At 66.0% G+C, this 49,112-nt stretch carries 48 protein-coding genes; 22 read left to right on the top strand and 26 right to left on the bottom strand.

The window, feature by feature from the left end:
• Window positions 1–1,090, top strand: a 1,090-nt coding sequence (locus tag BDIM_RS07825; RefSeq protein WP_248601209.1) for a sensor histidine kinase, incomplete at its 5' end; no start/stop codon positions are given.
• A 10-nt stretch (window positions 1,091–1,100) separates the two neighbouring features.
• Window positions 1,101–1,787, top strand: coding sequence for a winged helix-turn-helix domain-containing protein (locus BDIM_RS07820; RefSeq protein ID WP_003165028.1), 687 nt, complete (start codon window positions 1,101–1,103; stop codon window positions 1,785–1,787).
• 66 nt (window positions 1,788–1,853) lie between these two features.
• Here BDIM_RS07820 and BDIM_RS07815 read toward each other — a convergent pair whose 3' ends face one another.
• The 8 genes from BDIM_RS07815 to copC all read right to left on the bottom strand — a co-directional run bounded on the left by BDIM_RS07815 (window position 1,854) and on the right by copC (window position 8,170).
• Window positions 1,854–2,240, bottom strand: coding sequence for a copper resistance CopC family protein (locus BDIM_RS07815; RefSeq protein WP_040346721.1), 387 nt, complete (start codon window positions 2,238–2,240; stop codon window positions 1,854–1,856).
• 20 nt (window positions 2,241–2,260) lie between these two features.
• Entirely contained in the window at window positions 2,261–3,556 is a 1,296-nt protein-coding gene (locus BDIM_RS18435) for a copper resistance protein B (protein WP_244911848.1), read from the bottom strand.
• Entirely contained in the window at window positions 3,553–5,340 is a 1,788-nt protein-coding gene (locus BDIM_RS07805; protein ID WP_040346718.1) for a copper resistance system multicopper oxidase, read from the bottom strand. The genes BDIM_RS18435 and BDIM_RS07805 overlap by 4 nt, the downstream gene beginning before the upstream one ends.
• A 128-nt stretch (window positions 5,341–5,468) precedes the next feature.
• Entirely contained in the window at window positions 5,469–6,023 is a 555-nt protein-coding gene (locus BDIM_RS07800) for an RNA polymerase sigma factor (protein WP_003165025.1), read from the bottom strand.
• Window positions 6,024–6,030: 7 nt separating this feature from the next.
• Window positions 6,031–6,471, bottom strand: coding sequence for a Spy/CpxP family protein refolding chaperone (locus tag BDIM_RS07795; protein WP_003165023.1), 441 nt, complete (start codon window positions 6,469–6,471; stop codon window positions 6,031–6,033).
• Complete coding sequence (locus BDIM_RS07790) at window positions 6,468–6,737, bottom strand: hypothetical protein (protein ID WP_233126659.1); 270 nt, start codon at window positions 6,735–6,737, stop codon at window positions 6,468–6,470. The genes BDIM_RS07795 and BDIM_RS07790 overlap by 4 nt, the downstream gene beginning before the upstream one ends.
• A gap of 163 nt (window positions 6,738–6,900) precedes the next feature.
• Entirely contained in the window at window positions 6,901–7,806 is a 906-nt protein-coding gene (copD, locus tag BDIM_RS07785) for a copper homeostasis membrane protein CopD (RefSeq protein WP_003165021.1), read from the bottom strand.
• A 1-nt stretch (window position 7,807) separates the two neighbouring features.
• The gene (gene copC / locus BDIM_RS07780; protein ID WP_003165020.1) at window positions 7,808–8,170 is read right to left on the bottom strand and encodes a copper homeostasis periplasmic binding protein CopC; all 363 of its coding nucleotides are present in this window, start codon (window positions 8,168–8,170) and stop codon (window positions 7,808–7,810) included.
• Window positions 8,171–8,525: 355 nt separating this feature from the next.
• Between copC and BDIM_RS07775 the strand changes: the two genes are divergently transcribed.
• The gene (locus BDIM_RS07775) at window positions 8,526–9,716 is read left to right on the top strand and encodes a tyrosine-type recombinase/integrase (protein WP_040345458.1); all 1,191 of its coding nucleotides are present in this window, start codon (window positions 8,526–8,528) and stop codon (window positions 9,714–9,716) included.
• Between the two features lie 101 nt (window positions 9,717–9,817).
• Here the strand turns inward: BDIM_RS07775 and BDIM_RS07770 are convergent, their stop codons facing one another.
• The gene (locus tag BDIM_RS07770; RefSeq protein WP_003165018.1) at window positions 9,818–10,222 is read right to left on the bottom strand and encodes a MerR family transcriptional regulator; all 405 of its coding nucleotides are present in this window, start codon (window positions 10,220–10,222) and stop codon (window positions 9,818–9,820) included.
• Window positions 10,223–10,283: 61 nt separating this feature from the next.
• Here BDIM_RS07770 and BDIM_RS07765 point away from each other — a divergent pair, with 61 nt between their 5' ends.
• The gene (locus tag BDIM_RS07765; protein WP_003165017.1) at window positions 10,284–10,670 is read left to right on the top strand and encodes a hypothetical protein; all 387 of its coding nucleotides are present in this window, start codon (window positions 10,284–10,286) and stop codon (window positions 10,668–10,670) included.
• Window positions 10,667–10,885, top strand: coding sequence for a GDCCVxC domain-containing (seleno)protein (locus BDIM_RS07760; protein ID WP_003165016.1), 219 nt, complete (start codon window positions 10,667–10,669; stop codon window positions 10,883–10,885). The genes BDIM_RS07765 and BDIM_RS07760 overlap by 4 nt, the downstream gene beginning before the upstream one ends.
• Window positions 10,886–11,119: 234 nt before the next feature.
• On the opposite strand, the gene BDIM_RS07755 is transcribed toward BDIM_RS07760, so the two are convergent.
• Entirely contained in the window at window positions 11,120–11,542 is a 423-nt protein-coding gene (locus BDIM_RS07755) for a MerR family transcriptional regulator (protein WP_003165015.1), read from the bottom strand.
• Between the two features lie 74 nt (window positions 11,543–11,616).
• Here BDIM_RS07755 and BDIM_RS07750 point away from each other — a divergent pair, with 74 nt between their 5' ends.
• From BDIM_RS07750 to BDIM_RS07735, 5 genes are all read left to right on the top strand, one after another.
• Window positions 11,617–13,758 carry a heavy metal translocating P-type ATPase gene (locus tag BDIM_RS07750; RefSeq protein WP_003165014.1) on the top strand — a complete coding sequence of 714 codons (2,142 nt, stop codon included), beginning with the start codon at window positions 11,617–11,619 and terminating at the stop codon, window positions 13,756–13,758.
• A gap of 135 nt (window positions 13,759–13,893) precedes the next feature.
• Window positions 13,894–14,250 carry a hypothetical protein gene (locus tag BDIM_RS17495; protein ID WP_076222564.1) on the top strand — a complete coding sequence of 119 codons (357 nt, stop codon included), beginning with the start codon at window positions 13,894–13,896 and terminating at the stop codon, window positions 14,248–14,250.
• A 53-nt stretch (window positions 14,251–14,303) separates the two neighbouring features.
• Window positions 14,304–15,557, top strand: coding sequence for a TolC family protein (locus tag BDIM_RS07745; RefSeq protein WP_003165012.1), 1,254 nt, complete (start codon window positions 14,304–14,306; stop codon window positions 15,555–15,557).
• A complete protein-coding gene (locus BDIM_RS07740; protein WP_003165011.1) occupies window positions 15,554–16,735 on the top strand; it encodes an efflux RND transporter periplasmic adaptor subunit in 1,182 nt (393 codons plus the stop codon). The genes BDIM_RS07745 and BDIM_RS07740 overlap by 4 nt, the downstream gene beginning before the upstream one ends.
• Window positions 16,736–16,747: 12 nt before the next feature.
• Window positions 16,748–19,969, top strand: coding sequence for an efflux RND transporter permease subunit (locus BDIM_RS07735; RefSeq protein ID WP_003165009.1), 3,222 nt, complete (start codon window positions 16,748–16,750; stop codon window positions 19,967–19,969).
• 478 nt (window positions 19,970–20,447) lie between these two features.
• On the opposite strand, the gene BDIM_RS07730 is transcribed toward BDIM_RS07735, so the two are convergent.
• The 4 genes from BDIM_RS07730 to lspA all read right to left on the bottom strand — a co-directional run bounded on the left by BDIM_RS07730 (window position 20,448) and on the right by lspA (window position 24,007).
• Window positions 20,448–22,382 (bottom strand): cytochrome c/FTR1 family iron permease, encoded by a 1,935-nt coding sequence (locus BDIM_RS07730; protein ID WP_040345455.1) that lies wholly within the window; start codon window positions 22,380–22,382, stop codon window positions 20,448–20,450.
• Window positions 22,383–22,439: 57 nt separating this feature from the next.
• Entirely contained in the window at window positions 22,440–22,874 is a 435-nt protein-coding gene (locus tag BDIM_RS07725) for a MerR family transcriptional regulator (protein ID WP_046652906.1), read from the bottom strand.
• Between the two features lie 66 nt (window positions 22,875–22,940).
• Window positions 22,941–23,426, bottom strand: coding sequence for an MAPEG family protein (locus BDIM_RS07720; protein ID WP_003165005.1), 486 nt, complete (start codon window positions 23,424–23,426; stop codon window positions 22,941–22,943).
• 53 nt (window positions 23,427–23,479) lie between these two features.
• Window positions 23,480–24,007 carry a signal peptidase II gene (gene lspA / locus BDIM_RS07715; RefSeq protein ID WP_081461867.1) on the bottom strand — a complete coding sequence of 176 codons (528 nt, stop codon included), beginning with the start codon at window positions 24,005–24,007 and terminating at the stop codon, window positions 23,480–23,482.
• A gap of 399 nt (window positions 24,008–24,406) precedes the next feature.
• Between lspA and BDIM_RS07710 the strand changes: the two genes are divergently transcribed.
• The 6 genes from BDIM_RS07710 (at window position 24,407) to darG (ending at window position 29,756) form a co-directional block, all read left to right on the top strand.
• Window positions 24,407–25,024 carry a cation efflux transmembrane domain-containing protein gene (locus BDIM_RS07710; protein ID WP_003165001.1) on the top strand — a complete coding sequence of 206 codons (618 nt, stop codon included), beginning with the start codon at window positions 24,407–24,409 and terminating at the stop codon, window positions 25,022–25,024.
• Between the two features lie 139 nt (window positions 25,025–25,163).
• A complete protein-coding gene (locus BDIM_RS18630) occupies window positions 25,164–25,451 on the top strand; it encodes a hypothetical protein (RefSeq protein ID WP_003165000.1) in 288 nt (95 codons plus the stop codon).
• A complete protein-coding gene (locus tag BDIM_RS07705) occupies window positions 25,448–25,849 on the top strand; it encodes a JAB domain-containing protein (RefSeq protein ID WP_306424861.1) in 402 nt (133 codons plus the stop codon). Before BDIM_RS18630 ends, BDIM_RS07705 begins: the two co-directional genes overlap by 4 nt.
• Window positions 25,850–26,538: 689 nt before the next feature.
• Window positions 26,539–27,807, top strand: coding sequence for a hypothetical protein (locus BDIM_RS07695; protein WP_040345447.1), 1,269 nt, complete (start codon window positions 26,539–26,541; stop codon window positions 27,805–27,807).
• A 286-nt stretch (window positions 27,808–28,093) separates the two neighbouring features.
• The gene (darT, locus tag BDIM_RS07690) at window positions 28,094–28,696 is read left to right on the top strand and encodes a type II toxin-antitoxin system toxin DNA ADP-ribosyl transferase DarT (protein ID WP_081461864.1); all 603 of its coding nucleotides are present in this window, start codon (window positions 28,094–28,096) and stop codon (window positions 28,694–28,696) included.
• A gap of 10 nt (window positions 28,697–28,706) precedes the next feature.
• Complete coding sequence (gene darG, locus BDIM_RS07685) at window positions 28,707–29,756, top strand: type II toxin-antitoxin system antitoxin DNA ADP-ribosyl glycohydrolase DarG (protein WP_003164995.1); 1,050 nt, start codon at window positions 28,707–28,709, stop codon at window positions 29,754–29,756.
• Window positions 29,757–29,945: 189 nt separating this feature from the next.
• Here darG and arsH read toward each other — a convergent pair whose 3' ends face one another.
• The 5 genes from arsH to BDIM_RS07660 are packed head-to-tail and all read right to left on the bottom strand — an operon-like array spanning window position 29,946 to window position 32,979.
• A complete protein-coding gene (gene arsH, locus BDIM_RS07680; protein WP_040345443.1) occupies window positions 29,946–30,692 on the bottom strand; it encodes an arsenical resistance protein ArsH in 747 nt (248 codons plus the stop codon).
• On the bottom strand, window positions 30,689–31,129 hold the full coding sequence (gene arsN2 / locus BDIM_RS07675) for an arsenic resistance N-acetyltransferase ArsN2 (RefSeq protein ID WP_003164993.1): 441 nt from the start codon (window positions 31,127–31,129) through the stop codon (window positions 30,689–30,691). Before arsN2 ends, arsH begins: the two co-directional genes overlap by 4 nt.
• Window positions 31,129–32,214, bottom strand: a complete 1,086-nt coding sequence (gene arsB / locus BDIM_RS07670) for an ACR3 family arsenite efflux transporter (RefSeq protein ID WP_003164992.1) — start codon at window positions 32,212–32,214, stop codon at window positions 31,129–31,131. Before arsB ends, arsN2 begins: the two co-directional genes overlap by 1 nt.
• Entirely contained in the window at window positions 32,214–32,636 is a 423-nt protein-coding gene (gene arsC, locus BDIM_RS07665) for an arsenate reductase (glutaredoxin) (protein ID WP_003164991.1), read from the bottom strand. The genes arsB and arsC overlap by 1 nt, the downstream gene beginning before the upstream one ends.
• Window positions 32,637–32,643: 7 nt before the next feature.
• A complete protein-coding gene (locus BDIM_RS07660; RefSeq protein WP_003164990.1) occupies window positions 32,644–32,979 on the bottom strand; it encodes an ArsR/SmtB family transcription factor in 336 nt (111 codons plus the stop codon).
• A 490-nt stretch (window positions 32,980–33,469) separates the two neighbouring features.
• Between BDIM_RS07660 and BDIM_RS07655 the strand changes: the two genes are divergently transcribed.
• From BDIM_RS07655 to BDIM_RS07635, 5 genes are all read left to right on the top strand, one after another.
• Window positions 33,470–36,151: a TonB-dependent receptor gene (locus BDIM_RS07655; protein WP_223850728.1), complete on the top strand. Its 2,682-nt coding sequence runs from the start codon at window positions 33,470–33,472 to the stop codon at window positions 36,149–36,151.
• A gap of 79 nt (window positions 36,152–36,230) precedes the next feature.
• Window positions 36,231–36,941 (top strand): PepSY domain-containing protein, encoded by a 711-nt coding sequence (locus BDIM_RS07650; protein WP_040345439.1) that lies wholly within the window; start codon window positions 36,231–36,233, stop codon window positions 36,939–36,941.
• Between the two features lie 10 nt (window positions 36,942–36,951).
• The gene (locus BDIM_RS07645) at window positions 36,952–37,671 is read left to right on the top strand and encodes a PepSY domain-containing protein (protein ID WP_040345437.1); all 720 of its coding nucleotides are present in this window, start codon (window positions 36,952–36,954) and stop codon (window positions 37,669–37,671) included.
• Window positions 37,672–37,781: 110 nt separating this feature from the next.
• Window positions 37,782–38,534, top strand: a complete 753-nt coding sequence (gene hutC, locus BDIM_RS07640) for a histidine utilization transcriptional repressor HutC (protein ID WP_046652903.1) — start codon at window positions 37,782–37,784, stop codon at window positions 38,532–38,534.
• 101 nt (window positions 38,535–38,635) lie between these two features.
• Window positions 38,636–39,847, top strand: a complete 1,212-nt coding sequence (locus BDIM_RS07635; protein WP_003164987.1) for an NAD(P)/FAD-dependent oxidoreductase — start codon at window positions 38,636–38,638, stop codon at window positions 39,845–39,847.
• Window positions 39,848–39,901: 54 nt separating this feature from the next.
• Here BDIM_RS07635 and merA read toward each other — a convergent pair whose 3' ends face one another.
• From merA to BDIM_RS07620, 3 genes are all read right to left on the bottom strand, one after another.
• Window positions 39,902–41,278 (bottom strand): mercury(II) reductase, encoded by a 1,377-nt coding sequence (gene merA, locus BDIM_RS07630; RefSeq protein WP_280523757.1) that lies wholly within the window; start codon window positions 41,276–41,278, stop codon window positions 39,902–39,904.
• Window positions 41,279–41,516: 238 nt separating this feature from the next.
• Window positions 41,517–41,819 (bottom strand): heavy-metal-associated domain-containing protein, encoded by a 303-nt coding sequence (locus BDIM_RS07625; protein WP_223850727.1) that lies wholly within the window; start codon window positions 41,817–41,819, stop codon window positions 41,517–41,519.
• Window positions 41,820–41,838: 19 nt separating this feature from the next.
• The gene (locus BDIM_RS07620; protein WP_003164984.1) at window positions 41,839–42,249 is read right to left on the bottom strand and encodes a mercuric transporter MerT family protein; all 411 of its coding nucleotides are present in this window, start codon (window positions 42,247–42,249) and stop codon (window positions 41,839–41,841) included.
• Between the two features lie 74 nt (window positions 42,250–42,323).
• Between BDIM_RS07620 and BDIM_RS07615 the strand changes: the two genes are divergently transcribed.
• On the top strand, window positions 42,324–42,767 hold the full coding sequence (locus BDIM_RS07615; protein WP_003164983.1) for a MerR family transcriptional regulator: 444 nt from the start codon (window positions 42,324–42,326) through the stop codon (window positions 42,765–42,767).
• Between the two features lie 461 nt (window positions 42,768–43,228).
• Here the strand turns inward: BDIM_RS07615 and BDIM_RS07605 are convergent, their stop codons facing one another.
• The 4 genes from BDIM_RS07605 to BDIM_RS07590 all read right to left on the bottom strand — a co-directional run.
• Window positions 43,229–43,876 (bottom strand): hypothetical protein, encoded by a 648-nt coding sequence (locus BDIM_RS07605; protein ID WP_003164981.1) that lies wholly within the window; start codon window positions 43,874–43,876, stop codon window positions 43,229–43,231.
• A gap of 15 nt (window positions 43,877–43,891) precedes the next feature.
• Window positions 43,892–44,623 (bottom strand): HupE/UreJ family protein, encoded by a 732-nt coding sequence (locus BDIM_RS07600; protein WP_003164980.1) that lies wholly within the window; start codon window positions 44,621–44,623, stop codon window positions 43,892–43,894.
• Between the two features lie 77 nt (window positions 44,624–44,700).
• Window positions 44,701–47,904 (bottom strand): efflux RND transporter permease subunit, encoded by a 3,204-nt coding sequence (locus BDIM_RS07595; RefSeq protein WP_040345432.1) that lies wholly within the window; start codon window positions 47,902–47,904, stop codon window positions 44,701–44,703.
• Between the two features lie 14 nt (window positions 47,905–47,918).
• Window positions 47,919–49,112 (bottom strand): efflux RND transporter periplasmic adaptor subunit (locus tag BDIM_RS07590; protein WP_040345430.1); only part of this gene is annotated, 1,194 nt, incomplete at its 5' end.

The following is a 49,112-nucleotide window of genomic DNA, read 5'->3' as shown; positions in this document are numbered from 1 at the left end:
CATCCTGGCTGAACAGACGGCGGCCGCCGCCGGCGCCGGGGCTGTGGTGTTGCTGCCTGTCGAGAACGAATTGACCCTGACGGCTGGGGCGCCGGGCAAGCCGGAACTGGACGCGGAGGCCATGGCCGCCGCGCGCTGGGCCTGGGAAAAGGGCGAATCCGCCGGCCACGGCACGGGCACCCTGCCTCAAGCGCGGTGGACCTTCCGGCCGCTTCAGGGCGTGCGCGACCGCGCAGGGGTGGCGGGGATTGAGGCGGCGGCCCTGTCGGCGGGCTCTGACGAGGAGAAACTGGCCCTGGCTCTGCTGGACCAGGGCGCTGTGGCGGTCGAGCGCGCCGATCTGGCCGGTCAGGCGGTAGAAACCGAGACCCTGCGCCGTACGGACCGCTTCCGCGGCGCGCTGATGAACTCAGTCAGCCATGATCTGAGAACGCCGCTGTCGACGGTGCTGGGGGCCTCGACCACCCTGATCGACCTCGGCGACAAGCTGAAGCCCGCCGTCCGCGCCGACCTTCTGCTGTCGATCCGCGAGGAGGCCGAGCGTCTCAGCCGTTACGTCGGCGACCTGCTGGACATGACTCGGCTGGAGGGCGGCGGCCTGAACATCCGCGCCGACTGGGTCGACGTGCGCGACGTGCTGAACGCAGCAGGCAAGCGCGTGGCGCGACGTCTGGGCGAGCGCAAGCTGGCCCGCGACTTCCCGGCCCAACTCAGCCTGGTCATGGTCGATCAGGGGCTGCTGGAACAGGCGCTGGTCAACATCCTCGAGAACGCCATCGCCTATAGCCCTGACGGCTCGACGGTCGAACTGGCCGCCTATGAAGATCGGGGCGCCGTGGTCATCTCCATCGAGGACGAAGGCAAGGGCATCCCCACCGCCGAACTGGAGCGGGTGTTCGACAAGTTCCGCCGCATGGAGGAGCCGTCGGACCGCACCAAAGGGGCGGGGCTAGGCCTGGCTATCGCCAGGGGCTTCGTCGAGGCCATGAACGGACGCATCGCCGCCGCCAGTCCGATCCAGGACGGAAAAGGCACCCGCATCCTGATCAGCCTGCCCAAGGCCGTCGTCACCCACCCGAGCCTGCTTTAAGGTCTGTCGCATGGCCGCCGTTCGTCCCCAGATTCTCGTCATCGACGACGAGTCCCAGATCCACCGCTTCCTGTCTCCGGCGCTGGACGCCGCCGGTTATGAGCCGCGCCGTGCTGACAGCGGGCAGGAGGGCCTGCGCGGCATCGCCCTGTGGAGTCCCGACGCCGTGGTGCTGGACCTGGGTCTGCCCGATATGGACGGCAAGGACGTGCTGGCCCGCGCCCGGGAATTCTACGCCGGTCCCATCATCATCCTGTCGGCGCGGGACAAGGAGGCCGAGAAGATCGCGGCTCTTGATCTGGGCGCCAATGACTATGTCGAGAAGCCCTTCGGCGTCGGTGAACTTTTGGCCCGGCTGCGCGCCAATCTGCGTCAGGCGCCGCGCGCCGAGGCGGCGGGGCCGCTGACGGCGGGCGAGGTGGTCATCGACCTGGAACGCCGCAACATCACTCGCGCAGGCGAAGCCGTTCGTCTGACGCCCAAGGAGTATGATGTCCTGGCCCATCTGGCGCGCAACGTCGGCAAGGTCGTCGGCCACCGAGACCTGCTGACCGCCGTCTGGGGCAAGGCTCACGCCGAAGACACCCAGTATCTGCGGGTCGTTATCGGACAACTGCGCCAGAAACTTGAGATCGACCCTGGGCAGCCCCGAATGATCGCCACCGAGCCTGGGGTCGGCTATCGGTTGACGGATTGAAGTAGGCTTCGGTCGTGGTGCTGGTTCTTCGTCAGCCCCACGACCTAGAGGCCTTGTCGAAGCCTTTTAGTGGACCATGAAGCGGGTCGAGCCGTTCATCCGATGGCCGTCAGGCCCTTCGGCTGTCCAGGCCGCCGCATAGTTGCCTGGGGCGAGGCGAGGCAAAGGCGCGCTGACGGTTCGAGCGGCCGGGGCCGACGGCGCCGTGACCGTGATCGGCGCTCGCCCCTGGGTCGTCAGGGTGACGGTCTTGAGCGTCATCGGATGGGGAAAGGTCACGCTGAATCGTTCCGGCGAACCATGCGTCATGGCGCCGTCGGCCGGGCTGGTGACGATGCCCGAAGCCTTCGCTTGCGAGCCGCCATGTCCGGCATGGCCCGCGTGCGGGTCTTGAGCGGCGGCCGCGCCGGCCAGCGAGGCCAGCGCAGCGGTGAGAACCAGTGTCTTCAGCATGATCAATCTTCCCTTCAGATTCAGAACCAGGCCTTGATGCCGACCACGAAGCGCGTGTCTTCGGGATCCTGGCCTCTGGCCTTGGCGTAGTCGGCGGTGTCGCCCAGCGAACGGGTCCACTCGACGCCGACGTAGGGGGCGAACTCCTTGCGGATTTCATAGCGCAGGCGAAGACCGGCGGTGACCGACGTCAGGCCCGAGTCGATCTCGAGCTCGGGGATGTCGCTGGCCGACAGAGCCACTTCGATCGCCGGTTGCAGGATCCACTTCTGGGTGATGCGCTGATCGTATTCGGCCTCGGCGCGGGCGGTCAGGTCGCCCTCGGTCGAGAGGAAGGCGGCCGCGCTCATCTCGAACCAGTAGGGAGCCACGCCCTGAACGCCGACGGTCAGGTGGGTGGTGTCGTCGCCGTCCGGACGGAAGTCCTGGCGCACGCCCGCCTGCACGTCCCAGAAGGGCGCGATGGCGCGGCTGTAGAGAGCCTGAACCTCGGCCTCGTGAAGCTTGCCGTCGATCTCGCCTTCGCCCTCGGTCTTCCACCAGAAGCGGTTGATGTCGCCGCCGGTCCAGCCCTGGGCGCCCCAGCTGTAGCCGTCAGCGCCGTCGCCGAAACTGGCCTCGATGGAGTCGATCAGCACGGCCGTCGTGCGGATGTCGCCGTTCTCGACCAGAAGTTGCTTGCGCGAAGCGGCCATGACCGCCGGGTCGAACAGCAGGTCGGCGGCGTGGGCCGGAGCCGAGCGAGCGGCGGCCGGGGGCGGGGTCTCGACCATGCGGCCCCCGACGGCGTCCACGCTGGTCGGGATGTTCGGCCCGCCGCGCGCGACGCTCATGTCATGACCGGCGTGGGGATCAACTGCGGGAGCGCCGTGCCCCGCGTGGCCGCTCATATCGTGACCGGCATGCGGATCGGCCAGCGCGGTGTTGTGATCTGCGTGCGGGTCAGCTTGGGCGGCGTGGGCCGGAGCCATGTCGTGACCCGCGTGGGGATTCGCCGGGGCCGCCTGGGCCGGAGCCATGTTGTGGCCGGCATGGGCATCAACCGGAGCCGCGCCGTGCCCGGCGTGACCGCTCATGTCATGACCAGCGTGCGGGTCAGACTGAGCGCCGGAGGCGGCTCCATGCATGGGGCAGGGCTTGCCCTCACGCATCATGGGGCAGTCGTGCGCGGGCTTGGCGGCCGAGGGCGTCGCCTGTGCGGCGGGAGCCGCTGCGGGAACGTGAGCCGCATGACCGGCGTGGCTCTGGGCCAGGGCGGGACCGCCCGCAGCCAGCATCAGGGGCGCGAGCGCCAGGGAGAGGGAAAGAGACTTCACGAAGCGGCTCCAGCCAGCGGGCGAACGGTGACGACGTTGAACATGCCCGCGTGCATGTGCATCAGAAGGTGGCAGTGGAAAGCCCAGTCGCCGGGCGCGTCGGCGGTCAGGTCGAAAGTGACCTTGCCCCCGGGCGCGACGTTGACGGTGTGCTTGAGCGGCTGATTGCCGTCGTGGCCGTTGACCAGCTCGAAGAAGTGGCCGTGCAGGTGGATGGGGTGGGCCATCATGGTGTCGTTGACCAGGGTCACGCGCACGCGCTCGTTCAGCTCGAAGCGGATCGGTTCGACCACCTCCGAGAATTTGCGACCGTCGAAGCCCCACATGAACCGCTCCATATTGCCGGTCAGGTGGATCTCCATGGTGCGCGATGGCGCGCGAGTGTCCTTGTTCGGCGTCAGCGAGCGCAGGTCGGCGTAGACCAGCACGCGGTGATCGACGTCATCCAGGCCCTGCGGCCGGTCGGCCAGGCGGTTGGACGGGGCCGGGGCGATGGCGTCCACGCCGACGCCGACGGCCATGTCGGCCGGGGCGTTGTTCGGATCGCGCATGCTCATGCCGCTGTGGTCCATCGGCGCAGCGGACGCCGCTGCGCCTGCCGCCGTTCCGTGGCCCATGGCCGCATGATCGGCGCTGGCTGCGCCGTGCGCGCTGTGGTCCATGCCGCCCATGCCCATGTCCTTCATGGTCAGGTTAGGCACCTTGCGCAGCGGCGGAACCTCGGCCGTCATCCCCATGCGCGGCGCCAAGGTGGCGCGACCCATGCCCGAGCGGTCGATGGCTTCGGAGACGATGGTATAGGCGCGGTCCTCGGTTGGGCGGACGATGACGTCATAGGTCTCGGCGACCGAGATCTGGAACTCGTCGACTTCGACCGGGCGGACGTTCTCCCCGTCGGCCTGGACTACGGTCATCGGCAGGCCAGGAATGCGGAAATTGAAGATCGACATGGCCGAGGCGTTGATGATGCGCAGGCGCACGCGCTCGCCCGGTCGGAACAGGCCGGTCCAGTTCTCTTCCGGACCATGGCCGTTGACCAGATAGGTGTAGGTCGTGCCGTTGACGTCCAGAATGTCGCGCGGGTCCATCCGCATGCCGCCCCACATCCGGCGCTCGGCGGCGTTCATTCCGTCTGAACCGTCCAACAGACCGGCCAGGGTCGTCTTCTGCATGTTGAAGTAGCCGGGGCTCTTCTTCAGCTTGTCGAGGATTTCATGCGGATGCAGGAAACTCCAGTCCGACAGGACCAGGACGTGTTCGCGGTCATAGGCGACCGGATCGGCCCCCGCCGGGTCGATGACGATGGGGCCGTAGTGGCCCATGGCCTCCTGAAGGCCCGAGTGGCTGTGATACCAATAGGTGCCCGACTGCTTGATCGGGAACTCATAGACGAAGGTCTCGCGCGGCTTGATGCCGGGGAAGCTGACGCCGGGCACGCCGTCCATCTGGAAAGGCAGCAGCAGGCCGTGCCAGTGGATCGAGGTGTCCTCGTCCAGATTGTTGGTCACCGACAGGCGCACGTTCTGGCCCTCACGCATCCGCAGCAGGGGCGCGGGCAGCAGGCCGTTGACCATGAAGGCGTGGCCGGTGCGGCCGCCGACGGTGAAGCTGGCGTCACCTACGCTCAGGTCGATGTTCGGTCCGGTCAGCGTCGGCAGGTCGGCCCGCAGGCCGGGCGATCCGGTCTGCGCCCAGGCGGGCAGAAGGCCCTGCAGGCCCAGAATGCCGCCGCCCAGGGCGGCGCCTCGCAACAGCGTTCGACGGTCCAGTGATGTTGTCGCCATGAAGTCCAAGTCTCAAAGAGGCCGTTCGCCCGTAAGGGCGCGCGGGGAGGGGTCTGATCGGGATACGCAGGCGAAACGGCCGCCCCTTGCATCACCGTTGCGGCAGGGCGCCGCAGCATGCCGACGCCTTAGCGCGCCAGGGTCTGGTTCAACTTCTGCCTGGCGCGGGCGATGCGGGTCTCCACCGCCTTAGGCGTGACGCCCAGAACTTCGGCGATCTCGGCGTGAGAACGACCCTCAAGCGAGGCCAGCAGAAGCGGCGCCTTCAGATTGTCGGGGAGGGCGGCCAGGGCGCGATTCATCTCGTCCATGCGACGGCGGTCGTCCAACTGGGTCTCGGCTTCCGGCGCATCCTCGCCCACGGCCATGGCTTCGGGCGTGTCCAGCCCCATGACGCCGCGCACGATGCGCCGCACCGTCCGCTTACGGCCCCAGTCGCGGCACTTGTTGATGGCGATGGAGCGCAGCCAGGTCGCGAAGGGCCGCGTCGGGTCATAGCGCCGGATGGCCAGCCAGGCCGAGACATAGGTTTCCTGCAGCAGGTCGTGCGCCTCGTCTGTGTCGCCGACATATCGGCGAACGAAGCGATAGAGGTCGCCGCTGGTCGCCGCCATCAGGGCGGTGAAGGCCGTGCGGTCGCCACGCGCCGCGCGCGCCTCGTCTGTATCGCCCTCGACCTCCACCTCGGCCTTACCGGGGCTCTTGCGTAAGGGCGCCGGCGATTTCCTTGTCGAAGATGCGGGCCTGTTCCGGCGTCAACACCGCGCGCATCTCGAACACATGGGCGATGGTGGCCTTCTGCAAGGCGCCCATGGCGTCGTGGAAGTGGTCGACCGCGGCGCGGACCTCGGGGCTGTCGCCCTTGCTGGCGGCGATGGAGTCGGCCAGTTCGCGATTGGCGGCGCGGACATCGGCCTCCAGCGCGTCGCGCTGGACGGCGAAGCTCGCTTCGATCTGGTCCAGGCGGGCGTCCTGGTCGGCGGTCAGGTCCAGCTTCTGGTGCACGATGTCGTGCACGCTGGGGGTCTCGTGCTGTTTCATCATCCAACCGGCCGCCAGCCAGGCGGCGCCGCCGCTGGCCAGGGCGGCCAGGACGACGGTCAGGGCGATGGACTTCCAATTGGCGCTCATCCGCCGACCTCGAAACGGGTCATCGGCGACAGACCTGCGGAGACGCTGAAAACCTGGATGTCCGACCGACCAGGCTTGAATGCCTGGCCCAGCATGCCGCCGTTGGTCACGCCGACCAGCAGGGCGACAGCCATGACGGCCAGGCGCACTTGGCTCATGCGACGCTGCTCCTGCCGCTCTTCGATCCGGCGCCAGACCCGGTTCTCCAGGCCCGCCAATCGCGAGGTCTCATCGGTTGAAGGCGGCGTCGCCAGCATGCGTTCCATGTCGTTTGTCATTCTGCGCCTTTCGCGGGCTCGATCCTTCATACGCGAGGCGACGCGTCTTCCCTTGGAAAGGAGCGCGTCGAACGGGCATGGTTCCGATAATGGCAACCTACGCCAAGTGGGGGGCGTGGCGAAAGATCGCGTCACGACCCAGGCTCGGCGCCTAGAGGGAAGCGGGGGGCGGCTGGACGCCCATCACGGCGACGACAGCCAGGATCGCCAGCGCCATGGCGAACTCGATCGCCAGACTTTTTTTCAAATGCGGCATGGCCTGGCCCGCATCACGAGCCATCAAGGGCGCCAGACGGAATCGGTTGGCGGCCGCCAAACAGACCATCAGGCCGAACAGCGCCAGCTTGATCATCAGCAGGACGCCATAGGGGCTGGCGGTCAAACTCAGCGCTTTGGAGACGCCGACCAGATAGGCGCTGTTGATCAGCCCCGTCACGACCAGGGCGCCGACCGCCGCCGTACCGACCCCGGCGAATCCGGTCAGGCTGCGCGCCACGCCGGCGTCCCAGGCGGGATCGGCTGACGGTCGCCGCACGATCAGGACGGCGAAGGCCGCCAGGGCGCCGGCCCAGATGGAGGCCGCTACGGCATGGGTGATGTCCGAGGCCAGGTGGATCAGATGTCCCGGCCCTTGCGTCGCTGCGCCGTGGCCGGTCCAGGCGAAACTGGCTGAGACGACGAGACCCAGCAGCGCCAGCACGCTCCACGCCAGCCGACCGGGACGCAGCAGCAGCGCCAAGGCCAAGGCCAGAGCCGCCGCGAACATCCGCACGACCAACGCCTTGCCCAGCCCCATGCCCGTGACCATGAAGCCCAGGGCTTCCGGCTTGAGCGCCGCGCTTAGGGAGCCCGCCATCATCGCGGTTTGAGCCAGCAGGGCGGCGGGCGCGGCCATCATCAGGACTGCTGCGGCCCAGGCTATGGTCGGACGCGGCCAACGCAAGTTTAGCGGTCCGACCGCCCGCGCGCTGTAGAGCATGAAGGCGGGCAGGCCGAGCAGCAGCGCCCCGACGGCGTATTGCACGCCGCGCAGGACGACGATCCAGACCTCGACCATGTCAGCGCACGGTGAAGTCGTAGCTGCCGGTCATACGGTGGCCGTCGGTGGAGGCGATGCGCCAGTTGACGACATAGGCGCCGGCCGCAAGCGGACGCGCCAGGATTCCCGTGATCGTCTTGCCGTCCTGGCTGACCTGGGAGCGAACCGTCGCCTTGGCGCCGGCGGCGTTGACGACGTCGAAGCTGGAGAAGGCCGGAGCGACGCGGTCGCTGAAGGTCAGGGTCACGACACGCGGCGATGCGACGGCCGACTTGGCCGCCGGCGTGGCGCTGACCAGGCGAGCGTGCGCCGCAGCCGGCGCCGCCGACAACAGGACGGCGGCAGAGACGGCGATGAAGGAAAGGGGATTCAAGGTGGACATGATCGTCTCCAGAGGGAGGCCGTTGAGGCCCTGAAGACAACTACGGACGAAACGGACGGCGCCCTTAAACGTCCGGTGCGGTGGAAAGACACTCCAACAGTCGTGTTGTGGGGAAACATCGCCGCCTGACGTGCATCGCTCAAAAAGCACGCAGAATGTAGGGCGATGAACGTGGCGGACAGGGTGTCGGATTCCGGGCCTTTTCAGCCTTGTTCACCGTTGTTCAGAGGTAGGTTGAACCCAGGTGTGGCTTGAGTTTGGTCGCTTCAGGACGTTGCATATTGTTGCACTCAAGCGCAGATTTTTTGATGGGTGAGTTGATGGGTTTTATGATGGGTTGTTGGATGGGTGGGAAATGCCCCGGAAAGCAGATGAACTAGGACCATTGGCGGTGTCGCGGCTACGCGAACCTGGCCTGCATTTTGTTGGCGGGGTAGCAGGGCTAGCCCTGCAAGTGCTGTCAAGCGGCGGGCGAAGCTGGATCTTGCGCGCGACCATGGGAAAGCGGAGGAGAGACCTGGGTCTCGGGGGCTATCCCGATGTGACGCTGGCGCGAGCGCGAGAGGCCGCCCGCGACGCGCGGGAGCAGATTCGGCGCGGTATTGATCCGGTCGAAGCAGGCCGTGAGGCGCGCCAAGCGGTAAAAACGCCCGCCGTCGTTGCGATCTCGTTCCGCAAGGCCGCAGAGGCCTATATGGCGGCGCATGAGGCTAGCTGGAAGAATCCCAAACACAGGGCGCAGTGGGCAGCCACGCTTGAAACCTATGTCTATCCGGTGATCGGCGACCTGGGCGTGGAGGAAGTCGCCCTCCCGCACGTCATGCGAATTCTGGAGCCCATCTGGACGATCAAGACCGAGACCGCGAGCCGCCTTCGCGGGCGTGTGGAAATGGTGCTCGATTGGGCCGCGGCGCGCGAATACCGATCTGGTCCCAACCCCGCACGTTGGCGGGGGCATCTGGACAAACTCCTCGCCAAGCCATCCCGGGTCGCGAAGGTTGTTCACCACAAGGCCTTGGGCATCGACCAAATGCCTGCCTTCATGGCCAGGCTTGCTGACGAAAAAGGGACAGGCGCGCGGGCGCTTGAGTTCACCATTCTCACCGCAGCGCGCTCGGGCGAGGTGCGGGGCGCCAGATGGTCCGAGATCGATCTTCCGGCCGCCCTGTGGGTCGTGCCGGGTGAGCGGATGAAGGCGGGGCGGCCGCATCGTGTGCCGCTTTCGTCAGGCGCGCTCGCGCTTCTCGCTGCGACGCGGCGGAATCCGGACACTGATCTGGTCTTCGCCAATATCGATGGCGAGGCGCTCTCGAACATGACTCTTGCTTCCGTGCTTCGCCGCATGAAGGTCGAAGCCGTGCCGCACGGCTTCCGGTCGACGTTCAGGGATTGGGTGTCGGAGAAGACCGCGCATCCTCAAGAAGCCGCCGAGATGGCGTTGGCTCACACTGTGAGCAGCAAGGTTGAGGCGGCCTATCGTCGTGGAGACATGATGGCGAAGCGATTTCGGCTGATGGAGGACTGGGCGGAGTTCTGCCTAGGTTAGCCCTGTGGTTAGCATTCGCGCCTGTCTGTTCTTGTTGCTGTTCCGGGCGGATATCAATCGCAGTCGCCTCGGAACTGCCTAGCCGCTGAATGAGGGGGCATCTAGCTTGAGCCGAGCTCTTCGATGACCGGACACCGGACTCGTCTTCCGTCGCCGCAGTCGGAGACCGTCTGTTTCAACAAGGCTTGAAGGCGTTGCAGGTCGGCGATCTTCGCTTCGATGCTGACAAGGTGGTCCTGAGCCATGTCGCGCACTTCGCTGCAGGATTGGACCGTCGGCTCGCTTAGCGCGATCAGCCGACGAATGGCGTCTATGCCGAACCCGAGTTCGCGCGATCGGCGGATGAATCTCAGTCGCTGGGCGTGTTCAGGCTCGTAGCAACGATGTCCGCCCTGGGTTCGGGCCGGCGCAGGCATCAGCCCGATACGTTCATAGTAGCGCACGGTCTCCAGGTTCACCCCGGCGCTGAGCGCCAGGCGCCCGATGGTCAGATCTTGTCTCGACACGCTCTTGATCCCGTAGTGGCTACGGGTTGTAGGCTGTATCAGAAGTCAGACAGGATAGCCCATGGCGACCGACCCAAACCGCGCCCGCATTCCCGAAGTCGCCGTCAGCGCCTCAGCGGTGGTCGGCGGGTTCGCTTCCCTTCTTGCATGGGCGGCCTGCTGCGTCCTGCCGTTGGTGCTGTCGATTGCGGGCGTATCCTTCGCGGGCGTCGCCGTGTTCGCCGGGGCGCGCCATTGGCTGACCCCGATCGCCGCCGTGGTTCTGGCCCTCGGGTGGCTGCTGCACTGGCGCCGCTCTCGCATGTGCCGACGCGATACGGCCTGCGGACGACCTTCACCGCTGGCCTTCAGGCTGCTTGTCTTCGCCACGCTGCTGATCGTGCTTTCCCTTGCCTGGGAGCCCTATGTCGAGCCCTGGCTCCTGCCTCAACTGGCGGCCGTCAAATGAAGGCGCCCGTCCTGCTCCAGTCCACGCTGACCTGTCCGCAATGCGGTCATGTCGCGACCGAGACCATGCCCACCGACGCCTGCATCTGGTTCTACGACTGCCTCGGCTGCGGCGTGAAGCTGAAGCCCTTGCCCGGCGATTGCTGCGTCTTCTGCTCCTACGCCGATGTGCCCTGTCCGCCGATCCAGGAGGATGGCAAGGGCTGCTGCGGCTAGGAATATTGCATCTGACCGAAGCCCCGCGTCGCCAGGCCAGGTGAACGCGGGGCGTCGATCTTTCGTCCATCGTAAGATGGCCGCCGGCGCTAGGCCGACCTGATGGCGATGGCGGACAGGTCGTTGGCCGCATCGATCGGCACGCCCGACGCCTTTCACTCGGAATATAGGGCCGCCATTTGACTGGCATGGGCCCGGGTCAAGGCGGTTGCCTTGGACGGTAGCAAGTAGAGCTTAGTGTCTGTCGTGCAAGCAGCCGCTATGGTCACCTAGAACTTCAATCACTCGGCATTTTTCAGCCGATTCTTGAATGCAGTGCGTCATGCGGGCGACCTCGGCCCGCAAAGCGGTGAGGCGCGCGATCTTGTGGTCGATATCGGCAAGATGGGAGCGGGCAATGCTGTCGGCCGATTGACATGGTCGACTCGGGTCTCCAGCCAGCGCCAAAAGTTCGCGGATCGGTTCGATCTCGAAGCCGAGTTCGCGCGCGTGTCGAATGAACCGCAGGCGTCTCAGATCGTCTGCATCGTAGAGGCGCCGGTTCCCCTCCGAGCGAGGCGGCGACGGCAGGAGCTGAATCTGCTCATAGTAGCGGATCGTCGGCGCCTTGATCCCGCTCGCCTTGGACGCCTGGCCGATTGTCACGCCCTGGCTCATTTTAACGCTTGCTCCTCTAGTCGCTAGAGGAAGTAGCGTCGCCGGGCATTCGTAACAAGGAGCCCCTCGCCACAATGGAAAACCTGGAAAGCCGATATCGCGTGACCGGTATGGATTGCGCAAGCTGCGGCTCCAAGGTCGACGCTGCGGTGCGGAAGCTGCCAGGCGTCACAGATGTCGCTGTGGCGGTCTCCTCGGGTGTTCTGAAGGTTCAGCACGGCGCCGATTTTGCGGGGGAGGGCGTGCTTCGTCAGGTTCGCAACCTGGGCTACGGCGTCGAGGTCCTCGCGCCGCTGCAGCCTTCGGCGGGTTCGACGATGGCCCCTCCCGGTGACGACCACCGGGCGGCCAGCGGTCCATGGTGGTGGACCCGCAAGGCCAAGCTTACAGCGGCTTGCGGCGTCGCCCTGGTCGCGGCCTACATTTTCGGCGCCCTGTTCCCGGCGATGGAGCGTGGAGCCTTCCTGGTCGCCCTGGCGGTAGGCCTTGCCCCAGTTGGCTGGCGTGCGATCACCGCTGCACGGTACGGGACGCCGTTCTCGATCGAGATGCTGATGACGATTGCGGCGGTCGGAGCCGTCTTCATCGGCGCTGCAGAAGAGGCCGCAGCCGTCGTCCTTCTGTTTCTGGTTGGTGAAATGCTGGAGGGCGTCGCTGCGGGGCGGGCCCGCAAGAGCATCCAGGGTTTGACCGACCTGGTGCCCAAGACCGCCTTGGTCGAGATCGATGGCCAGGTCAGCGAAGTACCGGCTGAAAGCCTTGCGCTCGGCGCCGTCATCCTTGTGAGGCCCGGCGACCGTGTGCCGGCCGACGGCGACGTCGTTGAAGGCGAGGGCGAGATCGACGAAGCCCCGGTGACGGGAGAGAGCGTCCCCAAGCGGAAAATGGCGGGCGACCCTGTCTTCGCCGGGACCATCAATGTGGGCGGCGTCCTGCGGGTCCGGGTCACAGCCGCCGCCGCTGACAACACCATAGCGCGGGTCGTGCGCCTGGTGGAGGAGGCGCAGGAATCGAAATCGCCGACTGAACGTTTCATCGACCGCTTCTCGACAATCTACACGCCCGTGGTTCTTGTCTTCGGCGCCCTGGTCGCGACCGTTCCGCCACTCATGTTCGGCGGTGCGTGGAGCGAGTGGATCTACAAAGGGCTGGCGGTCCTTCTGATCGGCTGTCCCTGCGCCCTCGTGATCTCGACGCCGGCAGCCATAGCGGCTGGTCTGTCCGCCGGCGCGCGGCGAGGCCTGTTGATGAAGGGCGGAGCCGTGCTCGAAACCCTGGGCAAGATCACCGCTGTCGCCTTTGACAAGACCGGGACGCTGACATCCGGCAAGCCGATCGTGACCGACATCGTGGCGGACGCGCGAACCGAGGGGGAGGTGCTTTCGATGGCGGCGGCTCTCGAAACCGGATCGAGCCACCCGCTGGCCCTGGCCATTCTCAACCGTGCGAAGGCTGACGGCGTATCCATCCCGGCGGCGTCGTCAGCCCGGGCGATCCCGGGGGAGGGCGTCGAAGGGACCGTGAGCGGCGCTCAGGTTTTCCTGGGGTCGCCACAGGCCGTCGCTCGGCGGGTCGGGCTTTCGGCGTCTCAGGATGCGGCGATCGCGGGCTTCAACGCCGAGGGCAAAACCGTTTCCGTGGTCGTGATCGACGGCCAATCGGCGGGCTTCCTGGCGATGCGGGACGAGGCGCGGCCGGACGCTACGGCGGGCCTGGCCCGGCTCGAGGCCATGAAGATTCGTGCGATTATGCTGACAGGAGACAACCGGCGCACAGCGGAAGCGGTCGCGAACGGTCTCGGCGTCGAAGTGCGGGCTGAGCTTCTGCCGCAGGACAAGCAGAGAATCGTCAAGGAACTGCAGTCCGAAGGCCTTGTCGTCGCCAAGGTCGGCGACGGCATCAATGATGCGCCGGCGCTCGCCGCCGCCGACATCGGCATCGCCATGGGGGGCGGCGCCGACGTGGCCCTGGAGACGGCTGATGCGGCGGTGCTTCATGGCCGCGTCCAGGACGTTCCCGACATGATCGACCTGTCGCGGGGGGTGATGGGCAACATCCGCCAGAACATCACCATCGCCCTGGGCTTGAAAGCGGTCTTCCTGGTCACGACGGTGATCGGCGTCACCGGCCTATGGCCGGCGATCCTCGCCGACACCGGGGCGACCGTGCTGGTGACGGCAAACGCCATGCGCCTTTTGCGCTGGAGGCCGAAATGAGCCGGGACGTCCTGACCACATCTTCGTCGGGCTGTGAATCCGGGGCGGGCGTGCGGTCTCCGATAGGCGGTGTTTTCGTCAAGCTTGCGACCATGGCGGCGTTGTCGGGCGCTGAAACCTTGGCGGGAACGCGCCATGTTTGAATGGTCGAACAGAACCTTCATGACGGCGGCGCTTTTCGCGCTTGTCATCGTCGTGTTTGGTTTCCTGCCGGCCGTTGACGCAGCGGCCTGTGCGCCAGAAGCGCGGGCTGCTGTCGCGGCTTCATCGCTTTCGAGCCCGCCAGACCAGGACCACGGTAAAGCCAAGGGCGGCGACCAGAACCATAGCGGTTGCGCCCATGGTCATTGTCACCACGGCTCAACGGGCGTGCAGCAGGCGTCGATACCTGTTCCGGCCAGCCTCAAGAAAGCCGACGGCCCAAAAGCGCCGACGACCAACCAGATGGCGTCCCGGACGCCTGCCGGCCCGGATCGCCCTCCCAGAAGCTGACGCCAATGCCGCGCCCTCGTGCGCTCATCCGTCAGAAATCTGGGAAATGAACCATGTCTTCCTCACATCGTCGGCTGTCGCTTCTGACGGCCGGCTGCGCCGTGGTCGCGATAGCGACAGCGGCCGCTGCTCCTGCCTGGGCAGATCCAGCGCCGAGCTATGAAACCCTGCTTGAGCGCATCGGCCAGACGCCCGTCAACGTCGAGGCCGGCGCGTTGCTCGACGCCGCCGAGGCGCGGGTCCGCCAGGCGCGCGTGCGTCCTAATCCCCAACTCGGCCTGACTGCCGACGGCGTCCTGGGGAGCGGTCCTTATGACGGCTACAGCAACGCCGAGACCAGTCTGGCCTTGACCCAGGATCTCGAGCTCTGGGGGCGCAGGGGCGCCAGGGTTGATGTCGCGCGCGGCGAGGCCGGAACTGCCGCTCTTCGTCGCGATCTCACCGGCGTTGACGCGGCAGGCCGTCTGGCGCTGGTCTACGCCGAAGCCGAGGCGGCCGATCGCCGCTTTCAACTGGCCAAGGAGGCCTTGACGATCACCCTGGCGGACGCTCGCGCCGCCCTGTTGCTCGTGGAGGAGGGCCGCGAACCCCTGTTGCGGGGCATCCAGGCTGAAACTGAGGCGGCGTCAGCGCGCGCGTCGCTTGATGAGGCGGGAGCCGAACGCGAGGCCGCCTTCGCCCGGTTGACGGCGACGGCCATGTTGCCGACGGTCGTCACCTCCATCGACCCGGGCGTTCTGGATCGCGCGCCCTCGGCGCCGGATCAGTCCGGAGCGGCTTCGCCGGTCGTGCGCTTGGCGGAAGCGGAGCGCGACACAGCCGAGCGGCGTATCCGGGTGGAGCAGATCAATGCTCGCCCGAACGTCAGCGCCTCTGTCGGCGTCACCCGTTATGAAGCCGAAGACGCCACCGCCTTGACGTTTGGCGTGAGCATGCCCTTGCCGTTGTTCGATCGAAACCGGGGAAACATCCAGGCGGCGCAGGCCGAGTTCAGGGCGGCGAACGCCCGCCTGGACGGCGCCCGTCTCGATGAAACCGCCGACCGAAGCGCAGCCCAGGCGCGTCTAAACGCTTCCGCCAGCCGTGTGGCGGCGACGGACGCCGGCGTGGCCTCGGCTGAGGAAGCCTATCGCTTGTCCCGATTGGGTTTTGAAGCGGGGCGCATCTCCCAGCTTGAACTGCGCGCGTCCCGCGCCGCCCTGATCTCCGCCCGCAACGCCGCCGTCGACGCCCGCCTCGCGCGGGTCCGGGCGGAAATCGACCTCGCGCGCCTGCAAAGTCGCATCCCGTTTGGAGCCGCACTGTGAAAACCCAGATCAAGACCAGAAAGACCTGGCTGATGGCCGGAGCCGCCGTGGCGGTTGTCGCCATCGGCGGCGGAGCCTTCCTCCTGACCCGCGACGGACCCGCGCCATCGGCGCAGGTTCAGGCGTCGGCTGAAGCGGGCGCTGAGGAGGAGGCTGCGGGTAAGGTCGAAGAGGGCGTCATCGCCCTGACGCCGGCGCAGATCGAGGCGGCGGGCATCACGGTCATGGCGGTCGGACGCGGCGGGGGCGGGGAGATCCGTCTTGCCGGGCGCGTGGAGCCCATGATCGACGCCCGCGCCGTCGTGGCCGCATCCGTCGGCGGTCGGGTCGAGCGCGTCCTGGTCGCGCCGGGCCAGTCGGTGCGCGCCGGCCAGCCTCTGGCGGTGCTGGTGAGTGGTGAGGCCGCGACCTTCCGCGCGGACGCCGACGCCGCCGCCGCCGCCGCTGACGCCGCGCGAAGCGCCTATCAAAGGAACGACAGCCTTGCGTCCCAGGGGGTGGTGGCGCGTCAGGAGGTTGAAACCTCACGCGCCCAATCGCTCAGCGCGGACGCCGCCGCGAGAGCCGCTCGCGCCAGGGCGTCGGCGGCTGGCGGCCCCAATGCGTCGGGCCGTATCAGCGTATCCAGCCCGATCTCGGGCGTAGTGACGTCGGTTCAGGTCGGTCCAGGCGGATTTGCCCCCCAGGGCGGCGTGATAGCCGAGGTCACCAATCCGACGCGCGTGGAACTGGTGTTCAATGCGCCGCCTGCGCTCGCCGCTCAGGTTCGGACGGGGTCGTCGTTGCGAGTGCAAGGTCCGACCGGTGAATTCGATGCGGTCGTTACGGGCGTCGCCGTGGGCGGCGCCGGCGAGAGCGGTGCGACCCTCATTCGCGCTCGCCCGTCCGGCGGCGCCCTGCCGCCCGCCGGATCGCCTGTCAGCGGCGCTCTGGTGACGGGGGGAGACGCCGACGGCATGACCGTGCCCTCCGAGGCCGTACAGACGTTGGAGGGGGCGACCGTCGTCTTCGTCCAGGTTCAGGGCGGCTTCCGGGCTGTCCCTGTCATGACCGGCCGCCAGGCTGGGGGCCGAACCGAAATTCTTCGCGGCCTGACCGGCGCCGAACGTATCGCCGGCGCCAAGGCCTTTCTGCTCAAGGCGGAGCTCTCCAAGAGCGAAGCCGAGGAAGACGAGTAGGGACGAGAGATCATGTTCAAAGCTCTCATTGAGGCCTCCGTCCGCTTTCGCTGGTTCGTCGTCCTGGCTGTGGCGCTGGTCGCTGCGCTCGGCCTGTTCGAACTGACCAAGCTGCCGATCGACGCCGTTCCCGACATCACGAACCGACAGGTTCAGATCACCACAGTCGCGCCCGCCTTGGCGCCCGAACAGATCGAAAGGCAGGTCACCTATCCGCTCGAGACGGCCATGGCCGGCATACCGGGACTTCAAAGCACACGCTCCCTGTCTCGAAACGGCTTCAGCCAGATCACCGTCGTCTTCACCGATCAGACGGACATCTATTTCGCCCGCCAGCAGGTGGCGGAGCGGATGCGGCAGGCGTCGGATGGTCTGCCCGAAGGCGTCGAACCCAGTCTGTCGCCCATCACCACGGGGCTGGGTGAAGTGCTGATGTGGACGGTTGATTACGTCCCCTTCAGCCCCAAGACCACGGTCGCCACCGGCAAGCCTGGCTGGCAGGCCGACGGCGCCTATCTGACGCCGGAGGGCGAGCGGCTGACCACGCCGCAGGCCCGGGCCACCTATCTGCGGACGGTCCAGGACTGGATCATCGCCCCGCAGATGCGCACAGCCCCCGGCCTGGCCGGGATTGACGTCAACGGCGGCTATGTGAAGGAATACGCCGTCCGACCAGACGCCGCCGCCCTGACACGCTACGGCCTAGGCATGACCGATCTGGTCCAGGCGCTGGAGCGGGCCAATACCCAAGCCGGGGCCGGCTATGTCCAGCGGGCAGGCGAGGCCCTGGTGGTTCGCACCGACGCCCTGGCCGCGACGGTTGAGGATCTGGCTCAGGCGCCGGTCGTCAATCGCGGCGGTCTGGTTGTTCGGGTCGCCGATGTCGCAAAGGTCGAGATCGGCCAGGCGCCACGTCTCGGCGGGGCCAGCCACGACGGCCACGAAGCCGTCCTCGGCACCGCCCTGATGCTGGCTGGGGAAAACAGCCGCACGGTGGCTCAGGCCGCCGCCGAGCGGTTGGAGCTGGTCGGCGCATCTCTCCCGCCGAGCGTGGTGGCCCTGCCGGTTCTGAATCGAAGCGACCTGGTCAACTCGACCATTTCGACGGTGGCGCGCAACCTGATCGAGGGGGCGCTCTTCGTCATCGTCGTCCTCTTCCTGCTGCTCGGAAACTTCCGGGCCGCGGCGATCACGGCCCTGATGATTCCGCTGTCCTTCCTGTTCGCCGTTATCGGCATGAACCGCTTCGGCATCAGCGGAAACCTGATGAGTCTCGGCGCGCTCGACTTCGGCCTGATGGTCGATGGCGGCGTGGTGGTGATCGAGAACACCCTGCTGATGCTGACGCAGCGACGGGGCGAACTGGGGCGGATGCTGACCCGGCATGAACGCCTCGGGGTGGCGGTGCAATCGGCACGACAGATGGTCAAGCCAGCCGCCTTTGGCCAACTGATCATCCTGCTGGTCTTCACGCCGCTGCTGATGCTGGAAGGGGTCGAGGGCAAGACCTTCGTGCCGATGGGCGCGACCGTCATGCTGGCCCTGGTCGGCGCCTTCATCTTCTCCTTCACCTTCGTGCCGGCGATGACGGCCCTGCTGGTGCGCGATCCCAAGACAGTTCATCTGGGACCGGACGGCAAGGCCGAAGAGCATGAGACCTTCATCCTGCGCTTCGCCCGCCGCTGGATACAGCCGGCCATCGGCGCGGCGGTGGCCCGTCCCAAGGTGGTCCTGATCGCTGCGCTGGCGATGCTTGGCGTGGGGACTGTCTCCTTCATGACCCTCGGGCGGGAATTCATCCCGACCTTGGACGAAGGCGACATCGCCATGCAGGTGTTGCGCGTGCCGTCCGCTTCGCTGGAGCAGTCCTTGTCCATGCAGATGGCGCTGGAACGCGCCATCAAGGCCCAGCCCGAGGTGGAGACCGTCTTCTCGCGCACCGGGACGGCCGAAGTCGCCATCGACCCGATGCCGGCGAACAACTCGGACAGCGTCGTTATCCTCAAGGACCGCAAGGACTGGCCCGATCCGAAGTTGCCGAAGGACGAACTCATCGAGCGGATCGAAGAGGTCGCCAGCCAGCAGATCGGCAACAGCTTCGAGTTCAGCCAGCCCATCGAGCTAAGGTTCAATGAACTGATCTCGGGCGTGCGGTCAGATCTCGCCGTCATGGTCTATGGCGACGATTTCGACACCCTGCAGAAGACGGCTGAAGCGGTCGCCGCCAAGTTGCGGGCCACGCCGGGCTCTGCCGACGTGCGCGTGGAGCAGGCGTCGGGCCTGCCCACCCTGACCATCAGCGTCGATCGCTTCGCGGCGGCCCACTACGGCCTGTCCGCCGCCGATGTCTCGGAAGCGGTCTCGACCGCCATCGGCGGCGCCGAGGCGGGGCGGATCTTCGAGGGCGACCGCCGCTTCGACGTGGTCGTGCGTCTGCCGGATGACGCGCGCAACGATCCATCCACACTGGCTGCCCTGCCCATCGTCTCGAGCACGGGGGTGATCGTGCCTCTGTCTTCCGTCGCCCGCATCGAGACGGCCGAAGGACCGAACCAGATCAGTCGCGAGAACGGCAGCCGGCGCATGGTGGTCCAGGCCAATGTGCGCGGGCGCGATCTCGGCGGCTTCGTGGCCGACGCACAGGCGGCGGTGAGCGAGGTCGCTCTTCCGGTCGGCTACCGGCTGGATTGGGGCGGCCAGTTCGAGAACCTGAAGCGGGCCGAGCAACGGCTGGGACTGGTCATTCCCATCGTCTTCATCCTGATCGGCGTCCTGCTGTTCATGGCGCTCGGGTCATTCGCGGAGGCGGGACTGGTGTTCGCCTGCGTGCCGCTGGCCCTGGTCGGCGGGGCTCTGGCCCTGCTGCTCAGGGGGATGCCGTTCTCGGTATCGGCGGCGGTCGGCTTCATCGCCGTCTCCGGCGTCGCGACCCTGAACGGTCTGGTGCTGATGCAGGCGATCCGGGAGCGGCTCCAGGCCGGCCTGGAGCCTGTAGCGGCGGCCATCGAAGGCGCGTCCAGTCGTCTCCGCGCGGTGCTGACCACGGCCCTGGTCGCCATCGTCGGCTTCATCCCTATGGCGCTGGCTCACGGCGCAGGGGCCGAGGTTCAGAAGCCTCTGGCCACCGTGGTCATCGGCGGCCTTCTGACCGCGACGGTCCTGACGCTGCTGGTCTTGCCGACCTTTGCGGCCAAGGCGGTCAAACATCGCAAATCGGAGGGGATCGAGGACTGAACACACTCCTGCCAGCGGACCGTGGGCGGCGATCACCGCCGCTCACGGTTTTCCTTTCGAAGCTTGGGGCTGTGCCGGGGATGGCGGGAGCCCGAGACCTTGCCCTATGGGGTGTCTGCAGCGACGATGTGAACGGCGCGGTCAATCTGGTCATTGCCGGAGGTCGGGGCGCTGATCAGTTTCGTCGCGGTTCTGGCGGAGATGAACGACGTCCACGACATCGACCACGCTACCGTTCAGGCCGAAACTGGCGCTGACGGCGGTGGGCTGGAGCCGGCCGCGGGCCTGTCCCTCATTGATATCCCGCCTGCCCGATGAGGGCCAGGCAACTCGGCGACTGTCCTTGTCGATGCGGACCGGTAGGGACCTGACCGATACTCTGAGCCTTGATGGGGTTTCGGCCCCGGTCCGGGGCTCGCATTCCGCCCCAGAGTGAAGCCTCCGGCCTGGATGGTTCGGTACAATCGGAGACGACCTGCTAGGCCTTGGCTGAGCCCTGCCGTTTGGAACCAGAGGTACGCGCAAACCCGATTACCAGCACGACGAGCGTTAGAAGCTGGACCCCGACGCCTTCCACGGTGGGGTAGATGCCCAAAATCTCGATACGCGGCGCCCAGGTGATCGGGTGGACATCGAGCCAACCCGCTTCCTGAAGCGCCGCCACGCCTTTCCCGACAAGAACGACCGACAGGACGGCCATGAGGATTGAGCTCAGTGAGAAGAACCGACCGATCGGCAGATGTTTGCTGTAGGCGAGCAGCGCCCAGGCAGCGAACGCCAGGATCGCCACTGCGGTAAGCGCGCCGGCCAGCATGCCGACATGGCCGCCCTGGCTCCAGATCGCCGCATAGAACAGGATCGTCTCGAAGACCTCCCGGTAGACCACGACGAAGGCCAACAGGAAGAGGAACCATGCCGATCGCTTCGAGAGCGCCTTGGAGAGCTTGTCGCGAATATAGGTCTGCCAGGCGTCGGCATGCGACTTGCCGTGCATCCAGATTCCGACGGAAACGAGCACGACCGCCGCCAGAAGCGAGCCAAACCCTTCAGTGAGCTCTCGGCTGGCCCCGCTGATGGAGATGAAGAAGGTCGCAGCCGCCCAGGTGGCGCCGCCGGCGACCAGAGCCGCCACCCATCCTCCGTGGACGTAACGCAACACCTCAGGCCGGTCGGCTTTCCTGAGGAAGGCAATCATCGCCACCACAATGAGCAGCGCCTCCAGTCCTTCGCGAAGCAGTATCGTGAAGGCGCCGATGAAGCTGGCGAGATTGTCCGCCTTCTGAGGCGCCAGGGCCCGCTCGGCGGTGTCGAACAGGGCGTTCAGACGAGCGATCCGGTCCGCGACCTTCGTCTCTGCCGCGCCCTTGCTGATCGACACGCGGAGATCGGTCATTGCCGTCTCGATGCGACGTAGGAGGGCGGTGTCTCGCGCGCCGAGCGCCGGCTCGACCGGCTCGACACCGTCGAGATAGGCCGACAGCGCCAGGTCGGTTGCGGCCTTTCGGTCTCCCCGACGATAGGCGGCTTCACTCTCCGCCAGACGCGTCCGAGCCAGGGTGAGGGTGGCTCCCTTGGGGCGAGCCGCCGCCTCCGGGTGGCGGCGCAGATAGGCCGTCACCGCCCGCGCCTTCGTCTCCCCGATGCGCGCCGCTAACTCCGCCGGCGAGGCCTGTGTGACGGCGGCCAGATCCGGGTAAACGGTGCGGATCGCCGGGTCGCTCTCCCAAAGACGCTGGCCTTCGACCGCTTCGGCGTCAGTGAAGGCGAAACGGCCGACATAGAAGGCCAGGGCCCAGCGGTCCTCGGCCGGCAGATGGGAAAAGCTGGCCATCGCCGTGCCGTCGAGCCCCTGGTCGATCACCTGGTATAGGCCGAAGACGCTGCGTTGGCGGGCGCGCTCGACGTCCGCGAATGCAATTGGAGCGGGATCGAGCCCCTGCGCGCCCGCGCCGTCGGCGCGCCCTGTGGCGCCGTGGCAGACAGCGCATTGCGCGTCGTAGAGGGCGGCCCCCTTGGCCAGGTCGGGCGGAAATGACGGCGCCAGCGGGCTTGGATAGGCCGCCAGGACCGCACCGGCCAGGGTTTTGGCCTGGCCGGCGACGGTGCGCGGATCGCTCTTGTTCCGGATAGCGTCTTGAAGGGCGACGGCGTCCCGAACCAGATCGGCCTTGGACGACGTGGAGGGCAGAGCTTCCAGGCGGGTCAGAATCTGGCTGCTGAATTCGACCATCTCTCCATATTCGGCGGGATTGGTCACCTGGCCGTTCTCCACCGCACCGGCGTAGTCGACCCCGACGTAGTCGAGCAGCCGCCACGCGACCTGGGCCTCCGAGGCCGAAGCCGTCTGGGCCAGCGCGGGGGCGGTCATGCCAAGGGTGAGCAGGAGGACGAACAGGCTGAGCAGAGGGCGCATCGGAAACCTAGTTGTGAGCCGCTCGCATTAGCACTCGAACAGCGCGTGTGTCGTGGTTTATTGTGAAGCCGAATGATCGTGCAGGGCCTCAATCACCTTGCAAGCCGAGACCCGTCCGCCCGCGCATTCAGCGGTCATGCGCGAAAGCGCGCGCCGGAGGGCCTGCAACTGGGTGATCTTCTGCGTCACTTCGGCGAGATGACGTTCGGCTATGGTGTTGGCTTCGTCGCAGGCGCGGTCGGGATGATCGGAGAGATCCAGCAGGGACCGGATCGAATCCAGGTCGAAGCCAAGTTGGCGTGCATGCCGGATGAAGGTCAGCCTTTGTTCGGCATCATCGTCGTACATCCGGCGGTCGCTGGCGGTCCGGGGCGGAGCCGGCACCAGTCCGATCTGCTCGTAGAATCTGATCGTCGGAATTTTTATGCCGGTGGCGGCGGCGAGTTTGCCGATGCTGCGAGGTCCCGACGAAGGGGGCGAGGGGCGTGTCATCGCTCAAACATGGGTCGAAGTCCTGGAGACTGGGGCGGAAAGACGGGCATGAGGCGCGCTCGGATACTACCGGCCGAGAATCAACAGGACGATGGCGATAACCATGGCGGCAAGCGTCGAGGCGCCGGTAAGCGCCATGCCGAAAGCGCGTGCGGCGGCGCCCTTGACGTAGCCGATCGCGAACATCACACGACCGAGGAGATAAAGCGTCACCAGAGCGGGGATCAGGATCAACTCCTCGCCTCGCAAAACAACGGCGAGAATCAGATGTGCGCCGACGGCCAGGACGGTCTGCTCAAGGGAATTCTGCAACACGGCCGCAGGCACGGCGAGCCGAGCGCTGGGCGGGCCGTAGGCGGCTCCTGGTCGGTCCTCATCCGACCGATACCGAATGCTGGCGACAAGCCGCAGGCAGCCGGCGAGCCACACGAGCACCGGCAACTCCCACTTGAGGGCGTAGGCCAGGCGATCGGCCGTCGCCATGTCGGTCTCGACGCCGAATGGCGCGGGAGGAATCCACAGCCAGGTAGCCGTCAGGCTGCTTGCGGTCACGCCTATGGCCAGGGCGGAGCGAACGGCTATGGACTTTTTTTCGGGGGGCCCCGTCATCGAACGGTGGGTTCGATCGTGGGGGACGACGTCCCGGGTTCGGCCCCGCTTCGCGAAGCCAACAGAAGCAAGCCGATGCCGCAGACGATCGCTGCATCGGCAAGGTTGAAAGTGGGCCAGTGCGCATCGCCCCAGTGAAGATCTATGAAATCGGTCACGTGCCCGAAACGCAGGCGATCCAGCAGGTTCCCGAGCGCGCCGCCGACCATAAGGCTCAGGCCGGCGGCAAGAAGAGGTCTGCGTGTTCGCCAGGCCCAGATCGACAGCACGACGATGATCAGCAGCGAGACGATGCTCAAAACCCAGCGCCCCATGTCCCCGGAGCCGGCGAAAAGGCCAAAGGTGACCCCTGGGTTGAACCCGAGGCGAAGCGCGATGAAGGATGTCAGATTGACCACGTCCTCAAGGTTCCCGCGGGCCATGGCCTTGGTGGCCTGGTCCACAACAATGACCGTCACGGCGAGGCCGATAGCCATCGCGCGGACGTTCAGCACCCTGGCGCCTCGGCGCTCCGTGAACACCATGATCGTTTGTTCTCCTGTTGATGCGACGATTTATGCATCCTCTAGCTACTGGAGGATCAAGCCCCTGCCGCAGGGGCAGTGCAAACGCTTTTCTCAATCCGGGGCTGGCTGAAGGAAAGGTGCGTTTGCGGCTGACATGTGGTGGCTTTGGCGTTGGGATCTGCCCAGGCAATGCCGGCGGCTGCGCGTCGTGGGATCCGGTGGGGCCTTGCGGCCGGTTTCGTCGCTTGGGCTCGTCGGTCTGGACGAGCGGCCGGTCGGATCTCAAGATCGTCGCATGGGCAGTCCGGCAAGACCGTGTTTCAATGACGGCTCCAATGTTTACCACTGCCTGCCAATGCGCGCTGTCTTCCGAAACTAGTCAACGTGGGCGGCCGAGCCCGGAACAGGAGGGCGTCCATGAAGACATCGAACGCTGAGCATGACCGTCAGAGACGAACGCTGATGATCGTGCTGATCCTGAACGGTCTGTTGTTCGTCGGGCTCGGGCTCGGCGGATTGCTGGCCAACTCCAGCGCCTTGCTCGCCAATGCGCTGGACAACGCCTCCGACAGCCTTGTCTATTTGATCAGCTTTCTGGCGGTTGGCCGCGCTCTCGCCTGGAAGCTGCGCGCCGCGAGAACCTCGGGTGTGCTGTTGCTGATCTTCGCCGCAGGCGTTCTGATCGACGCCGGCCGCCGATGGTGGCTGGGAACGGAGCCTATTGGCTGGACCATGATCGGTTTGGCCGTCGTCGCAGCGGTGGTCAACCTGATCTGCCTAAAGCTACTGCGCGGCTTGAAGGGCGACGATGTAAACCTGCGCGCCGCCGAGACCTTCAGCTTCAACGATTTCGCCTCAAACGGGGGCATCCTCGTCGCCGGCGCCCTGGTCCTGTGGTTGAAGCAGTCCTGGCCTGACCTGGTGGTCGGCGTCATCGTCGCCGGAATCGCCGCGAAGGGCGGTCTCGAGATTCTCGAAGGCGCCCGAAAGATCAACATACAAAGGGCCTCTGACGGAGCGTCCCGGGGCGGCTAGCGTCAAGAGGCAATCCATGGGCGGAGAGTGAGCCGATCCAGTCAGCCGGCCCATCATTTGCGGCGCAATTCAAGGATTGGGGAGGGCGGGTTTCGGTCGACTTCCCATGAGGAGGCGGATAGCGACCGAGGAGTTCGCGATGCGATCGATCCCCAAACCCGACCTTGAACACGCCCGCGCCCTTGCTGCAGGCGCCGGCCTCCCGGCCATCGAGTTGATGGATGAGCGAACCTTGTTGGCCTTGATGCTCAAGCGGGCTTCGCTTCCGACCAACCCTCATCGTCTCGCCGGGGATCTCCTGGATCGCTTCGGCGCCCTGGCCGCGGTTGTCGCAGCGGACGCGTCAGAGCTGGCCCGAACGCCCGGCCTGGACGTCGCCGCCGTCGCGGACCTCTCAAGCTGCTGCGACAGGTTTGCGTTCATTTGATTAGATCCGATGTCTGCGCGCGGCCTTCGATCTCGTCCTGGACGGCCTTGCTGGCCTATGTCCGGGGGGCGCTGGCCCACGAGCCCCGGGAGCAGTTTCGCGTGCTCTACCTCGACAAGCGCAACATCCTGATGCGCGAGGAGCATCGGGCGGACGGCACCGTGGATCATGCCCCTGTCTACGTCCGGGAAGTGGTGCGGCGTGCGCTGGAGTTGTCCGCCTCGGCCATGATCCTCGTCCATAATCATCCCTCGGGCGATCCGACACCCTCGCGCGCGGACATCGAGATGACCCGCCGGGTCATCGAGGCCGCCCGGGTTTTCGACATCCAGGTCCATGATCATGTCGTGGTCGGCCGGGAGGGCGAACAGAGCTTTCGCGCCCTCGGTCTCATCTGAGGCCCCCCCGTCATGTCGCTCCGGCTCATCGTCGCCGCCCTGGGCGGGGACATCCATTCCGGGGGGCGAAGCGCCAATGTGCCGGCCCCGGGCCACAGCCGCGCCGACCGGTCCGTCTCCCTTCTCCTCGACGGCGACCGGGTCGTGATCCACGGCTTCGGAGCGGCGGACTGGCGTGCGGTCCGTGAGCATCTGCAGGGGCTCGGCTTCATTGATCCCTGGGGGCGTCTGAATAGCCAGGGCGTCCAGCCACGCTTGCGAGGCGGCGATCCTGCCTTCCCTTGCGCCCGTCATCCGAGCGATGGTGGAAGACGCTATCCCTCGCTCCAACGCCGCCAGCGTAGCTGCTGCAGCCGCCATCGGAAGGGACCGCATCCGCCCGAGCTGGCGGCTCGTGTGGCCGCCTTGGTCCCAAACGGACGCCTCTCGCCTATCTCGATGTCCGAGGACATAGAGACGGCCGAAGGGTTCGCAGAGGCGTTGGCCCCTACGATCCGCGATTTTCTGTCGGAGCTGCACTAGCGATTGCCAGAGCTCTGGTCGCTCGGCGGGATCTGATTCTGATCAAGTCGGGCTGCTTCAGTGAACGCTGCACCCCCTAGGGATCAGCTTGCCCTGCGCCGATGTGGCGACGTCCGGCTCGAACCATGTCAGAGCTACATTCTCAACAGGTCTCATCTGGAGCTGCCATGTCCGACCCACTCCGCGACCTGATTGAGCGAGAGCGTGAACTCAGCCGGCTCATGAATCCGCTAACTGAAGTGGGCGCCAACCTGGGCGCCTATGAACGTTCAATCGTTCGGGCCGCCGCCGAACTGGACGTGATGAGCCTGATGAGGGATCGGGCGGATATTGAGGCGCGCGCGGCGGGCTTCCTGTCTCCCGACCAGCACCGCAACCTCGCTCTCGACCTTTTCCAGCGGATGCCGACAGGCTCTGAGCTCTTGATGCAGGAGATGCAGCGAGCCGATGCTCTCGCCCGGGAAGCCGCGGGCCTCCACGGCAGGAGCATCAGTGAGCTCGCCGTGGAAGCTGCGAGCCTCCATCAGCGCTGGGAAGAAGCTTTCCGGCTACCATCGGCAATGGAGACCGCGCGGCTCTATCAGGAACAGGTAGACGCCCTGCAGGCCCAGTCGACCTTGTTCCACGACAGGCCGGGGCAAATCATGGCGGCCATGACGTCCATGACTAGGCCCTGGCTCAACGACGCCATGCTCGATCAGTCCGTGCTTGGCATGATGGAGATGCAGACCATTGGCGCGGTGCTGCGTCACTCGGATCCGTTCGGCGCGGACATAGGCGACCTGCTCAGGCCGGCATTAGGCGACTGGCGTGACGCCGTCATGCCGACAGTGGATATCCTGACGGATCCCGTTGCGCGTACTGCTCTCTACTATGAGAACGGCTTCAGTCCTGACCTGACCGCTTTTCCACGCGGCGCCTTCGTTGAGGGCATGCATCACGCTGGTCTGGACCTGGACTCGTCCGAAGATCTTGATGACGATGAGGCCGACGCGGACGAAACGTTGGAAGCTTCGTTCGTAAGAAATCGATCGGCGTTCGACCAGCTGCAACGCTTTGAGGTGGCGTTGCGCCGTTTCATCGACGAGCGGATGACCGAGGCCTTCGGTCCCGACTGGTGCATCACCCAGACGCCGGAAGGGACAAGCGACAATTGGCGTCAGAAGCAGGCGACGGACGCCAAGGCGACCGGAGCGATCAAGCCTCTGATCGAGTTCGCGGACTTCACGGATTACCGAGCGATCATTGAGAAGAAGCAGAACTGGAAAACCGTCTTCGCTCCGGTCTTCAACAGGTCCACGGATATTCAGGAGTCCTTCCAGCGGTTCTATCCGGTGAGAATCGCCACCATGCATGCGCGAATGATTACCCAGGACGACGAGATGTTGCTCACCGTAGAAACGCGTCGGATTCTACGAGCCATCCGTAGGGCGTGACAGGCGGGTTCAGTCCGAACGGCGGAACTCGTCGCGACGAAGCAGTGTTCGAAGTGGGCTGTCGGTCATGCGGCTCAGCTTGATGTGCTGCGGCGGTTTGTAGAACCTGATCGAGCGTCGTTTCCGAACCTGCGGGAAATGGTGCGATGTTCTTGAAATGTTCCCGTTCCGGTTCTAGGTTGATCTGAGCCGCAGCAGTCCTGCAGCTTGGCTGGACAATGGAGGGCGGTTGATCGATTGAAGGAGCATGCCTGGAAACGTTCCTCAGCCGACGCCGATCATTCACATGACTCACATCGGCAACCTTGACGAGATTCTCGCAAAGGGCGCCTTGAGTTCTACCGCACGCCTGCAGGCTGCTGACGCGCGGTATAACAATATTGCCTACAGCTCGATCCAGGCGCAGCGTGCAGCGCGGCAGGTCCCGTGCGGTCCTGGCGGCTGTCTGCACGATTACGTGCCCTTCTATTTCACGACGCGCAGCCCGATGCTCTACACCATCCATCGTGGCAACGTGCCGTGCGAGGGAGGGCAGGGCGCGCTGGTGCACCTGGTGTCGACCGCCCAGAAGGTCGTGGAAGCCGGCCTGGGCTTCGCGTTTACCGACGGTCACGGAATCATGACCTACTCCAGCTTCTTTGACGATCTGGGGCGGCTGGGGGAGGTCGACTGGGATGTGGTCGGCAGTCGACAATGGGCTGATACGCTGGAAGACGGCGACCGCAAACGCCGCAAGCAGGCCGAGTTTCTTGTGCGGGACGCATTCCCAGTTACGCTTCTCAGCGGCTTGGCGGTGCAGTCCGCGGCTCGCAAGGCCGAGGTCGAGGCTCTTCTGGAGCGTCGAGGCGTTAGGATGAAAGTGGTGGAAAAATCCGCCTGGTACTACTAGGGAGCCGACGATGATCACCTTCTCGAAAGGCGACCTGCTCCAGTCCGGCGCCGAGGCCGTCATTAATACGGTCAACTGCGTCGGGGTGATGGGCAAGGGTATCGCCCTGCAGTTCAAGCAGGCCTTCCCCCGCAACTATGATGCGTACCGGCGCGCCTGCGACGCGGGCGAAGTACGTCTGGGCGAGATGTTCGTCTTCGATACCGGAAGCATGATCAATCCGCGCTGGATCATCAACTTTCCGACCAAGGGTCACTGGAAGGCGAAATCCCGCCTGTCCGACATCGAGACCGGCCTTGAGGATCTGAAGCGAGTGATCCTCGAGAATGGAATTCGCTCGATCGCCGTGCCGCCGCTCGGATGCGGCAATGGCGGTCTGGACTGGGCTGAGGTTGAGCCTGTGATCCGCCGCGCCCTGGGCGACCTCAATGAAGTGGATGTTCGGCTCTTCGCTCCTGGAGCAGCGCCGAAAGTCGATGAGATGAGAGTGGGTACGACCCGCCCCAACATGAGCCGTGGACGAGCGCTCGTGCTGACGCTTCTGGGGCTCTATGGGGCAGCGGGTTACCGCCATAGCCTCCTTGAGGTGCAGAAGCTGACCTACTTCCTGCAAGCGGCGGGCGAGGATCTCAAGCTGGGCTTCCAGAAGTACCAGTACGGCCCCTACGCCGAGAATCTCAATCACGTGCTTCAGCGGATCGAGGGGCACTTCATTCGAGGGTACGGCGATCGCAGCCAAGCGGCGGAGATCGCTGTACTGGAAGGCGGCCGTAGGGAAGCCGAGGCCTACCTCGCCGGCGATGAAGCCGCCCGGGATCGTCTCGACCGCGTGGCCGAGCTCATCGCGGGTTTCGAGACCCCCTACGGTCTCGAACTCCTGTCTACCGTCCACTGGGTCCTGGTTCATGACGCCGAAGCGTCCGGCGACCCGGATCGCGTGGTTCAGGCTGTGCACGCCTGGAATTCTCGGAAGGCCGCTGTGATGCGAGAGCCTCACATCCGCACGGCGCTCGATCATCTCCAGCGGAATGGTTGGGCGAACCGGGCGCACGCCGCCTGAGCCAGGACGGGACTCCGATCCGTGGCAGCGGATCGGAGTCGGTTCGTCAAATAGCGGGCGCAACGGGTCGTCTGCTTTAGCTCGAACCTAGTTCTTCGATGACGGCGCCGGATTTTGTCTTCGTCGCCACAGTTGGCGACGGTCTGCCGACGTGGCGAAGCCTCGGCCTCGGGGGCGCGTATGCTGGCGCTAAGCGGTCCTGATGGCGATCGCGGACAGGTCGTTGGCCGCATCGATTGGCACGCCCGAAGCCTTCCGCTCAGAGTAGCGGTCGACCAACTGACCGGCGTGGACGCGGGTCAGGACGGTGAAGCGCACCAGCTCCTCCATCACGTCGACGATGCGGTCGTAGTAGCTGGAGGGCTTCATGCGGCCGTTGTCGTCGAACTCCATGAAGGCCTTGGCGACGCTGGACTGGTTGGGGATGGTGATCATCCTCATCCACCGGCCCAGCAGGCGCAGGGTGTTGACCGCGTTGAAACTCTGAGAGCCGCCGGAGACCTGCATGACGGCCAGGGTGCGGCCCTGGGTCGGGCGCATGCCGCCCATGTTCAACGGCAGGTGGTCGATCTGGAGCTTCATGATCCCCGAAATCTGGCCGTGGCGCTCCGGGCTGCTCCAGACCATGCCTTCCGACCACAGGGCGTGTTCGCGCAGTTCATGGACGGCGGGGTGGTCGTCGTGGTCGACCTGGTCGGTCAGCGGCAGGTCGGACGGATCGAAGATGCGTGTCTCGCAGCCCATGAAGCGCAGCAGGCGCGCGGCCTCCTCAACGCACAGTCGGGAAAAGGACCGATCCCGCAGTGAGCCGTAGAGCAGCAGGATGCGGGGCGGATGGTCGTTCGGGCCGAGGCCGAGCGCCGGCTGGCTGGACAGGTAGGCCGGGTCGAGCGCGGGCATGTGGTCGGGATCGGGCAGGACGCGAAGGCGGGTCATTGGGGGCGCAACTCCTTGAACATGAAAGTCGCCGAGGCCGGGCACAGGGTGCTGAACTGCCGGGAGGCGGCTATGGCGGGCGGCGCCGCCGAACGGGGAAGGGCGGTGTAGCCGTGCCGCTGGAAGAAGGCGGTCGCCGAGGTCGTGAGCAGGTAGAGGGCGGTCGCCTTCTGTTCGGCCGCCCTGGTTTCCAGCCAGGACAGGATCGCAGAGCCGTGGCCTCCGCCGTGACGGCTGTCGACGACGACGATGGAGCGGATCAGGAGGTCAGGACCGACCTGCTCCAGCCCGCCGTAGCCGATCAGGCCGGCGTCGTCCTCGAAACGGTAGAAGCGCCGATCGGGTTCGTAGACGTCGTCCATCGGCAGGCCGACGGCTTCCAGCGCAGCGATCAGGTCGGACGTGGGCTCGGGCAATACCGCGACGTTGAAGGCCATCAGCAGGCGTCCTTCTTCGGGGCGGTGTCGGGGAAGTAGCGGCGGCCCAGCCACAGGGCGACCGACACCAGCAGGATCAACACCGGCACCTCGACCAGCGGACCGATGACGGCGGCGAAAGCCACTGGCGAGGCCAGGCCGAAGGCGGCGATGGCGACGGCGATCGCCAGTTCGAAATTATTGGAGGCGGCGGTGAAGGCCAGGGCCGTGGTGCGCGGATAGTCCGCCTCGATCAGCCGCCCCATCAGGAAGCTGACCACGAACATGACGAAGAAGTAGATCGTCAGCGGGACGGCGATGCGTAGGGCGTCCAGCGGCAGGGCGACCACGTCGCCGCCCTTCAGGCTGAACATGGCGACGATGGTGAAGAGCAGGGCGATCAGGGTGATCGGCGCGATGCGCGGCAGGAAGCGCGTCTCGTACCAGTCGTTTCCCTTCCTCGCGACCAGGGTGCGCCGGGTCAGGAAGCCGCCGAGGAAGGGCAGACCCAGATAGACCAGGACGGCGCCGGCGATGGTCCAGACGCTGACGTCGACCACGCTGCTCTCCAGCCCGAACAGGGGGGGCAGCACGGTCAGGAACAGCCAGGCGTAGAGGCTGAAGAAGGCGATCTGGAAGATCGAGTTGAAGGCGACCAGGCCCGCCACATACTGGTTGTCGCCGCGCGCTAACTGGTTCCAGACCAGCACCATGGCGATGCAGCGGGCCAGGCCGATCAGGATGACGCCGGTCATGTATTCCGGTTGATCGCGCAGGAAGATCACCGCCAGGGCGAACATCAGCACCGGCCCCAGCACCCAGTTCTGGAACAGGGACAGGGCAAGCACGCGCCTGTCAGCGAAGACGCGCGGCAGTTCCTCGTACTTCACCCGCGCCAGCGGCGGATACATCATCAGGATCAGGCCGACGGCGATCGGGATATTGGTCGTCCCGACCGACAGGCCGTCGATCCAGCCGGGCAGCGCCGGCACGACCGTACCCAGCAGCACGCCCAGCGCCATGGCCGCGAAGATCCACAATGTCAGCCAGCGGTCGAGGAAGGACAGGCGGCGCTTCGGTTGATCAGTGATGACGGCCTCGACCATCAGCGGACCCTCCGGCCCTCGGCGTCGATGACGACTTCGCCGTCCTCCTTGGTGAAGGGCTTGAGCCCTTCCGGCGGCAGAAGGTCGAGGACCGCCTCGGACGGTCGACACAGCTTCACGCCCAGCGGCGACACGACGATGGGACGGTTCAGCAGGACCGGGTGGGCCTCGATGGCGTTCAGCAATTGATCGTTGGTCAGGGCGGGATCGCTCAGCCCCAGTTCGACGAAAGGCGTGCCCTTCTCGCGCAGCAGGCTGTGCAGTGGGACGCCCATGCGCGCGACCAGCCCCAGGATCATGGCGCGGCTGGGCGGCGTCTTCAGATATTCGATGACGTGCGGCTCGATACCGAGCTGGCGGATGAGGGCCAGGGCGTTGCGCGACGTCCCGCAGGCGGGGTTGTGGTAGATGACGACGTCCATGGGAGCCTCAGGTGCGGCAGGGGTTGAGTTCGGCCAGCAGCGGTTCGCACAACTCGGCGCGGCCCTGGCAGCAGTCCTTCAGCAGGAACAGGACCAGTGCCTGGAGGCGATCAAGGTTGGCCCGGTAGATGATCGACCGACTGCGCCGCTCTGAACTGATCAGCCCTGCGCGGGACAGGACCCCAAGGTGCGCCGACATGGTGTTGGCCGGAACCGCCAGCGCATCGGCGATCTCGCCGGCGGGCAGGCCCTCTGGTTCATGCCGGACCAGAAGGCGGAAGGTCTCAAGGCGCGTCGGCTGCGCCAGGGCGGCAAGGGCGAGGATGGCGGGTTCGGGTTCCATAATTCCAAGATAATGGAATTATTATTGTGCGCAAGTCGACCCTTTGGCCTGCGGATCTGAACGGGTCCGCATCGGCCGCGAATCCGCCATGAGGTCCGCCGTGGGGACTCCGCTTCTTGCGCCTGCCGAAAAATAATCCCGCGCCAACCTAATTAATTCGAGGGGAGGGGTCTCGTGAATGCGTATTGGCCAGTACGGGGGCGAGTAAGAAATTTTGCATCGCACAATGAGTTTGGCCGTCATCATTTGGTGCGTCGTAAAATAGTTACGTCCTACCCGCGCCTACCAACGAGGTGACGAATTTGTGTTTATTGCGTGTTAAATGCGTCATTATTTTGCGCAATTCTGGCGAATGCGGGCATGAAACGTGAAGGATTGGCCGCCTTCATATGTATATACATGAGTTGACTCCCTCAGCGCCCGACCGGAACGTGATCAGGCAGGACCGGTTCGTCTGGGCCGAACGCGAGGGGAATGAACCATGAATCGCATGAAAAAGAGGCTCTTGTTCGCAGGTGCGGCAATCACCGCCGCCATGTGCGGAATGCCCGCATCGGCCCAGGAAGCTGAGACGACCAGCGTCGGCGAAATTGTCGTCACCGGCAGCCGGATCAAACGCCAGGATATCAGCGGCGTTGGTCCAGCCACCGTCGTGACCGGCGAGGACATAGAGCGGACCGGGATCACCAACGTAGAGTCCCTGCTGCAGCGCCTGCCGTCCTCCGCCGGCGCTGCCGGCAACCAGACCAACTCCTACTGGACCGGCAACGGCTACGGCACGGCGCAGGTCAATCTGCGCGGCCTCGGCATCAACCGGACTCTGACGCTGATCAACGGCCGACGGATCGTCAACGGCGGCACCGGCGCGAACAGCGCCCCGGATCTGAACATGATCCCGACCGCCATCATCGGCCGCATGGACGTTCTGAAAGACGGCGCCTCGGCCATCTACGGCGCCGACGCCGTCGCTGGCGTGGTCAACATTGTCACCATCAATGATTTCGAGGGTCTCAAGCTCTCCAGCAAGTACGGCGTCACCGATGAAGGCGACGGCCAGGACCTCTCCTTCGACCTGCTATGGGGCATGCGGGGCGACCGCGGCGGGGTCACCGCCGCCCTGACCTACCAGAAGACCGAAGCCGTCAACCTGGCGAGCCGCGCCCCCTGCGGCCTGGGCGAGATCGACGGCAAGCTGGCTTGCGTTTCGAGCGCGACAACGCTCGGCGGCCGAGCCGTGCTTCCCAACGGCCAGCAAATCAACTTCAACCAGATCCCGGGGGGAGACGGGGACTTCTTCGAGCCCTACAACGCCGCCAAGCATAACTATAACGGCAACCCCTTCCTCAACGCCGTCTCGCCGATCGAGCGCATCAGCACGGCCTTCCTGGCCGACTACCAGCTGACGGACACCGTCAGCCTGTTCGGCGAAGTCTTCTTCACCCACAGGGAAAGCAACCAGCTCGCGGCGCCGGGCGCCCTGCGGAACCTCAAGCTCTCGGCGGCCCACCCGACCAACCCGACGGGTCAGGACATCACCCTCATCGCGCGCCGTCTCGCGGAACCGGGGCCGCGTCATTTCTTCCAGGAAACCGACACCTATCGGTTCGTCGGCGGCGCCCGAGGCGCCATCGCCGGAGACTGGACCTGGGAAGCCGCCGTCAACTGGGGCCGCAATACCGGCGTCGACGGGATGACCAATATCGCCAACCTGCAACGGGTCGGCGAAACCCTGAACACGGCCGTCTGCAGCACCACGCCCGGCGCAGCCATCCCTTGCGCCGACTACCTGGGCGCCGGCGACCTCAGCCAGGAGGCGCTCGACTATATCCTCTTCACCTCGCGTGACACCGGCGGCAACGAGCAGCGCAGCTTCACCTTCGATGTCACCGGCACGGTGCTCCAGCTCCCGGCCGGCCCGCTCGCCGCCGCTGCAGGTCTCGTCTACCGCGAAGAGAAGGGCTGGCGCGATCCTGACGCTCTCACCGTTCTGGGCATAGCCAACACCAACCAGCAGGACCCCATCGCCGGCGAGACCAAGGCCAAGGAAGCCTATGTCGAGCTGTCCGCGCCGCTCCTGTCCGACCTGCCCTTCATGCAAAGACTCGAGCTCGACGCCGCTGTCCGTTACTCGGACTATGATCTGTTCGGCGGCAACACCACCTACAAGCTGGGTTTGAACTGGAGCGTCGTAGACAGCCTGCGCCTGCGAGCCACCTTCGGCACCGGCTTCCGCATTCCCAGCGTTCCCGAGCTGTTCGGCGGCGTTGCAGAGGGCAATCTGACGACGACTGATCCGTGCAGCCGCTACAGCACCAGCGGAAACGCGACCCTGATCGCCAACTGCCAGGCTTCCGGCGTGCCGGCCAACTATGTGCAACTCGGCAACACGGTCCTGACCACGGTCGGCGGCAACCAGAAGCTTTCGCCCGAGACGGCCGAGACCCTCACCCTGGGCCTCGTCTGGCAGCCCGAACAGGTCAAGGGCCTGTCCCTGACCGTCGACTATTTCGACATCAAGGTCGAGGACGCCATCCGCTCCATCCCCGGCTCCACCAAGCTGGCGATCTGCTACGCCTCGCCGGGGATGAACCACCCCTTCTGCGGCCCGAACAACTTCACCCGCAGTCCTCTGACTGGCGAAGTGAACTTCCTCTCCGCCCAGCCGACCAACGCCGGCCTGGAAACCATGAAGGGCGTCGACATCGGCGCGCGCTACGCCTTTGATCTCGGCGAACGCCGCGCCAGCATCGACTGGAACACCACCTATCTCGGCGAATATGTCGTCACGCCCTTCCTGGGCGCGGACCCGATCATATTCGACGGCCATATCGGCGGCGGCAACGGCGGCTATCCCCACTGGCGTTCGAACGTCAGCGCCTCGGTTGTCGACGACCGCTGGACTGCGACCTATTCCGTGCAACTGATCGGCAAGGCGACGGACTTCAACGCCGCACCGGGCGACATCGGCTACGAGACGCCGAACCTCTTCTACCACAACGCCCAGTTCGCCTACCGGGTGGGCGAGAACGCCGACATCGCCGTCGGCATCGACAACCTCTTCGACAAGAAGGCGCCCTTCATCCAGAGCTGGACCGACGGCAATACCGACACCATGACCTACGACCTGCTCGGTCGCCGGGGCTATGTGCGGCTGACCTACAAGTTCAACTAACCTCGACATCGAGAAACGCCGGGCGTTCGACTGTTCCCTTCGCCCGGCGTTTCCCCGCCCCCCAATCAGTGAGTATCAAATGGTGCGCTGGCCTTCCGTAGCGCGAAAAGCCCACAAGTGGCTTGCGCTGATCATCGGCGTTCAGGCCCTGTTCTGGGTCGTGAGCGGCCTCTACATGACTGCCGTCCATATCGACATCATCCATGGCGATCATCTCGTGCGGACACCCGTCGCTGAGCCGATCTCCATGGGCGGTCTGGTCGATCCTGCGGTCATCCTAAAAAACGCGGGCGGGGCCCAGAGCCTGCGTCTCGACCAACAGCTTGGACAGCCGGTCTACATCGTCAGTCAGAAGAGCGGCCGGTCGCTGTTCGACGCCCGGTCCGGCGAGAAATTGCCGCTGATCGACGAAGCCGGCGCCCGACAACGCGCCGAGCAGATCTACGCTGGCGACGGCGGCGTTCGTGAGATGGAGCTGCTGTATGAAATCCCCGGCGAGATCCGGGGACGTGCGGCGCCGATCTGGCGGGTGCAGTTCGAAGGTCTGTGGCGACCCACCCTCTATATCGCCCCCCAGACCGGCGAACTCGTGGCCAAGCGCCATGACCTCTGGCGCACCTTCGACTTCGTCTGGATGTTCCACATCATGGACTATGAGACCCGCGACAACGTCAACAACATCCTGCTCAAGATCGCGACCTGGATGATGGTGATTACCTCCCTCACCGGGGCCTGGCTCCTGCTCTACAGCTTCCGCCGCAAGCGCCGCGTGCGCAAAGCCGCAGCGTGAGGATCATCAGATGTTTCTAATCCGCAGACTGCACAAATGGTTCGGCCTGGTCCTGGGTCTTCAATTCCTGCTCTGGGCCATCAGCGGCGCCGCCATGGCGCTGATCGATCATCGCAAGGTGGCCGGCGAAGATTCCATCGCCCACACCACGCCGTCGCCCACGCCCGCTGCGGTGCTGTCGCTGGCCCAGGTCGCCCAGGCGGTGGGCCAGCCGATTTCCCAGATCGAGTTGCGGCCGCTCCAGGGCGCCTGGGTCTACGCCGCGACGACGCCCAGCGGCGTCCAGTTGGTCGATCCCGTCGATGGCCGTCGCATCGTCATCGACGACGCCCGCGCCAAGACGCTGGCTGTCGCGGCTTTCAACGGCACGGCGCCCGTGACCTCGGTGACGCGGGTCGAAAAGCCCACGCTTGAGACGCGCGACTTCGCGCTGCCGGCCTGGCGGGTCGAGTTCGCGGACAAGGAGAAGACGACCCTGATCCTGAACGCCGTCACCGGCGAGGTCGCCGGCGCCAAGACCAACACCTGGCGGCTCTGGGACTTCTTCTGGATGATCCACATCATGGACTACACGGATCGCCAGAGCTTCAACCATCCGCTGATCATCATCATCGCCACAGGGTGTCTGTGGTTGGCTTTGAGTGGCTTCATCATGTTGTTCAGCGCCTTCCGACGCCAGGACTTCGCCTATGTTCATGATGGGATCGAATGGCTGCAGCGCCGCCGTTAAGACCGCGCCGGGGCGTTCTGCGCCCCGGCGCCTTCCGGTCGGGTTGACGGCCATGCGACCCAAGCTGACGCTTGGCCCGATTAACGGACATGACGGGGAGGAACGAAGCCATGGATCTCACGCTCCACCGACGCATCCGCTCCGACATCGCCGATCGCATTCTGTCGGGCGAATGGTCGCCGGGATTCCGCATCCCCTTCGAGCATGAACTGATGGCGGAGTACGGCTGTTCGCGCATGACTGTGAACAAGGCCCTCGCGCCCCTGGCGGAACGGGGCATGATCATTCGGCGTCGACGGTTCGGGTCCTTCGTGGCTCGGCCGCGGATACATTCCTTCGTGCTGGATATTCCTGACATCCAGGCCGAGATTCTTAATCGCGGCGAGCCCTATGATTTCGAGCTCCTGTCCCGGAAGGTCAGGGCGGCGCACAAGCGCGACGCGGAGGAGCTCGCTCTCGCTGCATCCGGCGAGGTGATCGAACTGCGTTGCCTTCACCGCAGCAGCGGCCGTCCCTTCGCGCTCGAGGAACGGCTGATCAGTCTCGCCTCCGTGCCCCAGGCTCGGGACGCCGATTTCACCGGGGTTCCGCCCGGCACATGGCTGCTGGAATGCGTCCCCTGGACGGAAGCTGAACACAGGATCCGGGCTGTGAACGTGTCCCGCGCAACCGCACTGACCCTCGGGATCGATCCTGCTGCGGCCTGCCTTTCCCTCGAACGTCGGACGTGGCGGCGCGCGGAGCGCATCACCTTCGTTCGTCTGACCTTTCCAGGGGAAGCCTATGATCTCGGAGCACGGTTCGCGCAGTCGGACCCCACGGGGGCTTTGGACCAGGCCGCCGACCCCGCGGCCGCGCCCTGATGAGGGCCGCACGGTCGGGGCGGAGCCCTGCGCCATTGTCGAAGGTTCGCTGCGACGGCCGTCGTTTCTGATGAAAATGTCGAATGAGGAAGCAGGGCTCAATGTCCGCAATCATGACCAAGGTTCTGATCATCGGCGCGGGACACGCGGGGGGCTCGGCGGCGGCGCTGCTGAGACAGTATGGCTTCGAGGGCGAGATCGTCCTGGCCGGCGAGGAGGCGGCGGCGCCCTATCAGCGGCCGCCCCTGTCCAAGGCCTGGCTGAAGGGGGAGGCAGGTCTGGAGGACCTGCTGCTGCGTCCTGAGAGCTTCTACGTCGAGCAGAAGATCGACCTGCGTACCGGCGTCACGGCCACGACCATCGATGCCGCTGCCAAGACGGTCGCTTTCGCCGACGGGACGGTAGAACCCTATGACGTGCTGATCCTGGCCACGGGATCGATGGCGCGGAAGTTGGCCATTCCCGGCGCGGACCGGCCAGACCTGATGGAACTGCGCACGCTGCACGACGCCGAACGGCTGAAGGCGGCGCTGGCCCCCGGCAAGCGTCTGGCCGTGGTCGGCGGCGGCTATGTCGGACTGGAAGCCGCAGCCTCGGCCCGCGCCCTGGGCGCCGAGGCGGTGGTGATCGAGCGCATGGACCGGGTGCTGGCCCGCGTGGCGTCGGAAACCCTGTCGGCCTTCTTCACCAACTATCACCGGGCCCGCGGCGTCGAAATCCTGACCGGCGCCGAGGTCTCGGGCTTCGAGGACGACGGCGTGCGGTTGGCGGACGGGAGCCTGATCGCGGCCGACGCGGTGCTCGTCGGCGTCGGCGCCCTGGCGCGCGAAGCCCTGGCGCGGACTGCGGGCCTGGCGTGCGAGAACGGCGTGGTGGTGGATGAGAACGCCCGCACTGCCGACCCGTCGATCTACGCCATCGGCGATGTGACCCACCGGCCCATCCCCGTTCACGGCGGGCGCATGCACCGGCTGGAGAGCGTGCCCAACGCCCTGGAGCAGGCCAAGCAGGCCGCCGCCGCCATCGTCGGCCGCGCGGCTCCAGCGGCCGAAGTGCCGTGGTTCTGGTCGGACCAGTATGACGTCAAGCTTCAGATCGCCGGCCTGCCGTTTGACGCCGACCATCAGGTGGTGCGTGGCGATCCGGCCAGCGGCGCTTTCGCCGTCTTCCACCTGAATGGCGACCGCATCGTTTGCGTCGAAGCGGTCAACGCCCCGGCCGATTTCATGGGCGGACGGCTGCTGATCGGCAAGGCGACGCCAGTGGATCCGGTCCTGCTGGCGGACCCCTCTGTTTCGATGAAGAGCGTCTGATCCGGCGCGCAGCAGCCGATAGCCGTCGCAGCGGGAAGCATCGCGTCTTGGCCCTCAACCGGCGCAGCAAGAGAGTTTGGCGACGTCCTTGTTGAACGTCAGCGCCGCCAGTTTCAGGCCCTCGACGGTCGTGAGATAGGGGAAGATCGTGTCGCCCAACTGCTCCACCGTCATTCCGCACTTGATGGCCACCGCTGCGGTCTGGATGCTGTCGGCCCCTTCCGGAGCAAGAATGTGCGCGCCGAGGAGCCGCCGCGTGCCGCGATCCGCCACCAGCTTGATGAGCCCGCGCGTGTCTCTGGCCGCGAGCGCGCGCGGGACGTGATCCAGGGTGATCATCGAGGTTTGGACATCATGCCCGGCCGCCCGTGCGGCGGCTTCCGTGAGCCCGACCGTCGCCACCTGGGGATCGGTGAACACGACCGCCGGCATGGCGCTGTTGTCGTAGGACAGACTGTCGCCGTTGAGCGCGTTTCGAGCGGCGAGCCTGGCACCGTAGGCCGCCATATAGACGAACTGGTCACGCCCGGTGACGTCACCGACGGCGTAGACGCCGGGGCGGGTCGTGCGCATCCGGTCGTCCACGACGATTCCTCCGTTTTCGGAGACGCTGACCCCCGACTCGGCAAGACCCAGGCCGTCCGAGTTGGCGATCCGGCCTGTCGTCATGAGCACGCGCTCGGCGGTGAGCACCCTCCGGCTGTCGCCCTGCGTAAGGGTGAGCGACACGTCCGTTTCCGAATGGGCGATAGCCTCGTAGGTCGCCCCGACAACCACGGTGACGCCCTCGTCTGAGAGGTAGCGTTGCAGCGCCTCGCTGATCTCGGGTTCACCTTCCGGCAACAGACGTGACCGGCACACGAGCGTGACCTGCACGCCGGCCCGGCTGAACATCTGAGCCAATTCCGCGCCTATGTATCCACCACCGATCACCAGCAAGGACTGCGGCAGCGCCTCCAGTTCGAGCGCGGTCGTGCTGGTCAGATAGGGGACAGTGTCGATCCCAGCGATCGCCGGAATCGCCGGTCGCGATCCCGTCGCGATGATCACCTTGTCGGTGGTGAGCCGGACATCGCCGACCTCCACGCCGCCCAAGACGAGCCTGGCTGCGCCTTCGTGGTAGGCGATGGCGTCGTAGCCTTGCAGGACATCTTCGTATTTGGCCTGACGCAGAGCGTTCACCAGTTGGTCCTTCTGGCGGATCACCTCGGACCAGGCGCTGATTTCAGCAGTGGCTCTCACGCCGTCGAAACGGCTTGCGGCCCGCGCCTGGTGCAGGGGCTCCACCGCGCGGATCAACGCTTTCGACGGCACGCAGCCTATGTTCACGCAGGTCCCGCCAATCGTTCCGGCGCCGACGAGCGCTACCCGCGCTCCCTCTTCGGCTGCCGTAATGGCGGCGGAGAAGCCGGCTGAGCCAGCGCCGATCACGACCAGATCATAGGTCTCTGCGGCGTTCCGGGAGAGAGGGCGACAGTCACTCATACTGCTCGGTGCTTTCAAATCTTGTGTCCGCCGTTGGGCGGGCGGCCTGCAACCGGACAGGCCTGGCGGCCCGCTACGGCGCGACGACAGGGAAGGCCGGAACGGGTGGGCTCGTCAGGAAGTAGAACTGCATGGCGCCGCCGATGTTCGTGCCGATGACGCCCACTAGCGAAACCTGGTTCCGCTAGTGGCTGGCCCGAACACGCGCGGGATAGCCGGCGTTGGTCGAGGCCTGAGCCAGGACTGTCGGCGTCACTCGCACGTCGTCGTAGGTCACGGTCGCCACGGCCCGTCCGGCGTCGCCAGGGTTCACGGATACAGCCGTAACGCCCGGAACCCGCGAGATAGCGCGTCGAACGATAGGGGCGCACGTCACACAGGACACATTGGTGACATCCAGCGTCACCGTGCGTTCGGCCGCCTGCGCCGTTTCGGCAGTGAAAAGCGCCGCTGCAACTGCAAGGGCGGCGCGGATGGAAAGGGTCATGGCCTTGATCTCCAGGAACTCACGCGCCGAGTAGCAGCGGCGCAACATAGGGAAATGCGACGGCGATGGCGACGAGCACGGACGCCGCCCAAAGCGCGATCTTGACAAGGCGGGTGGAGCCCGGTCGAGCGCAGGTCTCGCCTTCGGCGCAGGCGGTGCGAGGACGACGATAGACGCGGAAGAATCCGACACCCAGGAAAGCCACCGCCGCAACGATGAAATAGGGTTGATAGGGCGCGAGGACCGTGACGTTGCCGATCCAGGCCCCGCTGACGCCGAGCGCGAACAACACCAGCGGCAGAACACAGCAGGACGACGCGCCGATCGCGGCAGCAAGGCCTGCAACCGCCAGCCACGCACGGCTGGACGACTTGTCGGCTGGGGCCGCGGCGTTTCCGTTGGGGTTCTCGATGCCGTCCGAGGCGGCCATTGCCCACTCCTTCTCTTGGTGATGAAGGCAAGATAGGGTCTGTAGCGACTACAGATACAAGGGCTTTATCTTCGATGGACAAATTCGCCCTGCGTGACACGACGCCGCAGTTCGCGATCGGCGTGCTGTCGCGCCGAACCGGCGTCAACATCGAGACCGTCCGCTACTATGAGCGGATCGGCTTGATCCCTGCGCCGGCTCGCAGCGACGGGGGGCACCGCCTCTACGGCGGGGGGCACCTCCTTCGGTTAAACTTCGTTCGGCGGGCTCGTGATCTCGGTTTCACGCTGAATGAGGTTCGAGCCCTGCTGGACTTGGCGGAACAGCGGGATCGACCCTGTACCGAGGTCCGCGAAGTGGCCGCCGTGCACCTGACTGATGTGCGCTCCAAGATCGTCAGCTTGCGGGCGATGGAGCGGGTTCTTTCCGACATGGTGGCCCGTTGCGCCGAAGGCTCGACGCCGGACTGCCCCATCATCGAGGCGCTGTTCGACACCGAAGCGGTGCACCCCGTTTGATGGGTTGCGAAATTTAAGTCGATGATTTCTACGCCGTCATAGGGTGTGGGTGGTGGCCGTCCTTCTGGCCTTCAGGAGCTACAACAACCTCGGCGACCTCGGTCGGCTTCGTCATATCGGCCTGTTTGTCGTCAGCGCCACCTTGCCGGCCCTCAGCCAGACGCGCGCGCCCCTTCCTCCGGCGGTTGACCGACGGCGTTGGTCTCTTCGCCCTGGCGCCGTGTCTGCGCGGACTGCTGGCGATCAGCCTGGCTGCTGCGGCGGGCGGGGCGATCCGCACCTGCAGGATCACGTGCAGGACAAGGGGACGGATGAGACTACGCATGCCGATCCCTATGTGATCGACGAGCGACACAGGCGCTGGCCGTGGTCCAGGCGGTGAGGCCGCTCGCTCTCCTGTCTCTGTCATTGACCGGCGGCGGAACCGCCGGCCGACGACGAAGGCGTGAACCCCCTGTGGATCAGACGACGCGTTTCACTTCGGTGTAGGCACCTTCGGTCTTGAGGGTGACTGTCACGGGTGCGCCCGTGCGATTGCGCCAGAACCAGCCGTGACTGCCGGTGAAGGCCGCCGTCAGTTCGCCGGTTTCGCTCTGGGACGAGCCCTTGCCGTAGCCGTGGTAGGAGACGCCGGGGCGATCCGCGTGGGTGTCGAAGTTCAGGCGTCCGCCGCTGCTCGTCCAGGTGAAGCGGGCCTTGGCGCCCTCCGTCATGACCAGTTTGATTTCGGCGCCCTGGTCGGGCGCCAGGGTCAGTATGGTTTCATCGGTGCGCTGGCCGGAGGCGGCGTCGGGCGCCGGGCTGGCGGCCGCGGATTGGGCGACCGCAGCGACGACGACGGGCGCTGGACTCGCCTCGATCGGAGCCGCGGCTGCAGCGGCGTCCATCGCCTCGTCCGCCTTGGCTTCCGCAGCCAGGGAGACCTTGATCCGGCCCATCTCGGTCAGGCCGAAGACCGTTCCCACCCGGGTCGGATCGACGCCGTACTCGGACGGCAGGACGACAGTGACGAGCAGGCCGGCGGCGACGACGGCGGCGATGCCGGTCGAGCGGAGCAACTGACCCGTGGTGGGCAGGTCGGACAGGCGGGGTTTGTCAGCGTTGTACATGGTTCAGGTCTCCGGTCAGGCGACGAAATAGCCGACGAGCTGGTAGCCCGTCAGAATGAAGCCGAGGGTCATGAGGACGACGTTGGCGAGATAGGCGTGTTTGAAAAAGCTCTCGCTGCGGCGCCAGAAACCCATGACGATGAGGATGGCGCCGAGCGCCAGAAGCTGGCCGATCTCCACGCCGATGTTGAAGGCGACGAGATTGACCAACAGGCCGTCGGGGGACAGCTGGAAGTCCTGCAGCTTGGTGGCCAGGCCGAAGCCGTGGAACAGGCCGAACACCAGGGTGGCGACCTTGGTGTTGGGCTGGAAGCCGAACCAGCGCTGGAAGGCGCCCAGGTTGTCGAGCGCCTTGTAGACGACCGACAGGCCGATGATCGCATCCACCAGGTAGCTGGAGACGCTGATGTTGGTCAGCACGCCGAGCAGCAGGGTCGTGGAGTGACCGATGGCGAACATGGTCACGTAGATGCTGATGTCTTTCAGCCGGTAGAGGAAGAAGATCACCCCGAACAGGAACAGCAGGTGGTCGTACCCGGTCACCATGTGCTTGGCGCCGAGATAGACGAACGGCCAGAAGACGATCCCGGAGGTTTCCTGGATATAGCCCTTGTCGCCCTCGGCCACGCCGTGGGCGAGCGCCTGGGCGGCGGCGCCGTCGATGATGAAGAAGATGAGGACGGCCAGAAGCGCCGTCGCTGGGGATTTCAGCCAGGACCAGGGGTCGTGGCGGGACGCGATTGTCATGTGAATCCTCTTGGGCGGAAATCGAGTGTGCGGGAGGAAGGGGGCGGCGCGGCCGAAGCCGCGCCGCCCGGACGCCCTCAGGGCCGGCGGCTGAAAGGCAGGAAGCGCCGGGGATCGAAGCGGGCCAGGCCGCCGGGTGCAGCGCCCGTGGTCCCGTCAGGCTTCGATCGCCCGTGCACCAGGCTGTAGAGGGCTGGCAGCACGAGCAGGGTGAGCAGGGTTGAGGAGATGATCCCCCCGATCACGACCGTGGCCAGCGGGCGCTGGACCTCGGCGCCGGCCCCGACGTTGAGCGCCATGGGCACGAAGCCGAGGCTGGCGACCAGGGCGGTCATCAGCACCGGCCGCAGCCGGGTCAGGGCGCCTTCGCGAAGGGCCTCGCCCAGGGGTTTGCCCTCGGCGATCAGGCTGCGGATGAAGGTGACCATGACCACCCCGTTCAGCACCGCCACCCCCGAGAGGGCGATGAAGCCGACGCCGGCGGAGATCGACAGCGGCAGGCCTCTGAGCATCAGGGCCGCGACCCCGCCGGTGAGCGCCAGGGGCACGCCGGAGAAGACGATGGCGCTGTCCTTGACCGAACGGAACAGGGCGAACAGCAGGCCGAAGATCAGCAGCAGCACCGCCGGCACCACCAGTTGGAGCCGTTTGGCCGCCGAGATCAGCTGTTCGAACGTACCGCCGTAGGTGACCCAGTAGCCGGCAGGGACGACCACGTCGGCTTCGATCCGCTTCTGCACCTCGCCGACGAAGGAGCCCAGATCGCGGTCGCGGACATTGGCTGTCACCACGATGCGGCGCTTGCCGTTTTCGCGGCTGATCTGGTTCGGCCCCTTGACGAGTTCGATCACGGCGACCTCGCTCAGGGGAATGAACCGGCGCGCCTGGCCCTCGGCGGCCGGCAGGGGAATCTGCAGGCGGCCGATGGCGTTGACGTCCGAGCGCAGGTCTTCCGGCAGGCGGACCACCACGTCGAAGCGACGGTCGCCCTCGAAGATCTGGCCCGCGGTCGTGCCGCCCATGGAGGTCGAGATGACCGACTGGACGTCGTCGAGGCTCAGGCCCAGGCGCGCCATGGCGGTGCGATCAGGCGTGATCTGCAGCACCGGCAGGCCGGTGATCTGCTCGGTCTGGGGATCGGCCGATCCCTCGACTGAAGCGACGACGGCCTCGACCTCGGCGCCCAGCCGCAGGAGTTCGTCCAGATCGTCGCCATAGATCTTGACGGCGACGTCGGCGCGAACGCCGGACAGCAGTTCGTTGAACCGCATCTGGATGGGCTGGGTGAACTCGTATTTGCTGCCGGGAATCTCGCTGACGGCGGCTTCCATCTCCGCGACCAGGTCCCCGCGCGACTTGCGGGGATCAGGCCAGTCCCTGCGGTCCTTCAGCATGATGAAAGTGTCGGCGACCGACGGCGGAACGGGATCGGTGGCGACTTCGGCGGTGCCGATCTTGGCCACGACCCGCTCGACCTCGGGGAATTTCGCCAGACGGGCCTCCAGCGCGGTCTGCATCTGGACGGCCTGGGTCAGGCTGGTGCCCGGAATGCGCAGGGCGTGCATGGCGATGTCGCCTTCGTCGAGATTGGGCACGAACTCCGAGCCCATTCTTGAAGCGCCGAAGCCGGCGATGACGACGAGGACTACGGCCAGCCCCACCATCAGCCTGCGGCTCCTGAGGGCGAAGTCGAGCGCGGGCTGATAGCCGATCCGCGCCCAGCGCATGAGGAAGCTGTCCTTCTCCTCCACCTTGCCCGTGACGAACATGGCGACGGCGGCGGGAACAAAGGTCAGGGACAGCAGCAGGGCCGCCGTCAGGGCGATGACCACGGTGATGGCCATCGGATGGAAGGTTTTGCCCTCGACCCCGGTCAGGGCGAAGATCGGCACATAGACGAGGGTGATGATCATCACCCCGAACAGGGAGGGGCGGATCACTTCGCTGGAGGCGGAGCCCGCCAGTTCGAACCTTTCCTCTCGGGTCAGGATGCGCCCCAGACGATGCTGGGCCTCACCAAAGCGACGCAGGCAGTTCTCGACGATGATGACGGCGCCGTCGACGATCAGGCCGAAGTCCAGCGCCCCCAGGCTCATCAGATTGCCCGAGGTGCCGGTGCGCACCATGCCCGTGATCGTCATCAGCATGGTGATGGGGATGACCGCCGCCGTGATCAGGGCGGCGCGGATGTTTCCGAGCAGGAGGAAGAGGACGACGATGACGAGCAGGGCGCCTTCGACCAGGTTCTTCTCGACCGTCTTGACGGCCCGCTCGACGAGGTCGGTCCGGTCATAGACCGGCGACGCCTTCACCCCCTTGGGCAGGGCCTTGGCGGCTTCCTCCAGGCTGGCCGCGGCGGCCTGGGCCACGACGCGGCTGTTCTCGCCCGCCAGCATCAGGACGGTGGCCAGCACCGTCTCCTTGCCGTTCTCGGTCGCGGCCCCCGTCCGTAGCTCCTCGCCCATGTCGACGTCCGCGACGTCGGCGACGCGGATCGGCACGCCGCCGCGCGTAGCGATGACCACGGCGCCGAGATCCTCGCGGCTGGTCGCCTGGCCCGGCACCCGGATCAGATACTGTTCGCCGTAGCGTTCGACATAGCCCGCGCCGACGTTGGCGTTGTTCTTCTCCAGCGCCTCGACGATCTCGGCCATGGTCACGCCATAGGCGGACAACCGCTCTGGTCGCGGGGTGACGTGGTACTGCCGCTCATAGCCGCCGATGGTGTTGACCTCGGTGACCCCACGGGTGTTGCGAAGCTGGGGCCGGATGACCCAATCCTGCAGGGTGCGCAGGTCCTCGGTCGAATAGGGCTGGCCGTCGGGCCTCCGGGCGCCGGGCTCGGCTTCGACCGTATACATGAAGATCTCGCCCAGCCCCGTGGCGATGGGACCCAGCTCCGGTGTGATCCCCGGCGGAAGCTGGCCGAGCGCGCCTTGCAGCCGTTCGTTCACCAGCTGGCGAGCGAAATAGATGTCGGTGCCGTCGTCGAAGATGACGGTCACCTGGCTCAGGCCGTAGCGCGAGACCGAGCGGGTGTATTGCAGTCCCGGCACGCCGGCGACGGCCGTCTCGACGGGGAAGGTGATGCGTTGTTCGGCTTCCAGCGGGGAATAGCCCGGCGCCTCCGTATTGATCTGGATCTGGACGTTGGTGATGTCGGGGGTGGCGTCGATCGGCAGGCGCTGGAAACTCCAGACGCCGACGACGCAGGCCGTGAGGACCAGCCCCATGACGAGCCATCGGAAGCGGATCGACAGGGCGATGATGCGATCAAGCATGATGCGCGCGCCCCCTAGTGGTCATGGCTCGCGCCGGACTTTTCGATGTCCGCGCGAATGAGGAAGGCGCCGTCGACGACATATTCGGTCCCGGGCTCCAGGCCGCCGAGGACCTCGGTCCATTCGTCGGTGCGGCGGCCCAGTTCGAGCATCCTCACCTCATAGGTGTTTCCGACCCTGGCGTAGACGACGGTGAAGTCACGGAAGGGCTGGAGGGCTTTGGTCCGCACCGCGAGCGGCGCCTCGCCTTCGCCGACCTGGACCGATCCCTGGACGCCCAGACCCGGACGCCAGACGCCGTTCTGATAGGGCAGCTCGACATGGGCGACCAGGGTCTGGCTCAGGACGTCATCCGACGGCAGGATGGCTTCGATCACGCCGCTGGCCCGGTGTTCGCCGGCCAGGCTCGTCACCTCCACCCTCTGGCCGACACGCACGCGTTCGGCGTCGCGCGGATAGAGGAAGAACTCGGCGTGAAGCCGGGTCGGATCGCCGATGACCAGCATGGGCGCGCCGTTGCCGGTGATGGCGCCGGGGTTGGCGTTCTTGGCCAGGATGACGCCGGAGATCGGCGCCGTGACGGCGTAGGTCTGCAGGCTTTCGCTGGATTCCACGCGCGCCAGGACCTGGCCGCGCGTGACGCGTTGGCCGAGCTGGACGTTCATGGCCACGACCCGACCGGGGTAGCGGGCGTGGACCTCGCTCTGGCCTTCCGGCGTGATCTCGACGCGCCCGCTGAGCGGCAGGCTTTCCCCGAGGACGGCGGGGCCGGCCGTCTGGGTCGTGACCCCGCCGGCCTGGGCGGCCGTCGGGGTGATGACCGTGCGGCCTTCATAGGACTGATAGGTCCAGGTCGAGCGCTTGGCGGCCTGGGTCGCGTTCACGGCCACGTCGAAGGAGTGGGGCTCGAACACGACGCCGGGGCTGGCGAGATAGTCCTTTTCCGGGGTGAACTGGAAACGGTCGACCTTGGGGCCCAGGCGGGTGAGCGCGATGTCGGCCGACACAAGGGCGGGATCGAGGGGCTTGTCCTTGAGGTAGGGGTAGAGGCGGAACAGGGGCTCGGGACCTTCCTCATAGATGGTGATCTCGAGCGAGAAGTCGCCGTCGCGCAGCAGGCGGCCGTTGTGGGGGCCGCGTTCATAGTCGGCGGCGGCGGCCGCTTCGGCCTCGCCGCCCTCGGCCGGCTTGGCGCGCTCGCCGCAGCT

The sequence above is a fragment of the Brevundimonas diminuta ATCC 11568 genome, from assembly GCF_000204035.1.
In the GTDB taxonomy this organism is placed as follows: Bacteria; Pseudomonadota; Alphaproteobacteria; order Caulobacterales; family Caulobacteraceae; genus Brevundimonas; species Brevundimonas diminuta.
This window is presented reverse-complemented; position numbering and strand designations above follow the sequence as displayed.

What these genes read in the sequence shown, in the direction of transcription:
- BDIM_RS07755 (WP_003165015.1), bottom strand. Translation starts at nt 11,542, where the DNA reads ATGAGCCAGGGCGTGACAATCGGCCAGGCGTCCAAGGCGAGCGGGATC.
- BDIM_RS07595 (WP_040345432.1), bottom strand. Translation starts at nt 47,904, where the DNA reads ATGCTTGATCGCATCATCGCCCTGTCGATCCGCTTCCGATGGCTCGTC.
- BDIM_RS07820 (WP_003165028.1), top strand. Translation starts at nt 1,101, where the DNA reads ATGGCCGCCGTTCGTCCCCAGATTCTCGTCATCGACGACGAGTCCCAG.
- BDIM_RS07795 (WP_003165023.1), bottom strand. Translation starts at nt 6,471, where the DNA reads ATGAGCGCCAATTGGAAGTCCATCGCCCTGACCGTCGTCCTGGCCGCC.
- arsB (WP_003164992.1), bottom strand. Translation starts at nt 32,214, where the DNA reads ATGGTCGAGGCCGTCATCACTGATCAACCGAAGCGCCGCCTGTCCTTC.
- BDIM_RS07750 (WP_003165014.1), top strand. Translation starts at nt 11,617, where the DNA reads ATGGAAAACCTGGAAAGCCGATATCGCGTGACCGGTATGGATTGCGCA.
- BDIM_RS07645 (WP_040345437.1), top strand. Translation starts at nt 36,952, where the DNA reads ATGTTTCTAATCCGCAGACTGCACAAATGGTTCGGCCTGGTCCTGGGT.
- arsH (WP_040345443.1), bottom strand. Translation starts at nt 30,692, where the DNA reads ATGACCCGCCTTCGCGTCCTGCCCGATCCCGACCACATGCCCGCGCTC.
- BDIM_RS07695 (WP_040345447.1), top strand. Translation starts at nt 26,539, where the DNA reads ATGTCCGACCCACTCCGCGACCTGATTGAGCGAGAGCGTGAACTCAGC.
- BDIM_RS07625 (WP_223850727.1), bottom strand. Translation starts at nt 41,819, where the DNA reads ATGACCCTTTCCATCCGCGCCGCCCTTGCAGTTGCAGCGGCGCTTTTC.
- BDIM_RS07605 (WP_003164981.1), bottom strand. Translation starts at nt 43,876, where the DNA reads ATGTACAACGCTGACAAACCCCGCCTGTCCGACCTGCCCACCACGGGT.
- arsN2 (WP_003164993.1), bottom strand. Translation starts at nt 31,129, where the DNA reads ATGGCCTTCAACGTCGCGGTATTGCCCGAGCCCACGTCCGACCTGATC.
- arsC (WP_003164991.1), bottom strand. Translation starts at nt 32,636, where the DNA reads ATGGACGTCGTCATCTACCACAACCCCGCCTGCGGGACGTCGCGCAAC.
- lspA (WP_081461867.1), bottom strand. Translation starts at nt 24,007, where the DNA reads ATGGTGTTCACGGAGCGCCGAGGCGCCAGGGTGCTGAACGTCCGCGCG.
- BDIM_RS07650 (WP_040345439.1), top strand. Translation starts at nt 36,231, where the DNA reads ATGGTGCGCTGGCCTTCCGTAGCGCGAAAAGCCCACAAGTGGCTTGCG.
- BDIM_RS07760 (WP_003165016.1), top strand. Translation starts at nt 10,667, where the DNA reads ATGAAGGCGCCCGTCCTGCTCCAGTCCACGCTGACCTGTCCGCAATGC.
- BDIM_RS07660 (WP_003164990.1), bottom strand. Translation starts at nt 32,979, where the DNA reads ATGGAACCCGAACCCGCCATCCTCGCCCTTGCCGCCCTGGCGCAGCCG.
- BDIM_RS07710 (WP_003165001.1), top strand. Translation starts at nt 24,407, where the DNA reads ATGAAGACATCGAACGCTGAGCATGACCGTCAGAGACGAACGCTGATG.
- hutC (WP_046652903.1), top strand. Translation starts at nt 37,782, where the DNA reads ATGGATCTCACGCTCCACCGACGCATCCGCTCCGACATCGCCGATCGC.
- BDIM_RS07730 (WP_040345455.1), bottom strand. Translation starts at nt 22,382, where the DNA reads ATGCGCCCTCTGCTCAGCCTGTTCGTCCTCCTGCTCACCCTTGGCATG.
- BDIM_RS07615 (WP_003164983.1), top strand. Translation starts at nt 42,324, where the DNA reads ATGGACAAATTCGCCCTGCGTGACACGACGCCGCAGTTCGCGATCGGC.
- BDIM_RS07635 (WP_003164987.1), top strand. Translation starts at nt 38,636, where the DNA reads ATGTCCGCAATCATGACCAAGGTTCTGATCATCGGCGCGGGACACGCG.
- BDIM_RS07600 (WP_003164980.1), bottom strand. Translation starts at nt 44,623, where the DNA reads ATGACAATCGCGTCCCGCCACGACCCCTGGTCCTGGCTGAAATCCCCA.
- BDIM_RS07745 (WP_003165012.1), top strand. Translation starts at nt 14,304, where the DNA reads ATGTCTTCCTCACATCGTCGGCTGTCGCTTCTGACGGCCGGCTGCGCC.
- darG (WP_003164995.1), top strand. Translation starts at nt 28,707, where the DNA reads ATGATCACCTTCTCGAAAGGCGACCTGCTCCAGTCCGGCGCCGAGGCC.
- BDIM_RS07790 (WP_233126659.1), bottom strand. Translation starts at nt 6,737, where the DNA reads ATGGAACGCATGCTGGCGACGCCGCCTTCAACCGATGAGACCTCGCGA.
- BDIM_RS07765 (WP_003165017.1), top strand. Translation starts at nt 10,284, where the DNA reads ATGGCGACCGACCCAAACCGCGCCCGCATTCCCGAAGTCGCCGTCAGC.
- copC (WP_003165020.1), bottom strand. Translation starts at nt 8,170, where the DNA reads ATGTCCACCTTGAATCCCCTTTCCTTCATCGCCGTCTCTGCCGCCGTC.
- copD (WP_003165021.1), bottom strand. Translation starts at nt 7,806, where the DNA reads ATGGTCGAGGTCTGGATCGTCGTCCTGCGCGGCGTGCAATACGCCGTC.
- BDIM_RS07815 (WP_040346721.1), bottom strand. Translation starts at nt 2,240, where the DNA reads ATGCTGAAGACACTGGTTCTCACCGCTGCGCTGGCCTCGCTGGCCGGC.
- BDIM_RS07655 (WP_223850728.1), top strand. Translation starts at nt 33,470, where the DNA reads ATGAAAAAGAGGCTCTTGTTCGCAGGTGCGGCAATCACCGCCGCCATG.
- BDIM_RS07735 (WP_003165009.1), top strand. Translation starts at nt 16,748, where the DNA reads ATGTTCAAAGCTCTCATTGAGGCCTCCGTCCGCTTTCGCTGGTTCGTC.
- darT (WP_081461864.1), top strand. Translation starts at nt 28,094, where the DNA reads ATGACTCACATCGGCAACCTTGACGAGATTCTCGCAAAGGGCGCCTTG.
- BDIM_RS07805 (WP_040346718.1), bottom strand. Translation starts at nt 5,340, where the DNA reads ATGGCGACAACATCACTGGACCGTCGAACGCTGTTGCGAGGCGCCGCC.
- BDIM_RS07725 (WP_046652906.1), bottom strand. Translation starts at nt 22,874, where the DNA reads ATGACACGCCCCTCGCCCCCTTCGTCGGGACCTCGCAGCATCGGCAAA.
- BDIM_RS07775 (WP_040345458.1), top strand. Translation starts at nt 8,526, where the DNA reads ATGCCCCGGAAAGCAGATGAACTAGGACCATTGGCGGTGTCGCGGCTA.
- BDIM_RS17495 (WP_076222564.1), top strand. Translation starts at nt 13,894, where the DNA reads ATGTTTGAATGGTCGAACAGAACCTTCATGACGGCGGCGCTTTTCGCG.
- BDIM_RS18630 (WP_003165000.1), top strand. Translation starts at nt 25,164, where the DNA reads ATGCGATCGATCCCCAAACCCGACCTTGAACACGCCCGCGCCCTTGCT.
- BDIM_RS07620 (WP_003164984.1), bottom strand. Translation starts at nt 42,249, where the DNA reads ATGGCCGCCTCGGACGGCATCGAGAACCCCAACGGAAACGCCGCGGCC.